Source organism: Paenibacillus sp. MZ04-78.2 (genome assembly GCF_024213375.1).
GTDB lineage: Bacteria > Bacillota > Bacilli > Paenibacillales > NBRC-103111 > Paenibacillus_G.
In genome coordinates this window covers 1-56,828 of record NZ_JANAVJ010000010.1, presented here as the reverse complement: position 1 = coordinate 56,828, position 56,828 = coordinate 1, and the positions used below count along the sequence as shown (strand labels likewise).

The window sequence follows — 56,828 nt, the reverse complement described above, 5'->3', positions numbered from 1 at the left end:
GGACATCCGCTGCTCCGCGGGCGTCAACACAACCTCCGCTCCGTATGCTTTCAGCAGATTGATCCGCTCTTTCGTCATGTTGTCCGGCATGACCAGAATCGCCTTGTAGCCCTTGGCCGCGGCATTCATCGCCAGGCCAATCCCGGTATTGCCGCTGGTCGGCTCGATAATCGTCGCGCCCGGGCCGATCAGGCCTTCCTTCTCCGCCTGCGCGATCAGATTGAACGCCGCGCGGTCCTTGACGCTTCCGCTCGGGTTGAAATATTCCAGCTTCACATACAGCTCCGCATCGTTTTCCTGAACGAGCCTGCGGATGCGCACGGCCGGCGTGTCGCCGATCAGCTCCGTAATGCTGTTCACCATTTTTCCGGTAGTCCTCTTCATGCTGCCTGCCGCTCCCTTCCCTATCCCTCTTATTTTATCGGGAAGGTATGGTTTTAGCAAGGCTAACGGGAGTTCACGCCATCTCCGCTTTGCGCATCCAATACCATACGGCGAGCGGCGAGCTGCCGATGCCGAGCAGCAGCCAGTTCATGGCGGCGGCCGACTGCGTAAACGATACGACGGCAATAAACACAGCGGTGCCGAGCAATCTGCCCGTATTCAGCGCCAGCTCCCGCATAACGATATACTCCTCCCGCTTCTTCACGCTCTCCTCCTCCCGCCCGATGAGATCGAAGACGATGGAGGTCATAGGAATGCCGTACAGCGGGTAAAAGACAGCCGCGCCCACCCCGAACAGCAGCAGCGTAAAGAAATTGACTTTCCAAAAAAACGGTAAAATAACAAGCACCAGCATCACCGCGCCGAGCAGCATCGCTTTCCCCCGAAATCGGGGCTTGAGCAGCTTGCCCGCCACCAAAAAACTAAGCAGCGCTACCGCAGAAGTGATAAACGAGAAATTGCCCAGCGACATCTCGCTCCCCGTATGAACGTACACCAGCAGCCCGATCATGAAGCCGAATACGCCCTCCCGCACGCCTTGGGCCGCAAGCGCAAGCCCGACCTTGCGCCAAGCCGTATCCTGATATCTCAAGCATCGCCAGGCCAGAAACCATTCGTAGGTCCCGGACGTTTTACGCTTTTTCAAGAAAAAGCTGAAAATCACCCCGACCACAAACACAATCAGCGACAAGGTAAAAATGAGCCGGTAGCCCGTCGCCGCTTGCATCCGGACGATCAAATAACCGGAAATCCAAGGCGCGATCATCCCGGCGCCCGATCCGAGCAGGCCCGCCCATCCATTGAACCGGTCGCGGTCATCCGGGCCCGTCACCTCGAAGTAGACGACGTTGAACGCAATCCAGAACAAGCCCGATGACAGGCCTTGAACGGCTCCGAGCAGCACGAAATAGTCTGCCGCTCTCCCTCCGAACCACAGCACCAGCATGTAAAAGACAGCCGCAGCCGCAACCCCCGTGCGCAAGCAGTTCATTTTGTTATGCTCTTTGACCCATTTGCCCGCAATCCAGAACGTTAGCGCCATCGTCAAATGATGAACGAGCGTAAACCATCCGATAACCGTAAAATCATGCTTCGCTTTCCATAGATACACATTGACGAACGTGCCGGACAGGGCGTTGGCCGTGGCAAACAAGCCGTTCACCGTCAGAAGTAGCCGGGATTGCCCTGACAACAGGCCGCCTTTTTTCTTCTCCGGCTCTTCTCCGGCCGGGCCTGCCTGCACCACGTCACGCCAGTTGTGCTCCCCCGCTCGATCCTTGCCTCGCACCCAATCGTGCGGAAAATGTTTAGCTCCGGAATGCATGCTCTCACCTTGTATCCGTAATGTCTTAGTTAAGCTTCCCTGTTCGGCGGAAATCATGAATGAAGGCCAAAAAAAGGAACCCGGATGCCGGCAAACGCCTGCTCCGAATTCCTTTTTAGTTATTCTTATTTCTTGGTTCCATGCTCCCGAAGCTGCTCGACCAACGCGAGCCGGTCTGTTTCCGTCAACTGCCGTTCAACTTTGAAGCAGGACGGGCACAAGTAAACCTGAACGCCGAATGAAGCTTGAAGCGGCTTGGCAAGCGCCGGATGCACGAACGGAACAAAGGCCTCCGAAGCCGGTTCGGTGCCGGCCAGCAGCATAAAGCTGTGGCAGGATGAACATTCCGGCGCTTCCTCTTGACTGTCCAGCAGCTGCTGAACGCCTTCCCCGTAGTCGTCTGCCAGCTGCAGTTCCTCATCCGACAACTCCAGCTCGTTATCCGGTTCTTCCTCATCGTCATATTGGATACCCGACTCGGAACTCTCCACCTGCAAATTAAGGCTGCGGTACTCGCCCAGCTCGTTAAAGCAGTGCGGACATTCCTCTTCCGGACCGATTTCCGGGTCCCATACGATCTCCGTATGGCACCACGGGCAAACCTGATTCTCTGATTGTGACAAACGCGTCATCCCCCTTAGCGGCGGCGGGTGAAGGTCTGTTTTACGCCTTCACGCTATGCAAATTTAATAAAATAGTAAACGCCCGCGCCCAAAAAAACAAGCGCAAGCGCAAGTAAAGTGCCCCATAAATATTTCACAAGGACTCTTCCTCCTCCGGTCTTGAAGAACGATCCGATTGTGGCCGGCCCTTCGCCGGCCCCCGGCATCAGGTCACGCTGGCGCCGATCACATAGGACAGCGAAACTGAAATGACCATGGAAAGAAAGCCTACGGCCCGGTTGTCTTTCTGGATTTGCTCGTCGATTTTGAAATACGGCGTCAAAAACTCAAAAATAAAATAACCCACCAGCAGCAGTACATAGCCGTACACTGCCCAAATCAACGAATGCAGCACCGAATCGTTATTCAAGATCGCAAAACGGAACAGGTTGCATATCCCGAATATTTTGCCTCCGGTCGCCATCGCTACCGACAAGTTGCCGTTCTTGATCTCGTCCCAATCCTTATACTTCGTTACCAGCTCGAAAATCGCCAAAAAGACAATCAGCGCCAGCACGGCGATCGAAAAAAACGCCAGCGTCTCAACATAAGGGTTGCTCAGCAAAAAATCCACCTCTTTATCCGCCATAAACAATCCACCCTGCCTTTCGCCTCAATCAAGGTGAGTTTTTAACATCGAAGAGACTGAAGGCGTCAGGCCTTCAGTCTCTTTATGTCGCTTACTCCGCTTGCTTCTTGGCCGCCAGCTTCGCACGAAGCGCTGCCAGTTCATCGTCGACGCCGGTGTTTTTGTTGAGCGCTTCGAACTCGTCGTCGAGGCTCTTGTCTTTGGACCGCAGCTCGTTGCTCGCTTCAGCCTGCGCTTCAAGCTCCATCACCTTTTGGCTCATCCGGTCGAAGCCTTTCGCCGCATTGTCGGTACCGAAGCCGTTCATCGCCTGGTTGATTTGCTTTTGGGCCTTGGCTGCTTCCGCACGGGCTACCAAAATATCCTTTTTGTTCTTCATCTTGCTGAATTCGTCCTTCATCTCGGACAATTGGTTACGCAGACGATCGGCGTTGGCTTTCGCCGTATCGTATTGCTGCTTCATTTCGTCAAAGCGCAATTGATGCTCTTTCTTGTCCTGCAGCGCGCGGCGGGCCAAATCCTCGTTGCCGGATTCCAGCGCCTTGAGCGCTTGCTCCTCGCGTTTTTGAACCATTTCCTGCGCTTCCTCGTACTGCTGCTTGAACTTCTTCTCGATCGCGATTTGCTTTGCAACCGCCGACTCGGCTTCCAAAATATCTTCTTCCATATCCCGAAGGAACTGATTGAGCATTTTTACCGGGTCTTCCGCTTTGTCCAGAAGATCGTTAATCGAAGCCATCGTCATGTCACGCAATCTTTTGAAAATTCCCATGTTAAAATTCCTCCTGTACGGTGGTTTGAACATATCGCTTCAGCCTGCAGAGCTTCACAAACATCGATGCTTACACTCGTATATACGGAAGATGCGGGCCAGAGTTTCAGTTGTCGAAAAAATTTTTTAAGATGAGTGCGGTCCCGCTGAAACCGAAGGAAGAGCGGGCTGCTTCTATTTCAGCTCGGCCACGGTGACCCCTGCGCCGCCTTCGTTGTAAGCTCCCATGCGGAAGCTCTTGACGTGCTTATGCTTGCGCAAAAATTCTTGAATGCCGGTCCGCAGCACACCGGTGCCTTTGCCGTGAATGATGAACACCTGGCCGAAATTGGCCAAGTACGATTCGTCCAGGAAGCGGTCCACTTCGATGATCGCTTCTTCCACATTGGCCCCGCGCAAATCCAGCTCCATCTTGGCGTTCTCGTCGCGCGTCCGCTTCAGGCTGGAAGTAGCCTGCTGCTGCGGCTTTTTCTGGGCGGAGGCTTGCTTCAGCAGCTCCAGGTCCGCTTTGTTCACTTTCATCTTGAGAATACCGAGCTGTACGGTGAATTCCGTCTCGCTCACGACCTCGACCACATGTCCCCGCTGACCGAGATTCGTCACCAGCACTTCGTCGCCCGGCTCGATACGGTCGGCTTTTTTGCGCGGCGTACCGGCCTTGGACTTGCTTCGGAGCTCGGGAGCGGCATAGTTCATCCGCTTTTTCAGCTCGCTGAGCTTATGATCCTTCACTCCGCCCGCTTCCTCGCGCTGGATTCTGCGGAGCTCGGTGATGATCTCGTCGGCTTCGCGGCGGGCTTTCGCCACCGCCTCCTCCGCCTCGCGCTCCGCACGCTCGAACAGCTTATCCTTCTGCTCCTCGAAGCGCCGGCGTTCGGCGGCAAGCTGCTCGCGCAGCGTTTCGACTTCGCGGCGGTTTCGCTCCGCCGATTCGCGCTCGGCCTCGGCCTGCAGCCGGTTCTCTTCGAGCGTGGCGATCATCGATTCAACGCGCTGATCCTCCTCGCCGACCTGGCCGCGGGCATGATCGATAATCGTTTTCGCCAGACCGAGGCGCTCCGCGATCGCAAACGCGTTGCTTCGCCCGGGAACGCCTACAAGCAGCCGATACGTCGGACTCAGCGTCTGCACGTCGAACTCCATGCTGGCGTTGATGACGCCCTGTCGGTCGAAGGCATAAGCCTTCAGCTCGCTGTAGTGCGTCGTCGCTACGATCCGGCAGCCCATCCGGTGCATATGCTCCAGGATCGATATGGCCAGCGCCGAGCCTTCCGCAGGATCGGTTCCGGCTCCCAGCTCATCGAGCAGCACAAGGCTCTTGGGCGTCATTTCTTTGAGAATCCGGATAATATTGGTCATATGGCTGGAAAACGTACTGAGATTCTGCTCAATGCTTTGCTCGTCCCCGATATCCGCATAGATCGCATCGAATACGCAAAGCTGGCTGCCCTCCTCGGCCGGGATGAACAGCCCCGCCATCGCCATGAGCGACAGCAGACCGATCGTCTTGAGCGAAACGGTCTTGCCGCCCGTATTCGGTCCGGTCACAATGATCGTGGAATAGCGGTTGCCCAGCTCCACGTCAAGAGGAACGACCCTTTCCGCGGGAATGAGCGGATGCCTTCCGCGCTTGAGCTTAATGAAACCGCGGTCGTTGAGCAGCGGCAGCGTCGCCTTCATCTCTCGCGCGACGCCCGCTTTGGCGAAAATAAAGTCAAGCTCCGTTAACGACTCTACGTTAACGAGCAGCGTTTCTGTGCTATCCGCTACGAGGGCGGACAGTATGCGGAGAATTTTCTCGACCTCCGCCTCTTCTTTCAGCTTTAATTCACGCACGCGATTGTTCATTTGCACGACCGCTTCCGGCTCGATAAACAGCGTCGCCCCGGAAGCTGATTGATCGTGAATCATGCCGCCGAAATGACCGCGGTATTCCTGTTTTACGGGAATGACGTACCGGTCTCCCCGGATCGTTACGATATTGTCCTGCAGCATCTTTTGAATGGACGGCGTGCGCACCATTTGTTCCAGCCGCTCGCGGGCTTTCGATTCGCTCGACCGCAGCTCTTGACGGATTTTCAGCAGCTCCGGGCTTGCGGTATCCATCACTTGAGCGTTCTCGTCGACGCACCCGCGAATCCGTTCTTCCAAGTCCTTATGGTCCGTCATCGGCTCAAGCAGGTCAAGCAGCAGCGGAATGGCGTAATCTTCGTTCGTCGCTTCCAGAAACCTGCGCAGCCGGCGGCCGCCTTGATTCGTCATCGCAATATCCAACAGCTCAACCGGGTTCAGCATGCCGCCGATCCGCGCCCGATGGACCGCAGCCCGGATGTCGCGGATGCCGCCAAACGGCGCGCCGCCCTTCAAGCGGTCCACGTTGACCGCTTCGTCGGTCGCTTGCAGTCTGCGCTTCACTTCATGAAAATCGCCGCTTGGTTCAAGCTCCTCCACCCGGCCTTTGCCGAGCGATGTCGCAGCATGGTTCGCGCAACGCTCGAGCACCACCCGAAAATCCAGCGTCGCCAATATTTTTTGATTGTATGATGTCTTGTTCGTATTCATGGTTTTCGTTATAGAAACCTACCTTTCTTGCCGGTAAAAGCTCTCTTCATTGCTATTATATCCAAGTCGGGGAAGTAAAGCTAATGAATTTCCGCTAAGCATTGCCACTTATAAAGCCGAAGACTTGGGAAAACCTATGAGGAGCACCGAAAGCGTTTGATGAGTACCGCAAAGACACGAAGGAGGAACTTCACGATGCACTTGCTTGGACATCTCGTCAGGTTTATCGTTTCCGCCTTAATGCTGCTGATTGTCAGTTGGATCGTTCCCGGCTTTAAGGTCGGAGGGTTCTGGAGCGCCTTTTTCCTGGCCTTGGTCATCGCGATCGCGGCGTGGGTCATTGAAGGAATATTTGGCAGAAAGATCACTCCGTTCGGCCGGGGGGTTATCGGTTTTCTAACGAGCGCACTAATCATTTGGCTCGCCCAGTTTATCGTGAGCGGCGTATCGACAAGCATTATCGGTGCAATCTTGGCTGCCTTGGTTATCGGAATCATCGACCTGTTCATTCCGGCGAAAACACCGTTTGAGCAAGGTCGTTCCGGTCGTGAGAACGCCAAGTAAGCAAGTCGGCCGCAGGCATGAGCGTCTGCGGCCGATTTTCTTCGTCTTCACGGAATACGGTCATACAAATAAGGAGTAAATCAAATAACAAGCCGTCCCCCAAATCATCAGAGCCGATATCCGGTTCAGCCAAGCGTGGAAACGTCCGGAAGCATCCAGCTTTCCTGTGATCCGACCGACGCTGGCCATCCCGATAAACCACAGCCATGATACGACGATGGCCGCAGCGCTAAACCCGACTTTATCCGCTCCCGTATAGTTCAGCGAGCTCGTTCCGATCACGCCGACGGTATCGAAAATCGCGTGCGGATTGAGCAGCGAGATTGACGCCGTAAAGGCAATTTGCTTCGAAATCCGGAACGACTCGGGCGAGCTTTGAACGGGCGGTCCCGAAGCCGATGCGGCTTTCCAAGCGTTCCAGCCCAAATAGAGCAAAAAGGCGGCGCCCGCGATGAGCAGCACCGTCTTCACCCAAGCAAACGCAAAAATGACAACGGAAACGCCTAAAACGGCGGCCAAAATCAGAATCGTGTCGCATAGGGCCGCTGTGACCGAAGCAGACAGCGCAAGGATGAACCTCCGCTGAACAACCCCTTGCTGGAAAACAAACAGGTTTTGCGCCCCTAATGGGAGGATCAACCCCAAAGCCAAAATAAATCCGTGCAGTACCGCTTGCATGTCCTCTCTCCTCCTGAAGCTATCTGAATAAATCTGGTCTTCGTCCATCATACCTCCCCCGGCGGAAAAGTCTTCAACCAAACGGTTGGTAAAGTACCCAACCAAAACAATCTTTGCTACAATCAGAGTAACCGCTTCGTACGGAGGGATGACCGCTTATGTACCGCATCGACTGGCAGCCGGACGAGAATTCGCCGCTGCCGCTCTATTTGCAAATCAAGACCTATATGAAACGCAAAATCGAAAACGGCGAGTGGCCGATCGGCAGCCGCATCCCGACGCAGCGACAATTGGCTGAGGCGCTCGGCGTCAATCGGTCCAAAGTCGTCACGGCGCTTCAGGAGCTGATCGCCGACGGGCTGCTTGAAGGCGACGGCCGCCGCGGCACGAAAGTGGTGAACAATCCGTGGTCCCTGCTAACCTCGCGCACCCCGCCCGACTGGGATTCGTATGTCCAGGCCGGCTGGCACCGGCCCAATCTGCCGATTATCCAAACGATCAATGAGACGGAATTTCAAGCCGGGATGATCCGTTTAAGCACGGGAGAGCCGTCTCCGTCGCTGTATCCGCAGCCGCTGCTCGGGGAGGTGTTCGGACGGCTTGCCTCCCGCATTCACACGCTCGGCTACGAAGAGCCGCGTGGGCTGCTGCCGCTGCGGGAACAGCTAAGCCGCCACCTGCAAGCGCTCGGCATCGTCGCTTCTCCCGCCTCCATCATGATCGTCTCGGGAGCGCTGCAAGCCCTGCAGCTTATTTCCCTCGGACTCGTCAAACCGGGAGCCACCATGATTACGGAAAACCCCTCCTACCTGCATTCCCTGCATGTATTTCACTCCGCCGGGGTCCGGTTAGTGGGGCTGGAGATGGATTCGGAGGGCATTCGACTTCGCGGTTTGACCGAACTGAAGCCCCAGCCGAACCGGATGCTGTATACGATACCGTCCTTCCACAACCCGACGGGCATCGTCATGTCGGAGCGGCGGCGCATCGAGCTGCTGCGGGAATGCGAGCGGCTGCAGCTGCCGGTGATCGAGGATGACGTCTATCGCGAGCTATGGTTGGATGCCCCGCCGCCTCCGCCCTTGAAAGCGCGCGATCCGAGCGGACTCGTCCTTTACTTGGGAAGCATCTCCAAGACGGTCGGTCCGGGCCTGCGCACCGGCTGGATGGTCGGACCGGAGCCGGTCATCCGGCGGCTCGCGGATCTCAAAATGCAGACCGATTACGGGTCAAGCTCGCTCTCCCAATGGGCGCTGACGGAATGGTTCGAACGAGGCTTTCATGAAGAGCATTTAAGCCGGGTGCGTGCCGTGTTAAGGCAAAGGCGCGACGATGTGTTGGACATGCTGCGGAAGCATTTGTCGGAGCTTGCGGTATGGAACGTGCCTGCAGGCGGCTTTTACATATGGCTGCGGATCGTGCCTCCGGTGTCCATGAATGCGCTGTTCGCACGCGCGCTGCAGGAGGGCATTCTGTTTAACCCCGGGACGGTGTACGATTCGCTCGGCGGGCCATACATCCGGCTCTCTTATTCCTTCGAATCGGCAGAACGCCTTAATTTTGGCCTGCGAAAGCTTGCCGGACTGATCCGGGAGCTTAGCTCCTAGCCAAAGTAAGCTTCGACAGGGGGTGACACGATGTTTTCATATTGTTGTCACCGTTCCGACACAGCCATTAGGCCGACGGTTGCTGTATCATGGGGGAAGAAAAATATTCCATGATGGCTGTGAAAGGGGACTGACCGGAATGAAAAAATGGATTGTAAGTATGGCAGCAGTCGGTTTGATCTTTGCCTTGTCCGCGTGCGGCGCGAAAGAAGCCCCGAAAGCTTCGGAGCCGGCCAACGGCAATTCGGCGGCTCAGCAGGTAAAATTGGTGGCCACGAATTTCCAGTTCGATCAGAAAGAATATAAAGTGAAAAAAGGCGAGGACGTGACGTTTTCGCTGGAAAACAAGCAAGGCATGCATGCCGTGCAAATCAGCGGCGTAAACGTCGGTTTGGACAACAACAACAAGACCAAGACGGTAAAAATCGACAAGGCCGGCACATACGATATCATCTGCTCTCTACCTTGCGGCCAAGGTCATGCTACGATGAAATCCAAGCTTATTGTGGAATAAGACCAGCCTGACGGCGAATTTTTCCAAAGCGGTTTCGTTTGTCCTGCGGGACGGACGGGGCCGTTTTTTATTTAAATTTTAAAGGATATAAAAGGGCCTGCTCCACGGCTTGGTTTATTCCAAGCGATGAAGCAAGCCCTTTTTTCCGTCATTCGAGTCTGCGGTTTCAGGATTCCCCCGCTTTGACCTGTCCGATGCGGTTGTTCCAAAGCTCCTGCAGCTTATCGGTCAAAATCGGCGTATGTTCCAGAACGTATGGCGTCAGCATGGAGTGTTTAAGCTGATGTTGCGCGCCGTCGTTCGGGATCACGGTCATGACATGGACGGCGATCACCGCGATAACTGCCGCTTCCGCGAAGCCGAGCGCGGCGCCGCTCCATTGATTGGCCTGCTTGAGTCCCGGCGCCGCCACCAGCCAGTTCAGCAGCCGCCCGCCGATGCTGAATGCGATTTTGACTCCGAAGAACAATATTGCAAACGCCAACGCATTATACACGTAAGTGTCCAGCTTCAAGCCTTTGGCTAAAAATTCATACTTCTGGTAGGTTTCATGCCTGGATAACGCAAGCGTACCGCCCACCAGCGGCGCCACGTCGTCATAAAAGAAAAAGGCGATCAAGTACGCCGCCACAAGACCGACGACCGATATCAGTTGACCGATAAAGCCGCGCGCGAACCCTAGAACCGTTCCGACGGCGAGCACCGCCAGAACGGTGTAATCCAATCCGTTCATTCGCTATTCCTTCTCTACAAGCTCGATCCATTCGTTATATTCGATCTGGAGCTTCTTGTACTCGGATTTCAAGTTTTGCAATTCTTCGAATACTTGCTCCGCCTTCACCTGATGCTGTCCATATTCGGCCTGCAACGTTTTGTGCTGTTTTATCTGCTCAGCAAGCTGCTCTTGAAGCTCGCTATACAGCTCGATTTGAAGCTCCAGCTCGTCCTTTTGCTCCGCCAGCTCGATCCGCAGCTGAGCTCCTTGCACCGCTTGCTCGGCCAGCTCGGCGATTCTCGCTTCCTGCGCAGCCAACCGCTGCTCTAACGTCACCCGCTCGTTCTGCGTCGTTTGCTGCCGATCCTCTAGCGCAGCACACTGCTCCTGCAAGGCACGGCTCAACTCTACGGCCGCTTCGCGTTCCCGGCGCTGGTCGGCAAGCTCGCGTTCGCGCTCGCCGAGAAGGTGCTGGAATTCCTCGTGACGCGCCTCCTGCGCAGCCGCCGCTTCGCGCAGGCCCGCTTCTTGCTCGGCCAAACGCCGCGCCAACTCGTCATGCAGCCCTTGCAGCTCGTCATAGAGCTCCTGATGCAAGCCAATCTCTTCCTCCTGTTCACGAAGCTTAGCCCGCAGTTCGTCGACCTGCGCCGCCTGCATCTCGCTGCGCTGCTCCCGTTCGGCAAGCTGCTGTCCAAGCTGCGCGATGCGCACCGCCAAGGCGGCCGCTTCTTCGTCGAACTGCTGCTTCGCTTCGGCCAGCTCTGTGGCACGCTTCCGCTCCAGCGCTTCCAGCTTGCGCTGCAGCTCCGCCTCTTGGGCACCGCTCTGTTCCCGTAATGCGGCCAGTTCGCCTTCGAGCTCGTTGTACAGCTCCTGCTGCAGCGCAAGCTCGTCTTCCTGCTCGCGCCGCTTGCTGCGCAGGGCTTCCAGCTCGGACTGTAGTCCGTCGCCGCGCTGCAGCTGCTCGCGCGTCTTTTCCAACTGCTCGCCAAGCTGCACCTCCAGCCGGCGCTTCTGTTCCTTCATCTCCGCCGCACGCTCGGCGTAGTGCATCTCCGCTTCGCGCGCTTGCTCCGCCAGCATCGCCTTCGCCGCGAATACCGCCTCGCGACTGCGCTCCCGCTCGGCTGCGAGCTGCTGCTCCAGCTCCGCTTGCTGCGCTGCTGCCGCGGCTGTCTGCGCTTCCGCTTCGCGCGCCTGCTCCGCCAGCAGCGCCTCTGCCGCTGCGGCTTCCTCGCGGCTGCGCTCCCGCTCAGCTACGAGCTGCTGCTCCAGCTCCGCTTGCTGCGCTGCTGCCGCGGCTGCTTGCGCCTCCGCTTCGCGCGCCTGCTCCGCCAGCAGCGCCTCCGCTGCTGCCGCTTCCTCGCGGCTGCGCTCACGCTCGGCTGCGAGCTGCCGCTCCAGCTCCGCTTGCTGCGCTGCTGCCGCTGCCGCCTGCGCTTCCGCTTCGCGCGCCTGCTCCGCTAGCAGCGCTTCCGCTGCGGCCGCTTCCTTGCGGCTGCGCTCACGCTCGGCTGCGAGCTGCCGCTCCAGCTCCGCTTGCTGCGCTTTCGCCGCTACCGCTTGCGCCTCCGCTTCGCGCGTCTGCTCCGCCAGCAGCGCCTCCGCTGCTGTGGCTTCCTCGCGGCTGCGCTCACGCTCGGCTGCGAGCTGCCGCTCCAGCTCCGCTTGCTGCGCTTTCGCCGCTGCCGCTTGCGCCTCCGCTTCGCGCGCCTGCTCCGCCAGCAGCGCCTCCGCTGCTGCGGCTTCCTCGCGGCTGCGCCCACGCTCAGCTGCGAGCTGCCGCTCCAGCTCCGCTTGCTGCGCTGCTGCCGCGGCCGCCTGCGCCTCCGCTGCGGCTGCTTCCTCGCGGCTGCGATCACGCTCGGCTGCGAGCTGCCGCTCCAGCTCCGCTTGCTGCGCTTTCGCCGTGGCCGCCTGCGCCTCCGCTTCGCGCGTCTGCTCCGCCAGCAGCGCCTCTGCCACCGCTGCTTCCTCGCGGATACGCTCCCGCTCGGCTGCGAGCTGCCGCTCCAGCTCCGCTTGCTGCGCTGCTGCCGCGGCCGCCTGCGCCTCCGCTTCACGTGCCTGCTCCGCCAGCAGCGCCTCCGCCGCAGCTGCTTCCTCGCGGCTGCGATCCCGCTCGGCTGCGAGCTGCCGTTCCAGCTCCGCTTGCTGCGCTGCTGCCGCGGCCAATTGCGCTTTCGCCGCTGCCGCTTGCGCCTCCGCTTCACGCGCTTGCTCGGCCAGCTTCGCCTCCGCTACAGATGATTGCTCCCGAAGCTCGCGTTCCTTCGCTTCGCTCAGCTCCTGCAGCTCGTTATAAAGCGCCACCTGCAGCTCGATCTCCTGCTGCTGGCCGGAAAGCTGCTCCTGTAGTCCGTCGAGCTGGTCGCTCAGCTCGGCGTACTGCTGTTCACGCTCCGCGAGCCGATTCGCCGTCTCGCCCCGCGCCAGCTCGGTAGCCTGAAGCCGCTCATCCAGCTCGCGTGCCCGGTTCTCTTGGGCTGTCAGCCGCTCCTGCGTCTGACGCTCCGCTTCCGCCTGCTTGCTCAGCTGCACTTCCTGCGAAGCGATCTTCGTCCGCAGGCCATCCCGCTCCTTGGCCTGCTCGGCCGCCCGGCGCTCAAGCTCCTGCTTCGCCTGCTCCAACTCCTGTATCCGCTGTCCGCGGCGTTCCGCTTCCTGCGCTTCGGCTGCGCAGCGCCCCTCGAACTCGCGCGCCCGCTCCAGCGTCTCAGCCAGCTTGCGCTCCAGCTCGCCGCTCAGTTCCAGTTGGCCAGTCAATCGCTCCCGGCTTTCGGCGAGCTCGCTTTCGAGAGTAGTCATATGCTCACGAAGCGGTTCCAGCTCGGCCCTCAGCGCTGTCGCTTCCACTTCGGCGCGCTCCCGCGAAGCCTGCTGCTCCCCGCGCTCCGCTTCGAGCTTGGCCAGCCGTTCACGCTCCGCCTCCAGCTCCTGCTGAAGCTGCGCATGGCGCTCGCTTAACCGTTCCAGCTCTTCGCTCGCATGTTCAAGCTGCCGCTGACGCTCCAATACCGACTCAAAATCATGACGCATCCGGCTCCATTCGTCCGCCATATTGACGGCCGCAAGCACCGCGATTTTAGGCAAATCAAGCCGCGGGCTGCTCTCCGAGATCTTGTGCATTTGATCGTTCACCAGAGAGGCCACTTGCTTTATATAGGAAGGGCTGGATTTCGAAACCAGCTTGTACTGGGTACCATAAATGTCGACGGTCATCCGAACTTTTTCTTCACCGCTCACTCGCCTTGCTCCCCTTTCCGAAACACAAAAAAGATTCTCCGTATCCTATAGACTTCGATACGGAGAATCGCTTTTCCTGCTGTCTTTTTCAGACTTTTGCCGGTCAAAAGGCGAGGGAATTATTTCCTAAGCTCGGCGCCGAACCCGGTCTCAAGGGCCGCTACGACACGGCCGTGCAGCTCGCTGACCTCTTCGTCCGTCAGCGTCCGCTCCGGAGTGCGGTAAACCAGCGAGATGGCCACGCTCTTCTTATCCGCGCCAAGCCGCTCGCCAGTGTAAATGTCGAACACCTGGATCGATTCGAGCAGGCTGCCTGCGGTTTCCCGTGTCTTGGCGAGCAGATCGCCGACGGGAACGCTGCGGTCCACGACGAGCGCCATATCCCGGCCGATAGACGGGAAACGGGGCAACGGACGGTAGGCAAAGCTTTCGCTTGCCAATTGCGTGAGCGTACCCAGCTCTACTTCGAGGACATATGTGTCCGCAAGGTCTTTTTGCTGCTGAAGCGCCGGGTGAAGCTGGCCGATCGTTCCGATAGTCTGGCTGCCGCTCGGCGTTTCGACAACGATCTGCGCACTCCGTCCCGGATGGAAGCCTTCCGGCTGGGCGGCCTCGTACCGGATGCCATCGATTCCGAGATAAGATACTACCCCTTCGAAAATGCCCTTCAAATCATAAAAGTCGACATCGGACGGTTTGCCGGTCCAATGCAGCTCGCTTCGTTTGCCCGTTAACAAAATTGCAAGCTGCAATTTCTCCTCCGGCTGGCGGCTCAGCGATTCCTCACTAGTTACGAATACGCGGCCGATTTCGAACACGGCGACATCGTCCTGATTCCGGTTCCGGTTATATACCGCCACATCGAGCAAATGTGGGATCAGGCTCGTACGCAGCACGCTGCGGTCCTCGCTCATCGGCATCGCCAGAGCAATCGGCTTCGCGTCTCGGTAAGCGCCCGCATACTGGCGGATTTGCTCCGGATGCGTGAACGTGTACGTAATCGCCTCATGCAGGCCGCTGCCCGTCAGCAGCGTCCGCGTCAAGCGGCGGATCGCCTGCTCCCGGGTAAGCGCGCCTGGCGTCGTGACCACGTTCATCAGCGTGGTCGGGATGTTGTCGTAGCCGTGCAGACGGGCCACTTCCTCGATCAGATCGACCGCGCGGGTAATATCGCCGCGGCGGCTCGGCACATGCACCAGCAGTCCGTCCTGCTCCAACGGCTCAACCGTGAAATTCAGCCGTTCGAAGATCGCCTTTACATCTTCAACCGACAGCTCCGTGCCGAGATATCCATTAATGCGGCTTACCGTCAACTCGATTTGCACCAGCTTGCGCTCTCCCGCCACCGCTTCGACGATACCGGACGCCACTTGGCCGCCGGCCAGCTCGGCGATGAGAGCCGCCGCGCGGTTCAACGCCGGAATGACTGCTTCCGGATTCGCTTCCTTCTCGAAGCGCAGCGACGCTTCCGAACGAAGTCCGAGCTGACGCGACGTTTTGCGGACCGAGGAACCGGCAAAGTTGGCCGACTCCAGCAGGATGCGCGTCGTTCCGTCCGACACTTCGGAGTTCGCGCCGCCCATGACGCCCGCTAGCGCGACCGGCTTCACTCCGTCGGTGATCAACAGCATATGCGGTTCCAAGGTGCGCTCCGCATCATCCAGCGTCACGAGCTTCTCGCCTTCGCGGGCAAGCCGCACGTCGATATGGCCGTTGTTCAGCTGATCCGCATCGAAAGCGTGCAGCGGCTGGCCGTATTCGAACATGACGTAGTTGGTCACATCCACGATGTTGTTGATCGGACGCACGCCGGCAGCCATCAGGCGGTTTTGCAGCCAAAGCGGCGACGGCCCGATTTTCACGCCTTCGATCAGACGCGCCGCGTAATGCGAGCACTGCTCTTTGTGCGAAATTTCCACGGAAATCCGGTCAGCCGCTTTGACGGCTGCCGCGCTGTCGTTCAAGCCCGCTTCCGCATCCGGCAGCTTCACCTCGCGGCCCAGAATCGCCCCGATCTCGTAGGCTGCGCCCAGCATGCTGAGACAGTCGGACCGGTTCGGCGTCAGGTCGAAGTCCATCACTTCGTCGTTCAACGCAAGAACGTCGAGGATGCTTGCGCCGACCTGCGTATCCTCCGGCAGCACCAGGATGCCTTCTTGAATTTCCTTCGGCAGCAGCTTGTCGTTCAAGCCGAGCTCCTTGGCCGAACAGATCATGCCTTGCGACTCGACGCCGCGCAGCTTCGCCCGCTTGATAACGAGACCGTCCGGCAGCTTCGCGCCGACGACGGCGACGGGCACCTTTTGCCCTGCGGCTACGTTTTTGGCCCCGCATACGATTTGCAGATCCTCGCCTTGGCCGACGTCAACGATACAGACGCTCAGCTTATCCGCGTCAGGGTGTTTCTCGCGCGATTTGACGAAGCCGACAACCACCTGCGACACGCCTTTGTTGCGGCTTTCCACGATATCGACTTCAATGCCGCTGCGGGTCAGCTTCTCCGCCAGCTCGGCGGCCGAATAGCCGCTGACATCCACATACTGCGACAACCATTGGTAAGATACTTTCATGATTTAGCCCACGCTCCTCTCGCTTACAAATGCACGAACTGCTTCAAGAAGCGCAGATCGTTCGTATAGAAATGCCGGATATCTTCAATGTCGTACTTCAGCATAGCCACCCGCTCGACGCCGAGACCGAACGCAAAACCGCTGTATTCCTCCGGATCGTAACCGCCCATTTCGAGCACGCGCGGATGTACCATCCCTGCCCCCAAAATTTCGAGCCAGCCGGTTTGCTTGCATACCCGACAGCCGCTGCCTCCGCACATGGCGCAGGTTACGTCCACTTCCACGCTCGGTTCGGTGAAAGGGAAAAAGCTCGGGCGAAGACGAATTTGCGTCTTGGAGCCGAACAGCTCGCGCACGAATTGGAGCAGCGTTCCTTTCAGATCGCTCATCCGGATGTTCCGGTCGATGACCAGTCCCTCGATTTGCGTAAACATATGGGAATGGGTCGCGTCATCGTCGTCGCGGCGGTATACCTTGCCGGGACAAATGATTTTGACCGGCGCATGCCCTTTCATTTTCTCCATCGTACGAACCTGAACAGGCGACGTTTGGGTCCGCATCAGAATTTCGTCAGTAATGTAGAACGAATCCTGCATGTCGCGGGCCGGGTGGTTTTTCGGCAGGTTGAGCGCTTCGAAATTGTAGTAATCCTGCTCCACCTCGGGACCTTCGGCTACCGTATAGCCCATCCCGATGAAAATATCCTCGATCTCCTCGATCACTTTGCTGATCGGATGCACCGCGCCGCGCGCCGCCGGACGTCCCGGCAGCGATACGTCGATCCGCTCCGCCGCAAGCCGTGTGTTCGTCTCCGCCTCGTTGTATGCCGCCTGCTTCGCCTCGATGACTTCCTCAATCGCGCCGCGAACCTCGTTAGCCACCTGACCGATGACCGGACGCTCCTCCGCGCTCAAAGCTCCCATCCCGCGCAAAATTTCCGTCAGCGGGCCTTTTTTGCCCAAATACTTGATCCGAAGGTCGGCAAGCTGCTGCTGGTTTTCCACTTGGGCCAGCTCGCGCAGCGCTTCTTCCTTCAATGTAAGCAATCGTTCTTTCATGCCTGCATTCCCTCCTTGTATGATTTCTACCGCCATGTCCGCGAACGCAAAAAAGGCTTTTCCATCCCGGTAAGGGACGAAAAAGCCGTGGTACCACCCTTGTTCAGAAGACAGGCGAAGCCGCCTTGAAGTCTTCTTTCTTCATTGAACGTAACGGTTCGTGAACTTGCGTTCGGACCGGTTCCTCCTACTTGCCGACGGGTCGGATAGACCGCGCGGGTTCAAAGGACTGCTCGGGAGCGAACTTCGGCAGCCTGGTTCTTCGGACACGCTCTCAATCTCCGGCGTCTCCTCCCTGTCAAGAGGCACTGCTTACTTTTCTCCGTCAACGCATTTGGCAGTATTCAGTATATGAGAAGTATTATATGCAAACCGGCGGCCGAATGCAAGCGCAAACGGCGCGATTCCTAGCATGTTCATGCGGGACATACGCACGGATCAATACTTGTCGACGGCTCGGACGCAATCGGCGGGAAAGCGGCAAGGGGGGGGGAATGGTCCGGTCACAAAATAAATCGCTGCATCGTCTTAGGAGTGTAAGCAAATAAAAACAAAAACCGAAGGAGTGGATTTGCATGAAGGTAAGAATGAATCATTACGAAGTGAACCCGAAAGTGTATGAGACGATGCTCGGCCTGGAGAAACTGATCGCAAGCAGCGGGCTGGACCACACGCTCTACGAGCTGATCAAAATCCGGGCGTCGCAAATGAACGGCTGCGCTTTTTGCCTCGATATGCATACGCAGGCGCTGCTGAAAGCCGGCGGCAACGAACACCGGATTCATCTCATTAGCGTTTGGCGGGAATCGCCATTCTTCACGGAAGCGGAACGGGCAGCTCTTGAGCTGACGGAAGCCGTGACGCTGATCTCGGACGGCGGAGTGCCGCAAAGCTTGTACGAACGGGTGCGTGAGCATTTTGATGAGAAACAATATGTCACGCTGATCATGGCCATCGTAACGATCAACGGCTGGAACCGGCTCGCCATCTCCACCGGCATGTTCCCGGGCTGCCTCGACCCGCAGTCTGCCGAGTAAAATGGCTTCTGGCGGACGGCGGGGTATTGATCGGGTAAGTTCATAAAGGATAGAGCAGCAGACCTGGTTCTGCCGCTTCTATCCTCTTTTCATTTTTTAGCAGCCGTTCATCTGCAACAGCAGCGGATCGATCTCGTACGGCTTGATGGCAAAAGCAATCGCGTTCCCTTCCTGCCTCTCGTCTGCCGGGGTCATCGGGTCCAACTCCCGCCACTCCTCGACCGGCAAATCGGTTGCCAACTTCACCTCGCACCCCGGATTCCGCCGAGATACGGCTTACGGCTGTCGCAAATTCGTAACATGAGACGGTTGAAAACAACCGAATTCTGAATTACTGTAAAAAAGAAACTGATTGGTCTCTTTTTAATCCATCCTAACCCTGTGAGAACCATGATAACGGTTAACGCAAAAAGAGCTGCAGCTCGATACCATGTGTACCGAAACACCGCCGGTCTTGCCGGGATTGACGCATAAAATCAAGGGGGCTTTTTCAATGAACCGTACGCCTGAGGAAGAAAAGAACACAACCACGGAGGAACTGCCGGAAGTGGAGGGTGAATCGATCAGCCGGCGCGACATGCTGAAACTGACCGCCATTGCCGGAACCGGCGTTGTGATGGGCATGAGCGGGATGGCAACCTTCATGTCTCTTAAACGCGCCGATCCGGGCCCGGGCTCCGGCACGCCGGTGACGAAGCCTCAAGTGAATGCTGACGATGCCGTCCCTTTTTTCGGTCCGCATCAGGCCGGGATCGTCACCCCTCAGCAGCCGTACGTATGCTTCGCCGCATTCGATATTTTGCATGAGGATGCCGGGCAGCTATTGAAATTATTGCAAGAATGGTCCGCCTCCAGCGCTATCATGACAGCCGGGAAGCCTCTGAAAGAAGGCGAAGACGTCACCTCGCCGCCGACGGATACCGGAGAAACGAAGGGGCTCTCCCCCTCGAATCTGACCCTCACGTTCGGGTTCGGACCCACGCTGTTCCAAAGCAACGGCAAAGACCGCTTCGGCCTCGCCTCCGAGCGGCCGGCCGAGCTATCGGATATTCCGCCTATGCCCGGCGACCAACTCAACCCGCAATGGTGCGGCGGAGATATCGGGGTGCAGGCATGCGCAGACGATCCGGGCGTCGCTTTCCATGCGATCCGCAACCTGGCTAAAGCTTCCAAGGGCACCGCGGCGATCCGCTGGGTTCAGAACGGCTTCATCCGAGCCCCCGACGGGCAGACGCCGAGAAATCTGTTTGGATTCAAGGACGGCACGGCCAACCGCGAGCTCGATTCGGATGCGGCAAGATCGCAGCACGTCTGGGTAGCATCGTCCGACACGCCCGCATGGATGGCGAACGGCTCTTATTTGGTCGCGCGCAAAATTCGCATGTTTCTGGAGCAGTGGGACCAAGCCACGCTCGCCGAGCAGGAGATCACCTTCGGTCGACTGAAGGAGAGCGGCGCTCCTTTTGGCAGAAACAATGAATTCGACCCGGCTCCGCTGGGCCATTTTCCGGGAAGCTCTCACGTGTGGCAAGCCCGCAGCGCGGGAACGAAAATGCTTCGCCGGGCTTATTCCTACGTCGACGGGATCGACGCTGGGACAGGCGATTGGGATGCCGGCCTCTTATTTATCAGCTTTCAGCGGAGCGTCAAACAGCAGTTCATTCCCATGCAGTCCATTCTGGCGAAGCTGGATGCGCTCAATAAATTTACTTCGCATGTGTCCAGTGCCGTGTTCGCTTGTCCGCCCGGTGCGGGAGAAGGCGGATTTGTCGGCGAGACGCTGTTTCGCTCCGGAAGCCGTTAGCTTCCATGCGAATCCCTCCATCGCAGGAAAAGACGCCGCGGGTCTGTTTTTATCGGATCGTATTGCGGGTCAGTCCACGCCAAAAAGGGCTAATCGACGAGTCGTGCGACCGACCGCCGATTAGCCCTATTGTCTATTTATACAAAGCTTCCCGCCGTATTCACGAGATTTCTAACGGCCGTACGCTTCGCAGCATTCCAGCCAGCGTGCCACGATGCCGGGGTTCGAAGCAAAATGCAAATGCGTATAGCCGGCTACCGTCCGATGGAGCAGGCAGCCGTCCTTTTTCACGCCGCGCAGTCCCTTCGTCTCGTAAGCGTGAGGCAGCTCCGACTGCGGCTCGTAGACCGAGTAATGGAATTCGTGTCCGCGGGCCGTCTCCCCTTCAGGCAGCAGAAAGTTGTCTTCCGCTCCCGTGACCTCCCGCAGTCCGAGCGCCGCCAGCTTGGTCTGCATCGTCACTTGACCCGGGACGAGGCCCAGCATTGGGTAGCTTCGCCCTTGCATATCTCCGATTGCTCCGGTCAAATACATAAAGCCGCCGCATTCGGCCAGCGTCGGAAGCCCGCGCTCCACGGCGCTGCGGATCGAGTCCGTGACCTGCGTCTGGGCGCTTAGCCGCTCCGCAAATTCCTCGGGAAACCCGCCGCCGATATACAAGCCCTGCACGTCTTCCGGCAGCGGCTCGCCCGCCAGCGGCGAGAAGTAGACAAGCTCCGCCCCGTACAGCTCCAGCAGCTCCAAATTTTCCGGGTAATAAAAATGAAATGCGGCGTCCCGGGCAACCGCCATCCTTACACAATAACGGCGGGACGGCTCGGCGAATAAGCGCGGCTCCGGGACGGCCGGAGGCTCGGACGCTTGCGCCAGCTCCAGCAGACGGTCCATATCAACCGTCTGATCCATCCGGTCAGCCAGCGCTTCGAACAAGCCGCCAAGCTCCCCGCGCTCGATGGACGGCACCAGCCCCAGATGGCGTTCGGGGACGGAAAGCGCGTCCTCCCGCTTCATGTACCCGATAACGGGAATGCCACATTCCTGTTCGATCGCTTCCTTCACGATCCGGTAATGCCCGTCGCTGCCTACCTTGTTGGCGAATACGGCGGCGATACGGGCGCGCGGCTCCAGGCACTGGAAGCCTTTGACGATGGCCGCGGCGCTGCGGGCCATGCTCTGGCAGTTGACGACAAGCAGGACGGGACAATCGAGCAGCAGGCTGATTTCCGCCGTGCTTCCCGTATTGGACAACGGATCTTTGCCGTCGTAAAATCCCATCACGCCTTCGATGATCGAAATGTCCGCATCCCGGGAAGCCCGGGCGTAAATTTCCTTCACCGTGTCCGAGGTCAGCATCCAGCTGTCCAAATTGCGGGACGGTCTGCCCGTCACCGCCTTATGATACGTCGGATCGATATAGTCCGGGCCGCATTTGAAGCCCTGCACCGTCATTCCCCGGCGGCGGAGCGCCGCCATGAGGCCGAGGGTGATGGTCGTTTTGCCCGCTCCGCTTCCCGTTCCAGCGACGACAAGGCTTCGGTGCGCTCTAGATTCGCTCATGAGGTTCATCGGCTCCTTTCCGCTGCAAAGCTGAAATTTCCGGTTTTATTTCTATTCAGCAGCCGCGTGCGCGTGGCTACTTCCCAAACGCCAGAAGACCGACGGAAATCGTCACGTTGCCGCTTTTCTTTTTGGTGAGGACCAGCCGCTCCGCGCCGGTGTATCGTTTGGCCGCAGGCTCGCTGACTCCGTAAGCGCCGGTGAACTTGAACACCGTGTCCGACGGCTCTTCCATCGGCATCTCGTTCAATTCGGCCGGCGTGTAGCATTCGAGGGGCCAGCCGTATTTGGCGCAGACGGCAAGCAGCCCTTCCTCGTCTTTTTTCAGGTCGATCGTGCAGACCGCCTTGACGCTGCGGATCGAAAAGCGCAGCTCTTCGAGCGTCTCGCGGATCACCGCTTCGATCTCCTCCGCCGCCGTTCCGCGGTTGCAGCCGATGCCGAGCGCAATCGCCTTCGGTCGGTATAGCACGCCATTGGCGAGAATCGCTTCCTCGTCGGCCTCCAACAGCCGGTGCGTAACCACCAGCGCCGCCTGCGGCTCGTCCTCCAGCGCGCTCCGCACGTCGTCGTACACGCGGATCGTCTGCGGCAGCGGCGTGTCGTACAGCCACCAGTCCGGCTCGCCGGACTCCTGGACGACGGCGACGCGCTCTTCGTTGACAACAGACGCGCTAACCGGCGTCAGCTTGTCGTCCGACTCCCACGTCCAGCCGAAGCGGCGACCGAACAGGTCGACGGCGATCGTCTTCTGCACGTCCGACGCGGTCGTCAGCACAGGCCTGGCGCCCAGCGCCGCCGCCACCTCGCGCGTCAGCTCGTTGGCTCCGCCCAGATGACCCGACAGCACGCTGATGACGTGCTCCCCTTTATCGTCGATGACGACGATGCCGGGGTCTTTCTTTTTATCCTCCAGCAGTGGCGCGATCATCCGGACCACCGCGCCCAGCGAGATGATGCAAACGATACCCTTATACGCCGGAAACAGCGCGGGAAACAGCAGCCGCACGCTGCCCTCGAACAATTGGATGCCTTTGGCCGCCTCGTCGCCTCGCGCGAATTTGGACATGTAGTACACGTCGGCATGGGAAAAAGTGCTCTGCAAACGCCGTGCCAGCTCCACGCCGTGCTTCGTAATGGCGACGACGGCGTAATCGCCGTTCAAGCGAACCGCAGGGATCACGCCTTCCTGCAGAACAATAGGCTGAGTCCAGTCCGTTGCAGTTCCCGGCGTATTGCCCGCCGCTCCTTTCGAAGCTGCGGCCGACGCCGCCAACATACTGTTCCGCTCTCCGTCTCCGCCCTTCGCGCTCATCAGTCCTTCACTCCTTTGCGGTAGCCGTGAGTGAATGTTTTATCGTACAGCTTGGAGCGGTATTCGTCTTTCTCGTGGATATTTGGGTCAAGCGCCCACCCGGCCAAAATCATCGCATGCGAGCGGATGCCGTTCGTCCGCATATCCTCGTCCAGCTTCTCCAGCGTCGTGCGGACGATCAATTGATCCGGCCACGTCGCCCGCTGCACGACCGCTACCGGCGTATCCAGGCTCCATCCGGCTTCGGTCAGCTCGCGCACGACTTTTTTGGTCAGCGTCGCACTAAGGAACAGCGCGATCGTACAATGATGCGATGCCAGCTCTTTTAGCTGCTCACGATCCGGCACCGGCGTACGTCCCTCGGCCCGCGTCAAAATGAGCGTCTGCGTCAGATCCGGGATCGTCAGCTCCGCGCCGACCGCGGCTGCGGACGCAAACACCGAGCTGACGCCCGGAATGATCTCGCAGGAGATGCCTTCTTTGGCGAGCAGCGCCTTTTGCTCCATAATTGCTCCGAACACGGCCGGATCGCCGGTATGCACCCGAGCGACGAGCTTGCCCGCTTTGACACGATCGGTCATGACCGCGACCATCTCGTCCAGGCTCATGCCCGCGCTTTGCAGCACCTCCGCCCCCGGCTTCGCCCGGGCAATCAGCTCTTCATTGACAAGAGAATCCGTGTACAGCACGACGTCCGCTTCCTGTAGAATGCGAAGCCCTTTAACGGTGATCAAATCCGGGTCGCCGGGACCGGCTCCGATAATATAAATTTTCATCTATTTTCTCACCACCATCAGCGTCAAATATTCCAGCTCCCGTCCGGCCAGCTCCTCAATGTTGCGCCAGATCAGCTCCTCCGCAGAGGTTACTTTGGTCAATACGGCCGCCTTGTCGACCAGCCCCAAATCGCGCAGCACGGTCAGCATCAGGTCAATGACCTTCGCTACCTTGATGAACACGACGCAGTCGTGCGTTTCAATCGCCCGGCGCATCGCATCGTAATCGTCGGTCGCCGGCACGACGGCCACCTGCTCGTCTCCGTCCGCCAGCGGCAGGCCGAGCCTCGACGCGGCGGCAAGCACAGAAGAGATGCCGGGTATGGATACGGCTTCCACCTCGGGATGGCGCTCCTTCATGAGCCGCATCAGGTGAATGTACGTGCTGTACAGCATCGGATCGCCTTCGGTGACGAACGCGACGTTTTTCCCTTGGCTAAGATAGCCCCATACCGTGTCGACCGTCTTGTTCCACTGCTTCTCCAGCGCTTCGCGGTCCTTCGTCATCGGGAAGGTCAACCCGACCATTTCCTTCTCCCGGGTGTCGACGTACAGCTCCGTAATTGCCAAAGCGTAGCTTTTGGCCCCGGATTTCTTGCGGGGGTAGGCGATCACCGGCGACTCCTTGAGCAGGCGAAACGCCTTCACCGTAATCAGTTCGGGGTCTCCCGGCCCTACGCCCAATCCGTACAACGTGCCCAGCTTACTCATCCGTTCCGTCCTCTCCTTTATCCGTCCGCTTCCGCGCTGCGATGATGTATACCGGATTCAAGCTTTCAAACCGCGTCATGTCCAAAATCGGCTTGCTGCGGCTCACCTGCGTCAACGTAATGTCCGTCACAAACCCTTCCTCGGCAAAAGTATGCGCCGCGGCGGACAAATTCTCGATCGTCACCGCGTTCAGCACGATCCGCCCTTCCGGCTTCAGCCGGGCGCAGCATACGGAGAGCAGCTCACGCAGCTCGCCGCCGCTGCCGCCGATAAAGACCGCGTCGGGATCGGGAAACTGCTCCAGCCCTTGCGGCGCTTTGCCGTGTATGGCGGTAATGTCCGTACGGAATTTGCGGGCGTTTTCGTGAAAATTGTCCAGATCGCCCTCGTTCTTTTCAATAGCGTACACCGCGCCTTCGCGGCATATTTTCGCCGCTTCGATCGCGACCGAGCCCGTGCAGGTGCCGATGTCCCAAACGACGCTGTCCCGCTTCAATTGCAGGGCCGCCAAGCTAAGCACGCGGACTTCCTTTTTCGTAATGAGCCCTTTGTCCGGCTTCCGCTGCGCAAACGCTCCATCCTCGATGCCAAGCGCCCAGCGCGGCGGTTCGGCGTCTTTACGCATCCGCAGCACGACGACATTGAGCGGCGAAAAGTGCGTCTGCGCCGTATCCGCCAGTTCTTGCAGCCCGAACCAGCCCGTCCGCTCGGCGGGCCCGCCAAGGTTCTCGCCGACGAATGCGTCATATTCGGTCATACCGTAATTAAGCAAATAGCGTGCAATCGCCCCCGGTGTATTGTGCTCGTCCGTGAGCAGCGCCACCTTCTTCGCGCCGTCGATCCGCTGCGCCAAGCCCTGTATGCTGCGTCCGTGTGCGCTGACGACTACAGCGTCCTGCCAGCTTTCGCCGATCCGCGCAAAAGCAAGCTGCAGCGAGCTTACCTGAGGGTAAACCTCCACCCGCCCGGGCAGCTTGCCGGCCAAATAGCCTCCGATCCCGTAAAACAACGGATCGCCCGAAGCCAGCACCACCGCGTTCCGGGTTTCTGACCTCAGGCGCTCCGTCAGCTCGGACAGCCCGCTTTTGAGCATGACCTTTTCAGCGGCAGTATCGGCAAAAAACTGCAGCTGCCGCTCCCCGCCGATCAATAATGAGGATTGCCGAATCCGGTCGAGATACGCCTGCGGCAAGCCCGCCGCTCCGTCGTCGCCAATCCCGATCACTGCGATTTTTTCTCCCATGCGTGTACCCCTTTCCTTCTGCCCCGCCTGCCGGAGTCCGGAATCCGAGTCCGGTCAACCGTAGTCCTCTATGCAAGCGCAAGCGAACCGCTAAACCTCGTTCGTCATGCTTTTGCGCCCCAACAGCGCGGCCTTCATCGAAATGATCACCGTTTCGACTTCCAGCGGCGTTTGCAGCTTCGCTTCAGGTCCAAGCGCTCCCGCTTCCCGAAGCGATTCCCGGCAGCAATGGCTGGACATCACGTCGAAAAATGCGGTACACCCCAGCGCCTGCATCTGATCGCCGACCTGCGCCGCCGTATTCGCTTCCCAAATTTCCTTGATAGCCGCCTCCGGCGCTCCCGCTTCCTCCGCCATGCGCGCAAGAAATCCGAAGTCGACCGGGGCGCTCTTCGAATGAACCATCATGATGCCCTGCGCCACTTTGGAAAATTTGCCCATCATGCCGACAAGCGTAATTTTGCTGATCCCCTGCCTCGCGCATTGCTGAATCGCAAAGCCGACGAAATCGCCCATCTCGACAAACGCTTCCTCCGGCAGCTCCGGGTACAGCTCTATGCCGAACTTCTCACTGCGCCCGCCGGTCGACAGCACCACGTGGTTGCAGCCGCCCTTGACCGCTACGCGGATCGCCTGCGCGACGCTCGCTTTGTACGCGGCTGTCGAGAACGGCACCACAATGCCGCGCGTGCCCAAAATCGAGATGCCGCCGAGGATGCCCAGCCGGGCGTTGAGCGTCTTCTTCGCAATCTCTTCGCCGTCCGGTACCGAAACGACCACACGCACGCCGCGATGCAGCTCATAGCGGTTCAGCACCGCTTCGACGGCTTCGCGGATCATTTTCCGCGGCACCGGATTGATCGCCGCCTGTCCGACCTCGATCGGCAGCCCCGGCTTCGTCACCCGGCCGACTCCGACGCCGCCGTCGATCTCGATTCCCGGCGCTTCGCGCCAGAACACCTCGCTGATGATTCGCGCGCCGTGCGTGGCGTCCGGGTCGTCGCCGCCGTCTTTGATCACCTCGGCGGACGCCCAATCGGACGCATAAGCGCAGGCGACGATTTCGAACGTCACGTCCTGCCCGATCGGCAGGCGAATGGTCGACTGCGTCTGGGACTCCCGCATAATCAGCGCCTCGAGCGCCGCTTGAGCCGCCGCCGTCGCGCAGGCACCCGTCGTATAGCCATGCCGGAGCGGCTTCGTTTCCTTTTCCCCGCCGTCCGCCATCGCGTTATCCCTGCCGTTCGGCGAGCAGCGACAGCGCGTTAACCGTAGCCACCGCTACGGGACTGCCGCCCTTCCGCCCGATATTCGTAATAAATGGCACATCCAGCTTCAGCAGCTCTTCCTTGGACTCCGCCGCCGATACGAAGCCGACCGGCACGCCGACGATCAGTCCCGGACGCGCCTCTCCTTCCTTGACGAGGCGGATCAGCTCCAGCAGCGCCGTCGGTGCATTGCCGATCGCATAAATTGCGCCGTCCGCTTCCCGTGCCGCTTTCCGGATGGAAATGATCGCCCGGGTCGTGTTCAGCCGTTTCGCTTCCTCCATCACATCCGCATCCGAAATGTACACCCGCACGTCGCCGCCGTATTTGGCCAGCCGCGGCTTGCTGATGCCGACCTGCACCATCTGCACGTCCGCCACCACCGGCTTGCCGCTGCGGATCGCTTCGATTCCGGCGCGGATCGCATCCGGATGGAATACCACGCTGCGCCCGAGTTCAAAATCTGCCGACGCATGAATGACGCGCTGCACGACCTTGAACTGCTCTTCCGTATAGTCGTGCTCGCCAAGCTCCTCCGTGATCATTTCGAAGCTTTTTTCTTCAATTTCCTGCGGTTGAACGGTAAGCGGTTTAAATTCCGTGCGAAAATCCATTAATCGCGCACCTCCTGAAATAATGCGTTTAACGCGTTCGTAACGTCTTCAAAATCCGAATACACTTCGCCGTACTCCAGCTGCGGTCGTCCAATAACGATCGTATCGATGTCCATCTCAAGCGCCGCCGACAGCTTTTCCTCCACCGCGCCGACCTTGCCGCTTTCCTTCGTCACGATGACGTTGACGCCGTAATGCTTGTACAGCGCCTGGTTCAGCTCTTTGGAGAAAGGCCCCTGCATCGCGATAATGTTCTTCTGCTCCAAGCCGAGCTGCTCGCATTTCTCCATGTTGTCCTTACGCGGCAGCATGCGCGCCACCAGCGTCGTGTCCGGCAGCCCGATCAGCTTCTCGGCAAAAATTTGCAGCGTCTTGCTTCCCGTCGTCAGCATGACAACCCCGCGCTTCTGCGCCGCCAGCTCGGCCGCCCCTTCGTAATCGTCGACGAAAAACAGCCGCGGGTGCCCATCGTACGAACCGCGCTCGCGCTCGTACCGGATGTAAGGCACCCCTGCCTGCTCGGCTGCCGCCATTGCGTTGCGGGACGCTTCCTCCGCAAACGGGTGGCTCGCATCGACCACCGCTTGGGCGCTGCGGCTGCGGATCAAATCGGCCAAGCCGTGTGCGTCAAGCCGGCCCATGCGCACCTCAAGCCCCGCTTCCTCGAGGCTCTTGGCCGCACTCTCGGTCACGACGGTGGCGACGAGCGGATAGCCCGCCGCGCGGACGAGCAGCGCAAGCTCTCTCGCGTCGCTCGTCCCGGCCAGCACAACGATCATGACAGCACCTCTTTCGACGCAGCCGCCTCCGACGGCCCCGCAGGCTTCGTGCCGCCGCCTTCCTGATGGTGGTGATAGTGACCGTGTGCGTGATCGTGATCATGATCATGAGAGTGCGCATGATGGTGCTCGTGGTCGTGATGATGGTCGTGATCATGGTGGTGGTGATGATCGTGCCCATGCTCGTGGTCGTGATGGTGATGATGGTCCATATGCTTCATCGCTTCAAGCCGGAATTGGCACATATCGCAACTCATTCGCGCTTCGCCTTGGAGCGCTTCTTGGGCCCGCTCCAGCAGGATCGTTTGCAGCGTCGGGTGGAACCCGAAATATTCTGCCAGCACGAACGATTGGTCCGGATACTTTTCCGCAAAAGCTTCCGTCATTTGCTCCATCCGCTTGATCAGCACGCCGGTGAACAAAAAGTAAGGCAGCAGGACGATCCGCTTCGCCCCAAGCCGGATACATCGTTCGATGCCTTCGTCCACCAGCGGCGCCGTAACGCCGATAAACGCTGTCTCTACCCATTTTACCTTAAGCCTCTCCCAGAGCAGCCGTGTAATTTTGTACAAATCGCTGTTGGCATCCGCATCGCTGCTGCCGCGTCCGATGACCAGAAGCGCCGTATCGTCTGCCCCGGCCAAGCCGTTCACGCCTGCATCCGTCAGCCTGGAGATCAAAATATCCAGCGCCAGCTCATGCACCCCGATCGGACGGCCGTACATAAACTGCACCGCCGGATACCTCAGTCTCGCTTCATCGATAGCTGCCGGAATATGCAGCTTGGCATGTCCGGCCGCAAACAGCGTAATCGGCACCACCGCGATCCGCGTGGCTCCCCTCGCTACGCATGTCGCGATGCCTTTCGAAATGGACGGCGCCTCGAATTCCAGGAAGCACGTCTCCACAATCGGCTCCCCGAGACGACCTTCCACCGAACGGACAAACTCCCGGATCTCCTCGTTTCCTTCCGGGTCACGACTGCCATGGCCTACAAACAATACTGCGTTCATGCGCTTCCTCCTCATTGTCATTGTCGCTTATCGCTATAGTAGTGCAACTGCTTCAAATAGCGCGTTAGCTTTAATCCCCGCACACCGCATTCTCGATCTGGAACGCCGGCACTTCCTGATGCCGGTAACCTTCCAGCTCCTTGACGCGTTTATAAAATTTATGAAACCGTTCGTTCGGATGCCCGTCCGCCGCATAACGCGCTACAATGCGCTCGATCGTTTCGACCAGACGCTCCGGCTCGATTCCTTCGGCGACCGGCTGCGCCACGTGGGCGTTGCGCCCGACCGTTTTGCCCCCGAGGAACAAATCGAATTTCTCCCGGCGGTACACAATTCCAATATCTTCCTTCACCGCGCCATAGCAGGCCATGCCGCATCCGTTGAAGCCGATTTTCAGCTCCTTCGGTACGCGCATGCCCCCCAGACGACGATGCAGCTCTTCGGCGTACGGCACCGAATCGGCCTTATCCATATTGCAAAAATCGCAAGCCTTGATCTGCGCGACATCGCCGACCGGAGCGAGCAGCAGTCCGGCAGCCCGAAGCCGTCCGGTTACGCTTTCCGGCTCCGACGTCGCAATGCGCACGAGCATCTGGTGATGCGGCGTATACTCCATTGTCCCGTGCTCGCCGACAACTTCCGCAAGCAGCAGGAGCTGCTGCGCCGTCAGCTTTTTCTCCGCAAGCCCCGGGCTTACGGCAAACTCCAAAATTTGCTCCTGCTTAAACAAGAGGCCGCTCCGCTCGCCTTCAGCCGTCTCGGGAACGCCCCGGTGCGCATCGACAAGCCGTAGCGCTTCCAGCGCGAGGGCCAGCGGCGATTCGCCGCCCGTTCTCGATCCGTAAACCGGTCCGCCCAGCGGATCGAGCATCGAATCGACGATGTATGGGCCTTTCATAGACTCGCTCGACCCGTCTGAACGCGATTCGACGGCCAACGCTTTGTTTTCCTCGCCCATGCTCTTGGACGCTTCTTCCTGCTGCGCATCCAGCGACCAAGGCTCCGCTTCCGTCCGCAGCCTTTCGTGGGGCCGGAGCGGCTGCACGTCGGCGTCCAGCGTATATTTGCGCTGGTATCCGCGCGGCGTGATTATTAGCCCGTCGTAGACGACCGTCGTCGAATTGCCGATGATGACCGTCGTCAGCATGCCGATATCGTGCTCGAGCATTTTGCCAAGCGTCGTTATAACTACGTCCTGGCGATCGCGGTAGGCGCTCTTCACGATGCCGACCGGCGTATCCGGCGAGCGGTACTGAAGCAGCACGCGCTGCGTCTCGACGATCTGCCGCGTGCGTCGGCCGCTGCGCGGATTGTACAGCGCAATGACGAAATCGGCGGAAGCCGCCGCTTCCACCCGGCGAATGATGATCTCCCACGGCGTCAAATGGTCACTCAAGCTGATCGTGCATGCGTCGTGCATAACCGGAGCGCCCAGCAGCGAAGCCACAGAGTTGATCGCCGAAATGCCGGGAACGATCTCCACTTCGACGCCTTCCTCGCGCCGCCATCCTTTTTCCATCAGCACTTCATAAATGAGCCCTGCCATGCCGTACACGCCCGCATCGCCGCTCGAAATGACCGCCACCCGTTTCCCGGCTTCGGCTTGACGTACCGCTTCCTGCGCCCGGCTGACCTCTTCCGTCATCCCGGTACGGACCACCTGCTGCTCGTTCAAAAGCCCCCGGATCAGATCCACATACGTGTTGTAGCCGATCACGACGTCGCTTTCCTGGATCGCTTCCCTTGCCCGTTTCGTAATATGTTCGAAGCTGCCCGGGCCAAACCCGATGACTGACAATTTTCCCTTCATCATTGCCGCCTCCTGTCAAGTATGCTTCCTCATAGAGTACCAGGCTTCCGATGCCTGTAACTGTCGTACCCAGCCGGCTGTCCATGCGATAAACCTATTCATTCATCTGACGCCTCATGCCGATTTCTTTGTCCAGAAACGGAGAGAGAAATTTAAAAAAGCATCTCCCTTGTGTCGGAAGATGCTTGTGCGAGCTTAGGTTGCTGAGACGAGTGCAGCCAGCATTGACTTATGCGACGAGCGTCGCTGTGACGCCAGATCACCAGCCTTGCTGCCTGTCCTGTACCGCTCCCGTACACCTCCCTATCCGCGTAGGTTTTGTGGTGACTTCGTTGCTGGCCGTCGTCGAACATCACAGCCGCAACAGAGCGGGCAGGTCTCCTGACTTGCGTCTCATCGCTTTTTCCGCAGCCTTCCCATTGACTTGACAACAGTGGCGTACACGATACGGAAAAAACTCCTCGCTTACAGTGGCGGGACCGTGCCGGACTTTCACCGGCTTCCCTTTTAAGCCGATTCCGTTTTCAACGGTTGTCGGCACCTGCTCTATATGATATGAAATTGTAGAAAACTTTTGCCTGGAAACAGTGTAATGATAGCATGTTTCTTCCGCGCGTGTCTACCTTGCCCTTGTATGGGGGAAAGCGGATTATTCCATTGGATAGAAGGAATGTAAAAGCTTGTATGAATGAGCTATGTGAAGACTCAAAAGGAGCATGTGCGGCTAGATTCCCTGAACAGGGAATCGTTCAGTTAAGGCCGCTCGACGTTCACCGTTAAGTCCCGAAATATTGTCCACCGATGAGAACCAAGGTACCTCTAAGCCGCATACTTCCGGTTCTAGCCACATATTTCCATATCAAAATAAAAAATCCCTACCAGCCGAAGCCAGTAGGGAGGTTAGTCCATTTTCGTTATACATCTAAATTATTGCAAAACCTGCCCGGATGCTTTCCGAAGCTCATTTGCGAGCCAATGGATATAATCCGCCTGTTTTTGATGTGCCGCAGCCGTTGTGCCGTTTCCGGCTTGATCCGCCTCCCTCCGCTTGGCGTCTACTTCCTTCCAAGCCGGACCCATCCACGTATCAATGATTGTATTAGCTACTCCTGCTTCAAGTATAGGCTTGTCCTCCTCATTCGTACATTCCTGATATTCAGCTACCACATCGGCTATGAATTGCTCAAACTTCTTCCCGAGAAGCCGTAAGGCGTTCACCGGGTCCCTCCTCCTCGCCGGATCGAGGATATGGTGCCCTGTTATGTCCGTCGCCGGGTTCAAGCCGTACCGATAGCAGGCGTAGGCCAGCACCCATATGTACCGCTTGTACGCCTCCTGCAGGTTGATCCGGCCACCGTAGCAGAGCTCCACACCGCCCGCTGCGTCGTTCGAATTGCAACCGTACATCTTATTGTCTGTCGTGACATTATAGACGACGTGATACGCCTTCTCCGGAGTCCCGGTCAAAAATGGGATGCACTCGATAATCTCCCGGTCGTCCACAAACAAATGTGCCGAAGCCGACATGTCGTTCCGGCTGCGCTTGTAATACGACACGTTGCCTGCCGCAGTTGATCCGGGATTCCCGGTATCATGCGCCACCATAAAACGAACGCCCGGCATCGGAATGCACGGGCGTCTTTTACTTGGCCCCGTCAAATACCGGGTCGTGATTGGAAATTTCATTTTGAACCCATTCATTTTTTGTCTTCCCCCTGCCCTTTTTGTTGCAACTGCTCTACGAATTTGGCCAAGCCAGACGGCAGCGGAACGCCGAATACTCCAAGATTTTCAACCACAGACTTGAAAAAGCAAGTCCTGATCCCGGAAGCAATCCTCGAGGCAGTCGTAGGCGCGCCAATGGGCTTTTACTCCATCTACTCGGATGCCGTCATATACTTCCCATGCCTTGGTGCTTACCGATTTTCCTTTCCAAAACTTATTGGGCCGGCCGCTGCCGACTTTATAACCGACAAGATTGTTCCACTCATGGATCTTGCCGCCGGTTTCCAGTAACGCCTGAGCGATTCGAAGCGAAGGAAAGATCGGAGATCCTTCCCTCCTCGGTTCCACAGCGACAGGCGCAACGATGGCGATAAATTGCTTCCGTGTCAATGACGCTCCTCCTTTCCTTTAATCGCTGAAATGACGTTGCTCAACGGTCCGAGAGGTACCCCAAGCTTACCGCCATTTTCAACGATGCTTAGAAACTCAATAACGCTATACGCGATAACGACGCCGTCGCCAATTACGCCATTCGAGTTTAAGACCGACAGTTCGATCATATACACGCAGCCGACAAGAATGATGATGTAAGTTTTTCGAAGCAGACCAGTCGTTCCAGTGCGGCTGCTGAGCTCCTTCCTGACGTATCCCGCCATAAGCCCCGTAGCATAATCCAACAGCATTAGTCCCAGCAAGACGGTAAAGGCGAGCCCGAGCCCGCCGACAACCCATGAGATGAAGCTGCCAATGACGCCAAAGCCTGTTTTGACAATCGCGGATTTGTCCATGTATTCCTCCTTTCAGCCCAGAGAAGGGCGTAAAAATTGCCCCGATGGGATCGGGGCAGCAGAAGCTATATTATTTCAGACCGACGCAGCATCTGTTTCCGTTTTTAAAGCGATGATATCGTCATACTCTTGCTGATTGATCCAGCCTTTTCGCGATGTATTCCATAAATGCCTGCAAGTCACCGCTAACGGCTGCTGCTTGTTCTTCCTGCTTTTTTAATTGCGCTGTTAATGCAGCCATCCTCTCTTCCGCTGTCGGTTGCTTGGGAGGATTCTTTATTGCCACAATTTCCTCCATCGTAAACCCTTCGATCCACAGCTTTAAGGCCTGTTGCGGCTTGTACAGGCCATCCGGGACCGGAACGGCGACCATATAGGCGACCAGCTCCGGCGCTGACTGTTCCGCTTCGTCTTCCGTGGACTTGCCACGCGGCTTTTGTTCCCCGATAGATAGGGAAAACGCCCGTGACATTGTCGTCTACGAGCGTTATGTCCGTCATAAATCCGTTTAGGGCAACTACGATTGCTTCTTTCATTGTACACCTCCGTTATTGTTCTCCTAAGAAATGTGGGATACTCATGGAGTACCACACTGCACCAGAACCCGACGCCGGTACCACCTCTCCAGTGGGCCTAATCCAAACTCTACTGAGTATTTCGCTAGTCCCGTTATTAGACACCGTAACAAAAGTCAGCGTCTTGGAAGGTCGGTATCCGAGAGGAAGTATAAACATCTCCTTTCCGATTTCCCCGTCTTTTGCAAGGCCAACAATGTGGACCAAGCCTGAGCTATCTTTCATATACTGCACAGGCGCGTCATTACCATAGTTTGCATTCACCCACCCGTTAAGTAGCGTCGGCGCAATCCACTGCGGCTGCACCCGCTGTGCCCGCGTTATCTCAAGCGCCCCGACTCGCGCAGCCATATCGGCGTGTCCGGCTGCCAATGTATCAACGACGGATTTCATATTCGTTGGATGCGCGGCTTCGAGCGAAAGAAGATTGCAGGATAGCGCGTACTGATCAAGCGCGAGATATGACACAGTGTACGCTGCGGCAGGGTCAAAGTTAGATTGATTAATCGACGCATTCATAAGACCATATTCGGCAGTTTCACTAGGTACAAAGCGTGTCCAACTAGAAATTGTTTCTTTCCCATTAGCCGCAATACTTAGCATTTTGATTGGTCGATATTTTAGTTTGCTTGCTGTTGTTCCTCCATTGATCCAGTAGTTTCCTGTGATCAATTGGGGATTAGCCCTCTCTTTTACAATCATCCCAGTACCAACTTCAAACTTATTTACTCCCTCATGCATCGTAATCCCGCCCTCGGACGAGATTTCTTCAACGGTAGCCGCGGCAAGTTGGTATTGGAGTTTGTAGGGCGTGAATCCAGGTGCTGGACCCTTCGGTATTTCGCGTTTGGTGTAAACATTATCTGTTATAGGGTCCCATATAGCGCCCGGAGACCACCTCGCAAACCAACGTTTATCTATTGGGTTTCCACCATTCCATGGCTGGCCATTCGTTTGCAGCAATTGCCACCCGTAGAAATACGCCTTAATTTCGTCTTCGGACAGGTTAGTGTATGAATCGCTCCATCCTGAATCGATATTTGGAACACCTACCCGAACGGAGTAATCTGTTGGAATCCATCCCGTGTCTAGTCCGGAAGTTATGCTATAAGGGCCAAGAACCTTCCCATCAAATTTTGTAAAAGTACATAAACCAAAGTTTGATACCAATTGTGCGCCAACTACAGTATTAGCGTCCGTTGTTACACTTCTCCAGCCCGGACCATTTCCCAGAATTGTCCACTTAAAATCCCCTGTCAACTCCATCGTTCTAAACCGCGCCTGTTTCCAGTACTTCCCGTCGCGCTGAAACAGCGTATCGCGTATCGTTCCGTCAACGTTCGAGGCAAGTTGGACATTCGGGAAAAACAGGTGATCGTCGTTACGAGGCTTGAACGGTCTCGCCTCGGACCCGACGTTGAGCGTCGGATTTGAGAAGGTAAAGTCACCAGTAACCCCTGTATCTATTCCAAACACGATAACCAGTTTGACGACATTTGCAGGAATGGTTATAGTTTTTTGCAATACTGTCGTGCCGTTTGCCGTTGCATATGGAGCTGAATCTAAGTTTGGTAGCTTATTACCTTTAGCGTCCCAAGGTTCTAGGTTATAAAACGCACCGAAACCAATGGTGCCGCCAATGTTCGCGATGGTTACAGGAACGGTGAACGTGTACGTCTGCCCGTCTACAACTGGAATTTCTATGATCTGAGAATAGGTGGTTCCCACCGTCTTGCCGCTTACGCCAGCGCTGTAAGGAGCGGCAATTGTCATAGCTGTGTTTCTGGTTCCCCACTCCGCATACGGCGGCAGCATGTTCTCCCCGTTCCTGATGATATACGGCGAGTAGACGCTTTTCATATCGTCAACGTACGGCCATTTGGCGGCGATCTGCTCCGGGGTCATCGTATCAAGTGCGTTGTAGTCGGATTGAGTGATTTCGTATATACGCACGCCATCAAAATACGCATATTGCCCCGCCGCTCCGTTTATGCCTAATACCATAGACAAACCGCTAACGTCAGCAGCCGGATTGTATGCCCTCCACGCCGGATTAAATTTGTCCGTTGCGGTAATGATGTGTTGTCCTTTTGCTGCCGTTGTGCCGTTAATGTAAAAGTTTCCGTTCGTCGCATTGCCGTTTTTTATGTCCGCGATGGCAATGTAATATTTACCAGCTTTGAAGGAGAATGTGCGGGCTCCAACCGTGCTTGTGCTGCCGCTTGTGAATCCGGTTGATAAGGTCAGCTTAATGGCATTATTTCCAATGCTCTTGTTTTTGGAATCAAGCGCCTGTGAAACTTGGAAAATTCCCCATACACTTAAATCCTCGCAATTCCCGTCCCGTCCAAGCAAATTCAGCAATGACCGCCCCTTGATCTGCAACCCGGTCAGCGGCGCTACAACGTCGCTTTCGATGACTTGTGGGCCAGGCTGCAGGAAAATGGGAACTGGTGGTTGTTTGGTCATGCATGATTCGTAGACATCTTTTATCCCCTGCTCAATACGGTTTAAGTCGTTCTCTGTAACAGTTTCGTCAAACTGCCAATTGGTTTTTGCGTTATAGTCCACCTGTTGAGCCTCCTCACTATTAACGAATGATAGCAGATAGGGAATTAACTTCCCCTAGAATTGGAAAACAAAAATCGTACGGTGCTTCCATAATTAATCCGTAATGTTTATCTCGTATAACTACTGTTCACTGTTTATTCAATAAACGCTTGTAGATGGAAGCTAATTTCCACTTCTTTTTCTTCATTTCCCCAGAAGAAGCATTGTTTTTTTCTTCTGCTAAAGACTGATTTGACAGGTCCCACATCATATCTTGTTCATCTTCGGATTTCCCTTCAATCCATAACTTTACTTCTTGCAGCTTTTTGTAAACGATGTTTCCATCCTTCATGGATTCTCCATGATCGACCATCTCCGGCCCTCGTGGCTTGTCATAAAGCTCCCAGGCGTTAAAGTCAAATTTAGGTTTATACAACCCCGCTGGAACGGCAATAGCAATAATATAACCGATTATCTCTGGTGACGATTGTTGTAACTCTTCAGTACTTTCTGTTATCTGATGTGGCTTGAACAAAGGAAAAACGCCTGTCACATCATCTGTGACAAGCGTTACATCTTTCATAAATCCGTTAAGATCAACAATGACTGCTTCTTTCATCTTACTCCCTCCTCTATTGCTCTGCTAAAAAAGAAATACCATCCAAGGAAATATATTGTTTACAATTAATTGATCCGATTTTTACAGCTCCGCCAGCCTCTATGTGAAGCGAACAAATTCCCGTAGAGGATACGTCAAACGTAAAAATCGCAAGATTTAGTCGATTTTTGGGACGATACCAAGCAGGAAGGTAGAATAGAGCGGTGAAAGTTGAAGTCGTTCCCCCTCGTATCACCCCTGAGAGGTGCACAATCCCAAATTGGTCCTTATAATAACCCGGGTTGGAATAACCGCTTCCTTCACTTACCCACCCGTTCAACAACGTCGGTGTGATCCATTGTCCCTGTATTTTCTGGGCTTTCGTATTCTCTAACACGCTAACCCGAGCTAGCAGATCGGCCCCACTGGCTGCTAATGTATCGACGACTGTTTTTACGTTCCCCGCATATTCACCTTGAATGGCTAGAACATTGCAGGTAAGGGAGTATTGATCAAAAGCAAGGTATGTTACAGTATAGGCGGCCGAAGGATCGTAGTTTCCGAGTTTAGCATAAACCTCTGATTGTCCAAAAGTATGGGCCCCTTTGTAAAAAATCCATCTTACATCGTCTTCTAATTCGTTTCTATATACCTTCAATATTTTTAAAGTTTTATTTTTCAATTTAGAGGCACCACCACCTAAAAATATATTATTAATATAAGTATTGGTGTCGCTATTTAAAAATGGATTGACTTTCTCCCGCACAACTAACCCGTTACCGATCTCTACCTGATTAAATCCTTCATGGAGCGAAATACCACCTTCCGCTATAATTTCTTCCGGAGTTGATTTGGCAAGTTGGTATTGGAGCGTATAAGGTTTCCACCCGTTTCCAGCTTGAGATGTCGGAAGAGAAAAAGCAAAAGAAGGATTGGCGCTTGAATCCGTTACCCAAAACCAGCCTTGTGTACCTGATTTATTATAAGGAGTTTTTCCTGTTGGATCAGATGTATCACACATCCGCCATCCATTGAAATATGCTCCGATATCCTCAGGTGACGGATCATATAAATCGCCCCATCCGCTGTCTACGTTAGATATTGCTATACGAATGGATTGATCAACTGCAATCCATCCTATATCAGGTATATTGGAATTTCCCGGGTAGTCAGCAAGAAGCTTTCCGTTATATTTTACAAGTCTGGTAATACCAAGCGAGTTAGGACCCAATAGGCCATCGGATAATGTGTTTTTTTCTGTAGTTATAGCTTTAACTCCCGCATCCTTACTTAAATTGCCCCATTTCACATTCCCGCTTAGTTCTACTGTCTTAAACCTCGCCAGCTTCCAATACTTCCCGTCACGCTGAAACAAAGTATCGTAGACCTTTCCATCAACATTGGAGGCAAGCTGAACGTTAGGAAAGAAGAGGTAATCGTCGTTGCGCGATTTGAACGGTTTATCTGTTGCTCCTAAGGTAAGCATTGGCTTATCAATGATATAAGTCCCGGTGGCATCCGCATTACCAAAGAATAATTCCAGAGTTTTGGTCGCAGATTTGCTCCTAAAGTGAATGGGGCTAACTGCGGTAAAAACCCGTTGAGAGAAAGATCCATCAACACTCGAAACTTCGTTAATATAGACCTTGCATCCACCTTTAGCACTCTCGAATGAGAATGTGTATTCATGATCCGGAATAGCCGGAATGTTTCTCCATCCTACAAATTGATTAATGTCATTAGTTGTGATTTTCGCCTTATACGGATCAATTACCTCATACTTCGCTGTTCCAATTGCCGTTGTAGCTTCACTCATTGGAAACAAAAGATTTTCCCCATACCTCACAATATAGGGCGAGTAAATGTTCTTCATATCATCGACGTATGGCCACTTTGCTGCGATCTGTTCAGGTGTCATGTTGTCAATAGCGTCGAATTCTGCTTCAGTAATTTCATAAAGCGCGATAGCATCAAAATTCGCACTAGCTCCGTCACTTGTAAGTAACCTAAGTTCAAGCTTGTTACTTCCGCGGTTTGGCTTGAATTTAAATGCGACAAAGCTAAACTTCGTAGTATCGCTTATCGTACGAACCCAAGTTTCATAATCGCCCGTTACTGTTGAATCTTTAAACGTAATCGGTACGATTTTGGCTTCTCCCAAATTAGGCCTCACACTGCCAAGAAGTAAATATAAAGAAGATTCCCTAATAACGTAATTACTAATACTAGCAAAATGACCTGTTCCATTAGCACTATCTGACGTAATTTTTAGTGAAGAATTCCCAAGCACCTTGTTTGTAGTATCAGAACTCAGGGTAGATTGAATAACTGTCCATCTACGTACATCCTCACAATTCCCGTCCCGCCCCAGCAAATTCACTAGCGTCCGGCCCTTGATGGTTACATTCTCCAACGGCGCTGTTCGCTTCGCATCCACAACGTGCAAGCCGTATCCGAGATTTACCTGCTCGGGCGGCGGGCTTGTCAAACTATTCTCATACGCATCTTTAAGCCCCCGCTCGATCCGGTTCATGTCCTGTTCCGTCACCGTATCGTCAAGCTGCCAATTCGTCTTTGCCTCGTATGCCATCCCTACACCTCCCTCACCGTCACCGTATGCTTAATCACCGTATCGCTCGTGATCGGCACATACGCTTCGTTAGAGCTTACGACTTGCCCTTTGCTGCTTCCCAACTCGATCAGCTTTACTTCGGCCACCGATCCGGCGGGGATCATATACTCCAGCTCCACGATGCCTGCTTCCACTTTTTTGATCCGGAACGTATTGATCTCGTAACTCCCGTTCAGCACCACTTTTTCAATTTGCGTATTCGTAAATTGAGCCAGCTCGCTAATAAACGTCGTAGGAATCATTTCACCTGTACCTCCTTGCCACGATTGGCGAATCGGGTGCTGCCCAGCTTCCACGTCGTGGAGAGCCGGGTCTTCCGGGTAAGCGGCGTTTTCCAAATGTGCTCCTCCAGCCCGACGCGGTCGGCCAGAGAAGTCGCCTGGTTGTATACAAGGTTCGCCGGTTTGACGATTTGGACCGTATGCTCGATCTCCTTGAAATACGCCGCATCGGGCACACCCATCGTAATTTTCAAAACAAAATTTTGCCCGTCCACTTCCACCTTCGCCACACCTTGCCCGATGAGAGAATCCAGTCGGCTTTGCAGATAGCGGACGGTGAACGGCGGGCGCGTGGAATAACGGTTAATCAGCCGGTTTCGGCGGAACTCCAGCGTTTCCACCGCCGAGTCCGCGCGAATGCCGACCATGTCCTCCCGACGCTTGATCACCCATTCCTGCGCCGTCGTGACGAACTGGTTGTCCAAAAACTGCCGGACCGCGTGAGCTATCGCCTCGATTTCCTCGTCCTCGGTGCGGGTCAGCTCCTTCATTTCCTTGATCTCGTGAAAATGCTCCGGCAAATAATCCATCAGCTTAGACATGCAGCTTCACCGTCCCCATCTGCGGGATTTTCTCCGTGGACAAAGTCATGTTCGCCGTCTGATCATTCAAGCGAGTACCCTTCACATCGTTAACCCCGGATACGGTCAAAATACGCGCATCAATCTGGCTGATCCGGACAGTCAGCTGAGATTCTTCCGCCCAGGTTTGGCGCAGCCCAAGCAAATATGCAGAAATCGCTGCCTCAATCTCTCCCTGCACCTGCCCGACGGACACAGCGGCTGCAAGAGTAATCGTGGTCTCCACGTCGAGCTTCACGCTTTGTACGCCGTCAATCGTGACGGTATGGCCCATCGGAGCCAGCCCCCAGCCTTTGCCCTTGTTCACCGTAGGGTCTATAGCTGTCTGCACTTCTTCGATCAAAGCAGCGGACGGCGGATTAAAGTCGCTGCCCAGCAAGGTACATTTGACCGTTCCGCCTCCCTGCCATGCCGGGAAGATTTTGACCCCGCCGACGCCGGGAATATTGCCGATCTTTTGCTTGTAATCCGCCACGTTTCCCCCGAACGGCTTCTCCTTCTGCCCTTGGAAAAACCGCTTCCGCAGCGCTTCGTCCGTCTCTTCGTCCTCACCCGGGACAAGCACGTCGGCCAGCTCAGCGCGGACAAGTCCGGCGATATAATCGATGGGCAGCAGCGCGCCGAAATAATGGTTCCCGGTAGCGCCGGCCGTTTCGCATTCCAGCTCGAACACACCGGCAGCAACCCGGCGAACGACCGCATACCGGAGGTCCCCGGCGCCGAATCGGCTGCCGACAGGCACATCCGCCGGGGCGTCGGCATTCCCGTAAAATAGCCCCTTGCGGCGCGCTTTGCTTGCCTTTTCGCGTTCAACCCCGAACTCGGCCGTCCGCCGTTCCAAAAATTCGTCGCTCGACGTATCCGCAAGCGAAAGGTCCAGATTCGTATCCAGCTGAAAATACATCTCCGTCAGCTCCAAAGCGGCCGGCGCAAGGGCATCATAGATGATACTGCCCTCCCGCTTGTCCACGTCTGCCGGCACGCGGGAAAGCATCCGGTTCAAAATCGTTTGGAACGTCTGATGTTCATACACCCGCTCCCACTCCTTTCGTCATCTCAAAACTGCCGTATTGCGATACGACAGTGAACGAAGCCGAAGCCTCGTCCCCCATAACCGTGATCCGCATGTCCTGCACATCCCGAATCCGGTCGTCCTGCATGAGCGCCGCCCGGATGCGCCGATAAAGCTCCGCCTGCACGAAAGCGGGCTCCCGTCCAAGCAATCCGGAGAACTCGCGGCCATAGTTGTCGCTATAAATCAAATACTCATAACGCTCTGTCTCCAAAATGAGCTGCGCAGCCTGCTTGACCGCATCCAGCCCGTCGGTCATACCGACGATCCGGTTCATCGCGTTATCCAACCGGTAAGTCCGGCTGGGAAGCTGCGTCATTTCCACGTTCCGGTTGTTTCCCAGCACACCGCCTTGCGGAATCATGCCGTCACCACCCGATCCACAATGACGTACTGCTCTCCACCCTGCATGCGGAGTAAAATGACGCGGTTACCCGACTTCAAGCCTTCCCGGATCACGATCTCCTGTCCTCCAACCGTCACCCGGTAGTCCGTCAGTTGCTCTGGAACAATTAAAAAATCCTCCGTCAGCGTGAAACGCGGGTCAACGTTCACCTTCAGAGGACTTTCGCTAATTACTGTTCCGTACAATACGGAAACGGGGTTGCCCGCCTCAACAGCATCGAGACCCGCTTGTTTGATTAGATTTAAGAGTCCCATTCCTACCTCTTCCTGATGTCAAAATCGACCAGTTCCAAACTCATGGTATGATCGGCGCTGCCATCAAATTTATGTGTGCATTCATTGACCAGGTAACGCTGGTTAATCCCGAGCTCTTGCATGTTAATCAAGACGTAACATCCCGCACGGACCCGGATATCGCCGAGAGCGTCGAGCTGAAACGTCTTTTGCTCGCGATTTTTAAGCTTCAAAAGATTGTCCAGCATTTCATTGATTTTCGGTACGCTGACATTTTCATCAACGGTCTGGTAATGCTGCAGCCGCCCCCACTTGGCAACGCTATTGCTGTCCTGGAGGATGTAATTAACCCGCTGCTTGTTTTTCTTATTTTCTTGAAAAATTTTCACAAAGTTGCTTGTTTTATCGAGGGAACGCTTTTGCTTGTAATCATAGACTAAGCTTCCATCCCCAAGCCAAACATCCAAGGTCATCGAATACGCATTGCGAAGAGACAGTTCCCCGAAATCGTCAAAGAAAACATACATTTTTTTCGTATCGATTAACGTTTTGGTAAGTGCCTTGCAAATAATGTCCAACAATTTACTGTTACTTTCGCTGATCTTTGGGATCTGGTACCCCGTATCGTCCAGCTTGCCTACCTTTAGCTTGAAATCTTTGGCAATTTCCTGGATTAAGGCTGTCGCGGTAATATTCGTACGCGTGTAGGTATCGTTGGCCAACAAATAACGAATTTGATCATAGGCTGTAATTTTTACAGTTTCATCTCTGCCGCTATCGATAGAGAAAATATATCCGTAAAACACGTTATGGCCGCCCAGCCTCACCCGAATAATGTCTCCAAGATTATACTTGAATTTTTCGGATTCGTAGAAGCCTCCTTTGATCAAGGTCATTTCAAAGCTGGAAGCTTGTCCGGCCCGGGTCGTTTTGTAGGTTGCTTCGGAAACGATTCCGGAGAGATCCCACAGTAATCCGTCTTTGTTATCAATTTCAATTTGGAGCATCGTTTCGTATTCCTCCTTACTTGGGCGGTAGCTTGAGTACCATGCCGATCGGAAGATACCTAAGCTTGGAATTACGGATTCTATTCAGCTTTTGAATATCGCGGGCACGGGAACTATCATTGTAAAATTTTAAGGCTACCTTAATGAGCCAGTCGTCTTTAACAAGAGCGTATGTCTCCGGAATAACCCGCTCCTTCGGACGCTCCGGCTTCTGGATGAGGGCCGTTTCCCCATTGGCATCTACAACAATCGGGATATTTCGTGCAGAATAAAAGACGTATTCCTTGAGCGACAGCGAATATTCGATATCGCCCGGGGAACCGGCAACTTCCTTCCACTCGAACTTTTCGATCGAGGCCGGAAAGTTGAGGTCTCGATCGCCTTCCTTATCCAGTGTGCCGTCTTCGCGTTTACGACGAACGATATACATAAAACGGATCGGATGCTTGGTCTCCATCCATTTGCGGATATCTCTCACGTATTTCATCGGGCTATGAATTCCATCGCTCAGATACTGATAATCTTTATTGAATTCACGGATGCCCTGTACAATAAACGGATAGTTATGCGATTTTGAGGGAAAAAAGCTGCTGAAGCTCACCGTCCTCAGCTTCGGGCTCTGAATGACATTAATTTCGCCCGCACGCGTCTCCTCTGTCCCCCCGCCTTTACCGACGATGTTGTACGTTTTCCCTTGGCCTTCCTCCGAAATTTCGATCGATTCCGGGTTGACCGGCAGCCGCCAGCCTTCGGCCTGATTATTAAAGCTCAAATAAATAAAATAATGGTCTTCCATCACGCGTACACCCCTTGAGCGGAATTTGCGATTTCGCGCGACATCACTTCTTCAATGCGCCTGATCATTTCGTTCGTATCAGTCGGCTGGTGAATATCCCCAGTGGTCACCTGTACGGTCGGTGTCAGTGTTACAAAGTTTTGGATGCTCTGAATTTCAGCCAAATCCCGCATAACCTCAAGGTCTTCGACGGCAACCTCGACTGTGCCATTGATTTCGCCGATCTCGTTTACGCGGTTAATGTTAGGAAGCTCGGAGCCGGGCTGTTTGGCAAGTGGAAAGTTTTTCGGTACATTAGTCCACTTTTTTACTCGTTCTTTGATGTCATTGGTCTTGTCATCAGGATTACCTACAACAGGTGGCATGATTGTGTTCATTAACTTTTGACCTTCGCCAATTGCATCGAAAGTGCTTTTTTGCCCCATGCGGCGATTGGAATAATCGACCACATCTTTGTCCGTCTTCGGCTTTAATTTTTCAAGCTCCACTTCGAATCTAGGGATAGGAGGAATTTCAGTCCCTGCAAAACCATTGAATTTCTCAATTAACCAATTTACCCCATTGACGGCGTCATTAAGAAAATTACTGAAGTATTCGTGTAAACTTAGAAATATATCGTAAAACAATTTTTTAAGCGCATATGCCGGATCAGTAAGAACATTTGCAAAAAATTCAGCAAAAGCAACCAAAATGTTCCAACACACTGCAAAGTAGTTGTTAATGGATGCTGCCAAGCTCATAAACAACCCAACTACAAAGCCTATAACTTGGCTCGTTGAAATCCCAAAATAATTTAAAATTTCTAGAAGTAATACAATAGCTGCAATAACCAAAAATACTGGCCATAAAGCGGCAAACCATTGCACCAACCATATACCTGCCAGTACCAATAAAACGATACCAAGGGCTACCAGTATATTTTGAACAAGTCCAAAATTATTAACGAGAAACTGCACTACGGTTGACACTACGTTGGCAATTACTGCAAAACCAGCTTTCATACCATCAATGAAAGATTTAAATTTTCCATTTTTAAAAGCTTTGTTAATATTTTCGATCACTTCCCCAAACGCCTGAAAAGCAGCTTGACCTATTTCGGCAAAGGCATTCTTGACATTGGTTACCAGCGTTCCAACTTGTTCCGTGGGACTATTAAGCATATCTTCATAAGCTTGTGTCCCCATATTGTTCATTTCAAAAAGCTTATCCACTCCCGAAATAAATCCTTCTTTGTCGCCTTTCTCAGCAAGTTTGTCCAATTTGAGCTCACTCACTTGGTTTTCGCTCATGCCAAACCGTTTAGCCAAAGAGGCCATTGAAACCGGATCCCCGCTCAGCGCCTCTTTTAAAGCTAAACCATTAGCCTGAATTCCTTGGTTTTCAGGATCGAATGTCGCCAAACGATGAGCAAGCTTACTCAGTTTACTGATCTGATCCGCATTTTGTGCTACAGGCATGAACGTTAAAGCAGTAGACAAGTAGTCATTTACATCTACTCCCAAATTCAACGCTTCCGCTTTGTAGTATTCAAACATGGATTCGCCAAATTTATCATTCTTCTTATCGCCTCCTGCTCGTTCAATGAACATATCTTTTCTCTTTTGCTGTTCCATGGCTCCTCCAACGGTAGCTTGATACAGCTTCTGCCCGTTTTCGAGGCTTACAACAGAGCCAACCATGGATCCAAATTTTTGAAACGATTTTTTAACAGTTGGTGCAGCTGCATTAACTACTCCCAATAAATTTTTCAACCATTGTCTTACGTTAGGGAGCGGCAACCGGATCTGGCTGTTCTGCAAGACTGTTGAAATATATTTCCTTAACTTTCCAAAGCCAGACAAAATCGCTTCATTGCCTTGTTTAAACCTTTTCAGCACGCCTGTAAAAGCATTTAACAACACTTGCTTTATTGCCACTGCAGCTTGGGCTATCGGTTTTAAATTAAGAGAAGGCAATTTGAATTGCTTTATAATCTGGAATACTTTATTAACCGTTGCCCCGAGATTGCGGAACATTGCGGCTATTTTTCCCGGCGATCGCTGAAGCTGTTGAAGTGCGGACAAGTTGCCGGAGATGTTAATCGTTACGTTAATAACGATCTGGATCTTCGAAGACGGTATATTTAGGGAAGGCAATCGAATCTGGCGTAATTTTTGTATAATATTGTTCTTCAGATTATTCACCCATGCGCCTACAGCTCCGGACACTCGTTGAAATTGCAGGAAAGCCATTGTGCTTATACGCAAAATACCTGCCCGAGCAGATTGCACTAACCTTGGAACCTGCCCAAATGACTTTGCCACGCTTTTAAATATTTGGAGACCAAAATTCACATTCCTACCTCCTTTCTACAACCTAAAAAGAAGCGCCTCCTAAGAGACGCTCCCTATAACCCTTTTTTAGCGCGGGCGCGTTTTTCTTTCTCCACCCGCACGTCGATCATGGCGTAGATCGCGGCCCTTTCGCGCCGCGACATCGCCATGAGATCCTGCGGTAAAATGTGAAGCTCGTGGAGGGCATAGTAGGCGTAATTCGCCTCGCCTGCGCCCTCGTTGATTAGTTTTTTACTTCGTCAACCAGCTCGTTCATATCTTTGTCGAAGCCGTTGAGCTCCTGCACCTTTTGGAGCAGGTTCGCATACTCCCCGGGGAGCAGCATTTTGCGCAGCAGCGACTCGGCGCCAAGCACGCCGTACGATTGCTGCAATTCCGCATCCTTCAGGTTCGGGAAAACGACGCTGTTCACGGCCAGCTTCGCGATATACTCATTCTGGTCGATTTCGGTGGTATAGCTGCCGCCTTTGCCTTTGACGCGCTTCGTGACGGCTTTGCGCACCGCCTCGTTCTCCTCCTCCGTCATGCTGCAGAGATGCCACGGCACCGGAACACCCTCCCGGTCCTTGAATCGTTCCGAAACGACAACCTCCTCAATCGTGCTCGTTTCTGCATTTTGGGCAAAAAATACGCTTAAATCGCTCATGAATTATGTCCTCCAGTTTTTGAGATTAGCCCGCAGTAGGGGCGTTGAATCGATCTTTAATTTCAATACCGTCGAAGGTGAAGGCAATTTCCTCCTCCAACGCATCGCTTCCGGTATCGAGAGATGCCATAATGACACTGTCCAGGTTGACATTTTTAATAATAACGGTTTGCATTCCAACCGAAGAGGAAGGGTCTTCGTTCGATACCGTAATATCAAAATAAGTGTCCCTTCCGTTGACCATATATTCTCTCATCAGATCACGGAAAAGCGTAGTGATATAGTAAATCGTCATGCTGCCGGTGCCTTTCCAGCCTTTCGCCTTGCTTTGCGTTCCCCGGCGGCCGAGCGCCTTGATTTCCGCTTTTTCTTTCTCGACCTTGGCTTCCAGCTTCTTGACATAAAACATTTCTTCTTTATTTCCGTTAATCGTTGCGTAAGCACGGCCTTCTTGACCGCTAATCGTATCGCGAGCACGTAACACTTTTTGTTCTGCCATGTTACTTCACCGTCACTTTCATGTAGATTTTTTCGATCGAATCAACCGGCTGGATATGCAGCTCCACATACACACTGTCGACATCCTGACCTTGGATGACTTTCACGTCGGTTTGCGAATTGAAGTTTTGGATCGCCGCATTCGCCTGCAGCGTTCTCAGGTAAGTAACAACCTCGTTCCACAGCAAATTGCGACCGTCATGATCGTTGTTCACCTTGCCGATATAGAATGTCTCGAAAATCCGCTTAATATCGTTGGCAATGCCGTCGAGCGCGCGGATCACGCGGTTTTTGGAGAACGCTTTGCCCTTCGTCGGCAGGAAGCTTTTGAACGTGTTCAGGTCCTGCTCAACGATGGCACGACCTTTGTTTTGCACAAAAACAACCTCGCCGCCGCGCAGCGCGGATTCGATTTGAGAGTTCGTGTAACGGATGTCCGCATCGACCGCATCGTCATACGCTTGGTACGTCAGCGATTGGTTCACCTGCGCTCCAGCTGTTGCCGCAGCTACCCATACCGTCGCTTTCACCGCATCCAGAACGGTGCCGTCCGTCAGCACGACGCCGTTTTTGACGCTGATGATGCCTTCGAAGTCGGCTGCCGGATAGTTTTCCAGCACGGCCTGCACCTTCTTGCCTTCGGTGTCTCTTAGCCGCTTCACGAATGCCGTGTACACGGATTTCAACGTAGCGTCGCCGGACGCAAGCGCCATCGTTTGGAAATCGAACACTTCGATTGCCGCGAGATAGTCGGTATGGTCCTGATTCGTTACGGTGCCATCTGCACCGCTAGTGAGCGAAGCGCCCGCCGTCGTCGGGGAAGAATCGCCCTTGCCGTAGAATTCGACCCAATCGTTCGCTTTCAGCTCATTAATGTCTACCACGGTCTGGATATCAAGCACCTGCCCTGCCAGCAGCGTCTTCACGTCGAATTTCTTACTGTCGTCGATATTCGCCTGAACGACGACGGACAAATCGTTGCCGCGCACGCCGCCGTGCTTGGCCGTCACCGTCAGTGCGCCGACCTTCGCCTCCGCCTTCGTTCCCGCATTCAAACGATACAGCAGCACCGTTTTGGCGCGTTTCAAAGCCTCCCGAACCAGCAGCAGCTGAGGCGCTGTGATATCGTAGCCGAGCATCGTTTTCACATCGTCGCCCGCGTTGATCGTTAGCACTTTTTTCGCTTCGCCCCAGCCGAGCGGCAGCGCCATCGTCATAATCCCGCGGTCGCCGGCTGTTCCGGCCGGTTTTCCTTCACCTTCGAAATTGATGTACACCCCTGGGCGTACTTTGTTTTGAGTTGTCCATGTTCCGCCTGCCATCTATTCCACCGCCTTATTCAAAAATTGTTCGATTTGTTGTTTGACCTGGTCGGTCGTATACGTTTCTTCATCGTGAAGCAGAGCGTTCAGCAAATCCTTTTGCTGCGCCGTAAACAGCTTCGACTCCAAAAACTGCTGCTTCGTATAAGCAGGCAAGCTCCCCTGAGCCGCAATCGTTTCTTCCATCATGCCTGTCTTTTGTTCAATCATGTCGGATATGTTCCTCCTGTACTAAATTTCGCATCGTAGGCACAGCCTCTTTCAGCCGTATCATATGAACCTCGAAGCTGACGAAAAAATGAAGCACGTTGTCCGTCAACGTGTAGCGCATGCCCGAGCCGCGGTACGGTTGACCTTCCCACGGGATCAGCTCAAGCTGCTCGTACAACGTATCCCGGACCGTCTCGCAATCGCGGATCAACTGCGGACTGCCCGGAACCGGAAAGTAGGCGATGTTGAACGTCCCCGTCCGGATATACCGCCGGTTCATTCCGTGCTTCTGCGCACCTTCCGTTTGCCGAACAAAAAAAGCAGGCTTCGTGAAGCCCTGCTCGACCTGTTCGGTATAGACGCTCACGGCCGGAAACAATGCCTTGAGCCGTTTCGCGATCCCCTGCTTAATTTCTTCCACGTTCACCACCCCAATAGAAGCCGGAAAATCGAAGCTTCATGAATTGCCGCAGCCTGCGCTTCCTTCCGCCCGGCAGCGGCGCACACCTCAAAGGTTGCTCCGGAAATCGCCTGCTTGAACTGTACCAACCAGTTGGCGCAACCGCTCCATATCCTCCCTCCCCCTGAAGCCTAATCTTGTGCGGCGGAGCGAATGCAAAAAGAGCCGCATCGCTGCGACTCTTTCGTTCGTGTTCCCCTTAGCACAATTATCTTACATTAACATCATAGCACGGGAAAACCGCACTTCGTTACAAAGGTTGTCCATCGTTATTCCAACGCATTTGCAGCGATATTCCGACGTTTTTCCAACAAGCCCGCCTTTCTCAACTCAGCCCCCAGCCTCGATTCTTGCTACCTCCGCATGCAGTTCCCTAGCGGCATCCCGCACTTCCTCACACGACGAATCGCAAAGCCGGCGAATATCTTCTTTATATAGAAGCAAAATTTGCGCCGTATAGTAAACGAAGCTTTGAGCCTCCAACACGGCAAAAGCCGTGGGATTCTTAGCTAGTTAACGCACGCAGGCCATTTCTGTTTTGTGCCGACTGCTAAGTTAAGAGCTAGCTCATTAGCTCATCCTAGATCAGAGCGTATAGCTATCTAGGCTGATAGACTGTTACCATCTATCACAGGTTGGCGCAGGATGTTGATCGCTCCAACCCTGTCGCGGTGTGCGCGATACCCGCATGAACACTCATACGTTCGGTCCTTTGCCTTGTTCCGTTTCTCGCAGTTTGGACACGTTTGGGAGGTGTACGCTGAATTGACTTCGATGATGTTGATCCCCGCCAATGCCGCTTTGTATGCGATAAACGTTTGCAATTGATAGAACGTCCAGTTATGCAAGTTTTTGGTGTTTTTACGACTTGTTCTTGTCGTTTGGCGAAGGTTCGTCAGCTTTTCCAGCTTGATGACTGATACTTGTTCTTCAATCGCCATGTTCACGATCTTTCGGCTGATTTTGTGGTTTTGGTCTTTCATGTAGCGATGTTCTTTATTTTCTTGCTTACGAATCGCTGACAGCTTCTTTAACTTGCCCATCTTTCTTCTGCGCTCTTTGTATTTACGGCGTATGTACTTGTTCTGTCTGCCGTTGCCAACAAATTTCGTCTTCCCTGTTGAGATGACAACAACGGCAGGGACTTTTAAGCCCAAGTCAATTCCCATCGCGACATCGCCGGTTGATTGTTCTGTCTTTCTTTCAACAGAAATTTGTACGTACCACTTGCCCGACTTCTCAACCACTTTTAAGAGGCCCAGCTTGCCGCCGGATAGCAATCGTTGGTCGCGTTCCGTTACACGAGCCGAAATCTTGAGCCGCTGTACGTTCCCATCCAACATCACAGGAAATGCAACGCTACGGTCACCAAGTGAATAGTTCTGGTTATTGACGTAGTAGGCTCTACGCTTGAGAACCGGACGTTTTCCTTGCTTTTTCGTCTTGTTATGAATGCTTCGCGCATCTCGAATGGCTTGGTTCTTTACGGCGGATGGAAGTTTGGCATCGACATCCTTGGAGGTGAGCTTTGGAAATGCGCCCGATGCTTCCGCTTGTTCGGTGAGGAGATTGACCGTTTTGATGTATTCGTCCCCCATCTCCTTCAGCAGGGAAACATCGTTTGGGAATATTCGAATTTGAACGGTTACGGTTTGCATGGCTTCACCCCCTTTTCTTTTGTTCTTCAACATAACGTTGGATGGTTTCACTCGAAACATTCCCTGCCGTGCTGACAAAATAGGAACGTGTCCAAAGGCTTGGCAAATGCTCCAAGTGCTTAAATTCTTGACGCAAAACATTGCGAGGTCGTACCTTTTAATTTTACCACACAAAATGATAGTTGATGAGTGATACGGTTGTTGTCGTTCTTCTATATTGTTATCCCATACACCGATTGTGTCAGTTTAAACCTAAAAACTGCAACAACATGAAACAATGTAGGACAATTAAGCTGTCTAAAGACAGCCCTTGTCCTAAGCCGATTCATCCCATGCCTAAAGGCAAGGGATGAATCGGCTAAGATCTGTAAAATGCCTGATCGGAGACGGGATCGTCCTCCCAACGTTCCTCGTCTTCTTCCTCGTCTACCGGCCAAATCCTCTTGAAGCATCGATTTCTCCTCGTTTCCTCTTTATTGAAAATTAGCTTCATTATAGCACAGGAGAATCCCGCCGCACGGATCAAGCAGACCGATAACGTAAAAAAAGAGCCGTAGACCGCTGCGACTCTAGCTAATCAATATTCCGTATTCCTTCAACGCTTTGCGTCTCCAGCCATAGAAGGTGGATAGGGAGATGCCCAGCTCGCAAGCGATGTCATGCGGCTCGTTTCCATCCAGGTAAAGCAATTTGAGCACTTGCGCGTATTCGTGTTTCAAATCGTCCAGAGCGTCCAGGGCATGCTCCATTCGCTCCTTTTGCCGTTCCAGCTCTTGCAGCTCAGCTATCCGCGCCAATACCCCCTGATAGCCGTCCGACGTACCCAACAGCCCTTCCAACAGCGCCTTGATGTTCGCCTCCGTGCTTCGCAGCGCTTCCTGATCTGCGCCGGATGCCGACAGCTTCCGCCACTGCCGGTGCACGTCTTGCAGCTGTCCATCCTGAACAATCGTGCCGAGACGCATCCCGCCGCTGACAGGAAACTTCTCAAGCATCTTGATTCGTCCGACAAGCCGTTTATATCCACGAAGCCGATCTATAGCCATTTTTTCGTAATTTAGTTCGACATTAAGCATCATCATTCCGGTTTGTTCCCCTCTCGTCATGCTCTGGAAGTATGTCCGATTGAACTTACAGATTAACCTTGCGGCACCGTTCACCCGAGCTTTTCCGCCGCGTGGAGCAGCTCGTCAAAATATTTCGTTGGAACGTCCGGCAGCCGTTCGGCGCCGTAGTGCCGGAGGAGCGCCCGAATTTCACATTGACGTCCGGCTTGAACGAGCCCGGCAAGCTTCGTCCGGAGCATCTCCAAAGTCACCGATTGACGCAGTTCCCCAGGCCCTGCTTGCACACGGTAAGCCTGCTCCGCCTTGCTGCTCTTCACCGTTTTTGCCGCAACCTGCCGCCGCTCCCTCACAGGGTTAACCGGTTGAGCCGCGTTTGCAGATTCAAGGTTTTGGACGTGATTCGTCATATTCGAGGCGCCTCCATTCATGAGCATAGCGTTCGTTTTGTAAAACCAAGAATAAGCTATTAGCTTCAAAAACACAATCTCTTAATTTCAGCATATAGAGGAATTATCGCACAAATATATCCATAAAACAATCTATTTGCTTAATTTATCTCCCATTTTCTTCATTATTAAGTTGTTCCAGGTTGATTTTTAAGCTAAAAGCTGATACAATGGAAACAAGCGTTCTATTAAAAGCCAGTTCAGAAAAGGTGAAGTGTCTTATGGGGAATCGGGTGCGGGACATTCGAAAAGCAAGGAATATGGCGGGGACCGTTGTCGCCGAGCTGTTGAACATTACGCCTCAATATTATTACGAGATCGAAAGGGGAAAAAAACGGCTGAGCGCCGATATGGCCGGCAAGCTCGCTTCCCATTTTCAAGTGACGACGGATTACCTTCTGGGCTTGTCCGATGAACCTTCACCGAACGTATCGTTCATGGAGGAGAAGCGGGGCACGTCTCCCTTGACACCCAAAGAAGAGAAGGACATCGCCCGTGATCTTGAACGAATGCTCAGCGATCTCGAGTCCGACGAAGCTCTTGCTTTTCATGGCGAAACCTTGGATGAGGAGAGTAAAGAATTGCTGCGAATATCGCTAGAGAATTCCATGCGGCTTGCCAAGCAGTTAGCGAAACAGAAGTTTACCCCGAACAAATATCGAAAATAAAATCGGTACGGGAGTAGATAAAACAGATGCGAAATTCGAAACAAGCAGCCTTGCAACTGATTAAAAAGTACGGAACAAACAACCCTTTCAAAATCGCATCTCAGAAAAACATCCTTGTTCTCTTTGAGCCGCTCGGCAACATTCTCGGTTACTTCAGCACGTACAAGCGCATCCGCTTCATCCATATCAACCAAGGCTTGGATAAATCCGGCCAGCGCTTTACGTGCGCGCACGAGCTTGGGCACGTGCTCCTTCACCCCAAGGTGAATACACCTTTCCTTCGCACGAACACGCTCGTTTCGATCGACCGGATCGAGAGCGAAGCTAACCAGTTTGCCGTCGAGCTGCTGATGCCCGACGAACTCATTCTGGGCGGCATGACGATCTACGAAGCCGCGGCAGCCAGCGGCGTACCGCAGGAAGTGGCGCATTTAAAGAGCCTCCCGAAGCGGCAGCCCGGCATCTGGAAAGACGAAGACACGCATTTTACCATCTAACGAGCGAAAGTAAAACAGTTAGCCGGTGCTCCTCAGTCGTAGGAAACACCGGCTTTTTTCAATATAATTCAGTTGCTTACTGTGCTATGTCAGCTCGAACCCGCAATCCACTTCCAGGAATAAAGCCATTTCGTACATCGCCGCAAGCCGGTTTCGGTCATACGTATCCTTGAACATACTCAGCCTGTCACATACCTGCGTATCCGTCGGCGTATTGTGCCGCATATACCGCGTTTCGATGATCGACCGCTGCTTGTCCGGCAGCAGGCTCAGCGCGATTTCCACGGAATCGCACACGTAACTGCGGTGCATTTGCTCGTTGACGTTGTACACCGCGATCTGCGCGGTAGGATCGCTTACCGCATTCGTCGCCCCGTGGTACCGTGGGTCGTAGCTGGCGGTAACCCGGGCTTCGCGGCGTTCGAAGCTGCTGTATTTGTAGCTCCGGTACAGAGCCAGCCGTTCTTCCATAGCTGCGCGGACGGCTTTCTTTTGCGCAAGCGTGAGCGTATCGTTCATAGCGACCACCTTTCGATTCACCCGCATCGTTATTGTTGCTGCGGACAAGCATTCCGCAGGCTGCTGTTCATCGTTTCTTGTTTTGTGTTAGTAACATTATCACACATTCTTGCTATTGGCAACAATATTCGCGAGATTGTTTACTAATAGCAAGTAAAAGTGTATAATAGAAGAACAAGAAAGGATGTGCGCGGATGAACGTTCAGCAATTCGGAGCCTATTTAAAAAGCTTAAGAGAATCCAAAGGGCTGACGCTTACCCAGTTGGGCGATCGGATCGGCTACTCGAACCCTTATTTGTCCCAGATCGAAACAGGCAAGAAAAAAAACATGCCCTCGCCCGAGCTGTTGGAGAAGCTGGTCGAACCGCTGGGCGTCGAGTATGCCGACCTGATGGCGGCCGCCGGTTATCGGAAGCTCGCCGACACCCACAAGTACCGGCAGGCGTTCCAAGACCTGCTCGATATTCTCGGTATTGACCTCGACGGGATCGTTCATGCCCTTCCCCTCATTCCCCGGACGGCCATCAAACGATTGGAACAGGAATATCGCCCGTTCTTCGGCGACGATTTTGAGATTACGCCGGACACGCTGCAAGCTTTGCTTCAGCAAGATCCGCCGAAGGTGGAGATTTACAAGCTGATCGGCCAATTGGAAAACATAGCGGAGCAGTTCCGAACGATAGGAGCGGACGCCGAAAAAACCGATACCCAGACGCTTGAGCATCTGTACGATATCGGCAAGTCGCTCCAATACGTGAGCGGCCTTCACTACAACGGCCACCTGCTCACCGATCAAGACCGGGAGCGCATTCTGGGGATGCTCAAGCTGCTGTTCCCGCAATACGAGGAGCAGGCCAACGATTGAGAAGGGGCGCTACAGGTGTTCGCGCTCCAGCAAAGCCCCTATTTTCGAAGCTGTAGCTGCACGAACCCGTACACAGATGACACGAGCAGCACGCAGCCGGAGATGATGTAAACTAACCGAACGCCGATAACGTCTGTTACGATTCCGATCACGGCAATGGAGAGCATCGAGATGAGCTGGACCAAGGTAGACCGGGCTGCCGCCACTTTAAGCAAGGTATGCTCGTCCGAGCTATTTTGAATCATCGATTCTTGCGCCAGATCGCGGATCTGATAAGCCAGCCCCATCAACAGGACGAGCAGCAGCGCCAGCATGCTGTTCGATACGAACCCGTACAGCAGTGTCAGCACACCGAACAAAGACGCTCCCAGCAGCATACTCATGGTCAGCTTTCCCTGCATCCGGCGGGAAAGCCGAAGGACGATCAACCCGCCGACGATGGTGCCTAAATAGTAACCGCCGTTAATATACCCCCACCAGGCTTCTCCTTCGTGCAAAGCCTCTTTGACAAAGGTTAACGTGACGGCTCCGATCCAGATCGTGCCGACCCAAGATTCGATCAGATCCATCATGACGAGCACGCGCAGTCCTTCATGCCTGTAAAGAATCTTCCAGCCTGCCGTTAATCCGGACACGAATCCTTGTCCCGTTCGAAGTTCCGTCGTTTCATGCTGCTTCAATAGAAATAAGAGCTTTTCACAGGCGAGAACCAGCCGTTAAAAAAAGAAATGATCGCGAGCAGCACCATGATGACAATCAAGCTCGAGGCGGAAACGTCCTGCGTCAGCATCAGCGCAAGACACAGGAGAACAACCAGTTGCGTCGTTTGCGAAAAGATCAGCAGTACCGGAAGCCGAAACCGGTCGGCAAACGACGGCAAAATAACGCCGCTGACCATTCGCGAAATGGCGCTGATTAACGTCACGGCAGCGGACAACGCCGTCGAACCGGTCTGCGTGTACAGATGCATGACCACAACCATCGTATAGAGCGCAAAGCCAAGATTGGTTGCCGTTTGGCTGACCAATAAAGCATAAAATGAACGGTTCAAGCGCAATCCCCTGACTAAATATACTTTTTGTCACGCCTGTTGATTAACCAACTTTTGGGTTATCAAGACGCGACAAATAGACGTATTTATCCAGAATCCTAGTAACAG

Annotated in this window: 56 protein-coding genes, 1 pseudogene and 1 riboswitch (1 of these 58 running past the window's edge); of the genes and pseudogenes, 8 read left to right on the top strand and 49 right to left on the bottom strand. The window is 54.5% G+C overall.

All coding sequences use genetic code 11. The annotated features are described in order from the left end of the window. From cysK to NLX71_RS10270, 6 genes are all read right to left on the bottom strand, one after another. Positions 1–384, bottom strand: partial view of a cysteine synthase A gene (gene cysK, locus NLX71_RS10295; RefSeq protein ID WP_254363533.1) — the start only. It extends 546 nt beyond the left edge of the window; the window shows 384 of its 930 coding nt (coding positions 1–384); its start codon is at positions 382–384; the stop codon falls past the left edge of the window. A gap of 73 nt (positions 385–457) precedes the next feature. Beyond that, entirely contained in the window at positions 458–1,768 is a 1,311-nt protein-coding gene (locus NLX71_RS10290; RefSeq protein WP_254363532.1) for an MFS transporter, read from the bottom strand. Positions 1,769–1,893: 125 nt separating this feature from the next. Then, positions 1,894–2,400: a hypothetical protein gene (locus NLX71_RS10285; protein ID WP_254363531.1), complete on the bottom strand. Its 507-nt coding sequence runs from the start codon at positions 2,398–2,400 to the stop codon at positions 1,894–1,896. A gap of 196 nt (positions 2,401–2,596) precedes the next feature. Next, positions 2,597–3,019, bottom strand: a complete 423-nt coding sequence (locus NLX71_RS10280; RefSeq protein ID WP_254363529.1) for a DUF350 domain-containing protein — start codon at positions 3,017–3,019, stop codon at positions 2,597–2,599. Between the two features lie 91 nt (positions 3,020–3,110). After that, positions 3,111–3,791 (bottom strand): PspA/IM30 family protein, encoded by a 681-nt coding sequence (locus NLX71_RS10275; protein ID WP_254363527.1) that lies wholly within the window; start codon positions 3,789–3,791, stop codon positions 3,111–3,113. Between the two features lie 174 nt (positions 3,792–3,965). Then, positions 3,966–6,353 (bottom strand): endonuclease MutS2, encoded by a 2,388-nt coding sequence (locus tag NLX71_RS10270; protein WP_254363526.1) that lies wholly within the window; start codon positions 6,351–6,353, stop codon positions 3,966–3,968. A gap of 195 nt (positions 6,354–6,548) precedes the next feature. On the opposite strand from NLX71_RS10270, the gene NLX71_RS10265 reads away from it, so the two are divergent. Beyond that, positions 6,549–6,917, top strand: a complete 369-nt coding sequence (locus NLX71_RS10265) for a phage holin family protein (RefSeq protein WP_254363525.1) — start codon at positions 6,549–6,551, stop codon at positions 6,915–6,917. A 60-nt stretch (positions 6,918–6,977) separates the two neighbouring features. On the opposite strand, the gene NLX71_RS10260 is transcribed toward NLX71_RS10265, so the two are convergent. After that, entirely contained in the window at positions 6,978–7,595 is a 618-nt protein-coding gene (locus NLX71_RS10260) for a LysE/ArgO family amino acid transporter (RefSeq protein ID WP_254363524.1), read from the bottom strand. A gap of 158 nt (positions 7,596–7,753) precedes the next feature. Here NLX71_RS10260 and NLX71_RS10255 point away from each other — a divergent pair, with 158 nt between their 5' ends. After that, entirely contained in the window at positions 7,754–9,202 is a 1,449-nt protein-coding gene (locus NLX71_RS10255; RefSeq protein WP_254363523.1) for an aminotransferase-like domain-containing protein, read from the top strand. A 139-nt stretch (positions 9,203–9,341) separates the two neighbouring features. Then, complete coding sequence (locus NLX71_RS10250; protein ID WP_254363521.1) at positions 9,342–9,716, top strand: cupredoxin domain-containing protein; 375 nt, start codon at positions 9,342–9,344, stop codon at positions 9,714–9,716. Between the two features lie 166 nt (positions 9,717–9,882). Here NLX71_RS10250 and NLX71_RS10245 read toward each other — a convergent pair whose 3' ends face one another. From NLX71_RS10245 to pheS, 4 genes are all read right to left on the bottom strand, one after another. Beyond that, positions 9,883–10,449 (bottom strand): CvpA family protein, encoded by a 567-nt coding sequence (locus tag NLX71_RS10245; protein ID WP_254363520.1) that lies wholly within the window; start codon positions 10,447–10,449, stop codon positions 9,883–9,885. A 3-nt stretch (positions 10,450–10,452) separates the two neighbouring features. Beyond that, on the bottom strand, positions 10,453–13,680 hold the full coding sequence (locus tag NLX71_RS10240) for a hypothetical protein (RefSeq protein ID WP_254363519.1): 3,228 nt from the start codon (positions 13,678–13,680) through the stop codon (positions 10,453–10,455). 119 nt (positions 13,681–13,799) lie between these two features. Next, positions 13,800–16,250, bottom strand: coding sequence for a phenylalanine--tRNA ligase subunit beta (pheT, locus tag NLX71_RS10235; RefSeq protein ID WP_254363518.1), 2,451 nt, complete (start codon positions 16,248–16,250; stop codon positions 13,800–13,802). Positions 16,251–16,273: 23 nt separating this feature from the next. Beyond that, positions 16,274–17,308, bottom strand: coding sequence for a phenylalanine--tRNA ligase subunit alpha (gene pheS, locus NLX71_RS10230; protein ID WP_254363517.1), 1,035 nt, complete (start codon positions 17,306–17,308; stop codon positions 16,274–16,276). Between the two features lie 575 nt (positions 17,309–17,883). Here pheS and NLX71_RS10225 point away from each other — a divergent pair. Continuing rightward, positions 17,884–18,345, top strand: coding sequence for a carboxymuconolactone decarboxylase family protein (locus NLX71_RS10225; protein ID WP_254363516.1), 462 nt, complete (start codon positions 17,884–17,886; stop codon positions 18,343–18,345). Between the two features lie 96 nt (positions 18,346–18,441). Here the strand turns inward: NLX71_RS10225 and NLX71_RS10220 are convergent, their stop codons facing one another. Further along, positions 18,442–18,585 carry a hypothetical protein gene (locus NLX71_RS10220; RefSeq protein WP_254363515.1) on the bottom strand — a complete coding sequence of 48 codons (144 nt, stop codon included), beginning with the start codon at positions 18,583–18,585 and terminating at the stop codon, positions 18,442–18,444. 253 nt (positions 18,586–18,838) lie between these two features. Between NLX71_RS10220 and efeB the strand changes: the two genes are divergently transcribed. Further along, positions 18,839–20,149, top strand: coding sequence for an iron uptake transporter deferrochelatase/peroxidase subunit (gene efeB, locus NLX71_RS10215; protein ID WP_254363514.1), 1,311 nt, complete (start codon positions 18,839–18,841; stop codon positions 20,147–20,149). A 171-nt stretch (positions 20,150–20,320) separates the two neighbouring features. On the opposite strand, the gene NLX71_RS10210 is transcribed toward efeB, so the two are convergent. The 34 genes and pseudogenes from NLX71_RS10210 to NLX71_RS10045 all read right to left on the bottom strand — a co-directional run bounded on the left by NLX71_RS10210 (position 20,321) and on the right by NLX71_RS10045 (position 53,080). Continuing rightward, complete coding sequence (locus NLX71_RS10210; RefSeq protein ID WP_254363513.1) at positions 20,321–21,706, bottom strand: cobyrinic acid a,c-diamide synthase CobB; 1,386 nt, start codon at positions 21,704–21,706, stop codon at positions 20,321–20,323. A gap of 76 nt (positions 21,707–21,782) precedes the next feature. Further along, the gene (locus NLX71_RS10205) at positions 21,783–23,021 is read right to left on the bottom strand and encodes a cobalt-precorrin 5A hydrolase (RefSeq protein ID WP_254363512.1); all 1,239 of its coding nucleotides are present in this window, start codon (positions 23,019–23,021) and stop codon (positions 21,783–21,785) included. Next, entirely contained in the window at positions 23,021–23,797 is a 777-nt protein-coding gene (cobM, locus tag NLX71_RS10200) for a precorrin-4 C(11)-methyltransferase (protein ID WP_254363511.1), read from the bottom strand. Before cobM ends, NLX71_RS10205 begins: the two co-directional genes overlap by 1 nt. Next, a complete protein-coding gene (gene cobI / locus NLX71_RS10195) occupies positions 23,798–24,508 on the bottom strand; it encodes a precorrin-2 C(20)-methyltransferase (RefSeq protein WP_108534435.1) in 711 nt (236 codons plus the stop codon). After that, positions 24,501–25,751 carry a precorrin-6y C5,15-methyltransferase (decarboxylating) subunit CbiE gene (cbiE, locus tag NLX71_RS10190; RefSeq protein WP_254363510.1) on the bottom strand — a complete coding sequence of 417 codons (1,251 nt, stop codon included), beginning with the start codon at positions 25,749–25,751 and terminating at the stop codon, positions 24,501–24,503. The genes cobI and cbiE overlap by 8 nt, the downstream gene beginning before the upstream one ends. A gap of 90 nt (positions 25,752–25,841) precedes the next feature. Next, positions 25,842–26,978 (bottom strand): cobalt-precorrin-5B (C(1))-methyltransferase, encoded by a 1,137-nt coding sequence (locus NLX71_RS10185; RefSeq protein ID WP_254363509.1) that lies wholly within the window; start codon positions 26,976–26,978, stop codon positions 25,842–25,844. 4 nt (positions 26,979–26,982) lie between these two features. Beyond that, positions 26,983–27,633, bottom strand: a complete 651-nt coding sequence (locus NLX71_RS10180) for a precorrin-8X methylmutase (protein ID WP_010497061.1) — start codon at positions 27,631–27,633, stop codon at positions 26,983–26,985. Beyond that, positions 27,633–28,412, bottom strand: a complete 780-nt coding sequence (gene cobK, locus NLX71_RS10175) for a precorrin-6A reductase (protein ID WP_254363508.1) — start codon at positions 28,410–28,412, stop codon at positions 27,633–27,635. Before cobK ends, NLX71_RS10180 begins: the two co-directional genes overlap by 1 nt. Continuing rightward, entirely contained in the window at positions 28,409–29,425 is a 1,017-nt protein-coding gene (locus tag NLX71_RS10170; protein ID WP_254363507.1) for a sirohydrochlorin chelatase, read from the bottom strand. Before NLX71_RS10170 ends, cobK begins: the two co-directional genes overlap by 4 nt. A gap of 70 nt (positions 29,426–29,495) precedes the next feature. After that, complete coding sequence (cobJ, locus tag NLX71_RS10165) at positions 29,496–31,235, bottom strand: precorrin-3B C(17)-methyltransferase (protein WP_254363580.1); 1,740 nt, start codon at positions 31,233–31,235, stop codon at positions 29,496–29,498. A 354-nt stretch (positions 31,236–31,589) separates the two neighbouring features. Then, positions 31,590–31,795, bottom strand: a riboswitch (cobalamin riboswitch). Between the two features lie 367 nt (positions 31,796–32,162). Then, positions 32,163–32,936, bottom strand: a complete 774-nt coding sequence (locus tag NLX71_RS10160; RefSeq protein WP_254363506.1) for a peptidoglycan recognition protein family protein — start codon at positions 32,934–32,936, stop codon at positions 32,163–32,165. 90 nt (positions 32,937–33,026) lie between these two features. Further along, positions 33,027–33,350 (bottom strand): glucosaminidase domain-containing protein, encoded by a 324-nt coding sequence (locus NLX71_RS10155; RefSeq protein WP_254363505.1) that lies wholly within the window; start codon positions 33,348–33,350, stop codon positions 33,027–33,029. Next, positions 33,347–33,748: a phage holin family protein gene (locus NLX71_RS10150; protein ID WP_254363504.1), complete on the bottom strand. Its 402-nt coding sequence runs from the start codon at positions 33,746–33,748 to the stop codon at positions 33,347–33,349. Before NLX71_RS10150 ends, NLX71_RS10155 begins: the two co-directional genes overlap by 4 nt. A 121-nt stretch (positions 33,749–33,869) precedes the next feature. Beyond that, positions 33,870–34,121, bottom strand: a complete 252-nt coding sequence (locus tag NLX71_RS10145; protein WP_254363503.1) for a hypothetical protein — start codon at positions 34,119–34,121, stop codon at positions 33,870–33,872. Positions 34,122–34,296: 175 nt separating this feature from the next. Continuing rightward, positions 34,297–36,894, bottom strand: a complete 2,598-nt coding sequence (locus tag NLX71_RS10140) for a hypothetical protein (protein WP_254363502.1) — start codon at positions 36,892–36,894, stop codon at positions 34,297–34,299. 127 nt (positions 36,895–37,021) lie between these two features. Next, positions 37,022–37,492 carry a hypothetical protein gene (locus tag NLX71_RS10135; RefSeq protein WP_254363500.1) on the bottom strand — a complete coding sequence of 157 codons (471 nt, stop codon included), beginning with the start codon at positions 37,490–37,492 and terminating at the stop codon, positions 37,022–37,024. Between the two features lie 13 nt (positions 37,493–37,505). Beyond that, the gene (locus tag NLX71_RS10130) at positions 37,506–40,061 is read right to left on the bottom strand and encodes a hypothetical protein (protein ID WP_254363498.1); all 2,556 of its coding nucleotides are present in this window, start codon (positions 40,059–40,061) and stop codon (positions 37,506–37,508) included. Between the two features lie 2 nt (positions 40,062–40,063). After that, positions 40,064–40,345: a ketopantoate hydroxymethyltransferase gene (locus tag NLX71_RS10125; RefSeq protein WP_254363496.1), complete on the bottom strand. Its 282-nt coding sequence runs from the start codon at positions 40,343–40,345 to the stop codon at positions 40,064–40,066. Further along, entirely contained in the window at positions 40,342–40,926 is a 585-nt protein-coding gene (locus tag NLX71_RS10120) for a putative phage tail protein (protein WP_254363494.1), read from the bottom strand. The genes NLX71_RS10125 and NLX71_RS10120 overlap by 4 nt, the downstream gene beginning before the upstream one ends. Continuing rightward, a complete protein-coding gene (locus NLX71_RS10115; protein WP_254363492.1) occupies positions 40,919–41,998 on the bottom strand; it encodes a baseplate J/gp47 family protein in 1,080 nt (359 codons plus the stop codon). The genes NLX71_RS10120 and NLX71_RS10115 overlap by 8 nt, the downstream gene beginning before the upstream one ends. Beyond that, a complete protein-coding gene (locus tag NLX71_RS10110; RefSeq protein ID WP_254363491.1) occupies positions 41,991–42,401 on the bottom strand; it encodes a DUF2634 domain-containing protein in 411 nt (136 codons plus the stop codon). The genes NLX71_RS10115 and NLX71_RS10110 overlap by 8 nt, the downstream gene beginning before the upstream one ends. Beyond that, the gene (locus NLX71_RS10105; RefSeq protein WP_254363490.1) at positions 42,398–42,697 is read right to left on the bottom strand and encodes a DUF2577 domain-containing protein; all 300 of its coding nucleotides are present in this window, start codon (positions 42,695–42,697) and stop codon (positions 42,398–42,400) included. Before NLX71_RS10105 ends, NLX71_RS10110 begins: the two co-directional genes overlap by 4 nt. A 2-nt stretch (positions 42,698–42,699) precedes the next feature. Beyond that, positions 42,700–43,683 (bottom strand): XkdQ/YqbQ family protein, encoded by a 984-nt coding sequence (locus NLX71_RS10100; RefSeq protein ID WP_254363489.1) that lies wholly within the window; start codon positions 43,681–43,683, stop codon positions 42,700–42,702. A gap of 16 nt (positions 43,684–43,699) precedes the next feature. Beyond that, positions 43,700–44,479: a peptidoglycan-binding protein LysM gene (locus NLX71_RS10095; protein ID WP_254363488.1), complete on the bottom strand. Its 780-nt coding sequence runs from the start codon at positions 44,477–44,479 to the stop codon at positions 43,700–43,702. Further along, positions 44,479–46,812, bottom strand: a complete 2,334-nt coding sequence (locus NLX71_RS10090; protein WP_254363486.1) for a phage tail family protein — start codon at positions 46,810–46,812, stop codon at positions 44,479–44,481. Before NLX71_RS10090 ends, NLX71_RS10095 begins: the two co-directional genes overlap by 1 nt. Positions 46,813–47,035: 223 nt before the next feature. Then, positions 47,036–47,458 carry a phage tail assembly chaperone gene (locus NLX71_RS10085; RefSeq protein ID WP_254363485.1) on the bottom strand — a complete coding sequence of 141 codons (423 nt, stop codon included), beginning with the start codon at positions 47,456–47,458 and terminating at the stop codon, positions 47,036–47,038. Positions 47,459–47,483: 25 nt separating this feature from the next. Beyond that, positions 47,484–47,957 carry a phage tail tube protein gene (locus NLX71_RS10080; RefSeq protein ID WP_090672026.1) on the bottom strand — a complete coding sequence of 158 codons (474 nt, stop codon included), beginning with the start codon at positions 47,955–47,957 and terminating at the stop codon, positions 47,484–47,486. 1 nt (position 47,958) lies between these two features. Further along, a complete protein-coding gene (locus tag NLX71_RS10075; protein ID WP_254363483.1) occupies positions 47,959–49,278 on the bottom strand; it encodes a phage tail sheath family protein in 1,320 nt (439 codons plus the stop codon). Then, the gene (locus tag NLX71_RS10070) at positions 49,279–49,488 is read right to left on the bottom strand and encodes a hypothetical protein (RefSeq protein WP_254363482.1); all 210 of its coding nucleotides are present in this window, start codon (positions 49,486–49,488) and stop codon (positions 49,279–49,281) included. Then, the gene (locus tag NLX71_RS10065) at positions 49,481–49,909 is read right to left on the bottom strand and encodes a phage tail terminator family protein (protein WP_254363480.1); all 429 of its coding nucleotides are present in this window, start codon (positions 49,907–49,909) and stop codon (positions 49,481–49,483) included. Before NLX71_RS10065 ends, NLX71_RS10070 begins: the two co-directional genes overlap by 8 nt. Before the next feature lie 641 nt (positions 49,910–50,550). After that, entirely contained in the window at positions 50,551–51,606 is a 1,056-nt protein-coding gene (locus tag NLX71_RS10060) for an RNA-guided endonuclease InsQ/TnpB family protein (protein WP_254363479.1), read from the bottom strand. A gap of 4 nt (positions 51,607–51,610) precedes the next feature. After that, positions 51,611–51,703 (bottom strand): annotated as a pseudogene (locus NLX71_RS10055) (transposase); the annotation flags it as partial. 472 nt (positions 51,704–52,175) lie between these two features. After that, positions 52,176–52,688, bottom strand: coding sequence for an RNA polymerase sigma factor (locus NLX71_RS10050; RefSeq protein WP_254363478.1), 513 nt, complete (start codon positions 52,686–52,688; stop codon positions 52,176–52,178). Positions 52,689–52,762: 74 nt separating this feature from the next. Next, positions 52,763–53,080 (bottom strand): hypothetical protein, encoded by a 318-nt coding sequence (locus tag NLX71_RS10045; protein ID WP_254363477.1) that lies wholly within the window; start codon positions 53,078–53,080, stop codon positions 52,763–52,765. Positions 53,081–53,340: 260 nt separating this feature from the next. On the opposite strand from NLX71_RS10045, the gene NLX71_RS10040 reads away from it, so the two are divergent. Together NLX71_RS10040 and NLX71_RS10035 are read left to right on the top strand one after the other, a co-directional pair. Then, on the top strand, positions 53,341–53,787 hold the full coding sequence (locus NLX71_RS10040; protein WP_254363475.1) for a helix-turn-helix domain-containing protein: 447 nt from the start codon (positions 53,341–53,343) through the stop codon (positions 53,785–53,787). A 26-nt stretch (positions 53,788–53,813) separates the two neighbouring features. After that, positions 53,814–54,284 (top strand): ImmA/IrrE family metallo-endopeptidase, encoded by a 471-nt coding sequence (locus NLX71_RS10035; protein WP_254363474.1) that lies wholly within the window; start codon positions 53,814–53,816, stop codon positions 54,282–54,284. Between the two features lie 84 nt (positions 54,285–54,368). On the opposite strand, the gene NLX71_RS10030 is transcribed toward NLX71_RS10035, so the two are convergent. Continuing rightward, complete coding sequence (locus NLX71_RS10030) at positions 54,369–54,803, bottom strand: ArpU family phage packaging/lysis transcriptional regulator (protein WP_254363473.1); 435 nt, start codon at positions 54,801–54,803, stop codon at positions 54,369–54,371. Between the two features lie 194 nt (positions 54,804–54,997). On the opposite strand from NLX71_RS10030, the gene NLX71_RS10025 reads away from it, so the two are divergent. Next, positions 54,998–55,669 carry a helix-turn-helix domain-containing protein gene (locus NLX71_RS10025; RefSeq protein ID WP_254363472.1) on the top strand — a complete coding sequence of 224 codons (672 nt, stop codon included), beginning with the start codon at positions 54,998–55,000 and terminating at the stop codon, positions 55,667–55,669. 38 nt (positions 55,670–55,707) lie between these two features. Here NLX71_RS10025 and NLX71_RS10020 read toward each other — a convergent pair whose 3' ends face one another. Beyond that, the gene (locus tag NLX71_RS10020; protein ID WP_254363471.1) at positions 55,708–56,304 is read right to left on the bottom strand and encodes an MFS transporter; all 597 of its coding nucleotides are present in this window, start codon (positions 56,302–56,304) and stop codon (positions 55,708–55,710) included. A gap of 41 nt (positions 56,305–56,345) precedes the next feature. After that, on the bottom strand, positions 56,346–56,720 hold the full coding sequence (locus tag NLX71_RS10015) for an MFS transporter (RefSeq protein ID WP_254363470.1): 375 nt from the start codon (positions 56,718–56,720) through the stop codon (positions 56,346–56,348). Between the last annotated feature and the right edge of the window lie 108 nt (positions 56,721–56,828).

Excerpts from the sequence above, each read along its gene's own strand:
- NLX71_RS10255 (WP_254363523.1), top strand. The coding sequence starts at position 7,754 with ATGTACCGCATCGACTGGCAGCCGGACGAGAATTCGCCGCTGCCGCTC.
- NLX71_RS10275 (WP_254363527.1), bottom strand. The coding sequence starts at position 3,791 with ATGGGAATTTTCAAAAGATTGCGTGACATGACGATGGCTTCGATTAAC.
- NLX71_RS10205 (WP_254363512.1), bottom strand. The coding sequence starts at position 23,021 with ATGAGCGCGAAGGGCGGAGACGGAGAGCGGAACAGTATGTTGGCGGCG.
- NLX71_RS10210 (WP_254363513.1), bottom strand. The coding sequence starts at position 21,706 with ATGAGCGAATCTAGAGCGCACCGAAGCCTTGTCGTCGCTGGAACGGGA.
- cobM (WP_254363511.1), bottom strand. The coding sequence starts at position 23,797 with ATGAAAATTTATATTATCGGAGCCGGTCCCGGCGACCCGGATTTGATC.
- cobK (WP_254363508.1), bottom strand. The coding sequence starts at position 28,412 with ATGATCGTTGTGCTGGCCGGGACGAGCGACGCGAGAGAGCTTGCGCTG.
- NLX71_RS10160 (WP_254363506.1), bottom strand. The coding sequence starts at position 32,936 with ATGAATGGGTTCAAAATGAAATTTCCAATCACGACCCGGTATTTGACG.
- NLX71_RS10150 (WP_254363504.1), bottom strand. The coding sequence starts at position 33,748 with ATGGACAAATCCGCGATTGTCAAAACAGGCTTTGGCGTCATTGGCAGC.
- NLX71_RS10260 (WP_254363524.1), bottom strand. The coding sequence starts at position 7,595 with ATGCAAGCGGTACTGCACGGATTTATTTTGGCTTTGGGGTTGATCCTC.
- efeB (WP_254363514.1), top strand. The coding sequence starts at position 18,839 with ATGAACCGTACGCCTGAGGAAGAAAAGAACACAACCACGGAGGAACTG.
- NLX71_RS10050 (WP_254363478.1), bottom strand. The coding sequence starts at position 52,688 with ATGATGATGCTTAATGTCGAACTAAATTACGAAAAAATGGCTATAGAT.
- NLX71_RS10130 (WP_254363498.1), bottom strand. The coding sequence starts at position 40,061 with ATGGCATACGAGGCAAAGACGAATTGGCAGCTTGACGATACGGTGACG.
- NLX71_RS10085 (WP_254363485.1), bottom strand. The coding sequence starts at position 47,458 with ATGAGCGATTTAAGCGTATTTTTTGCCCAAAATGCAGAAACGAGCACG.
- NLX71_RS10080 (WP_090672026.1), bottom strand. The coding sequence starts at position 47,957 with ATGGCAGAACAAAAAGTGTTACGTGCTCGCGATACGATTAGCGGTCAA.
- NLX71_RS10100 (WP_254363489.1), bottom strand. The coding sequence starts at position 43,683 with ATGCTCCAAATTGAAATTGATAACAAAGACGGATTACTGTGGGATCTC.
- NLX71_RS10250 (WP_254363521.1), top strand. The coding sequence starts at position 9,342 with ATGAAAAAATGGATTGTAAGTATGGCAGCAGTCGGTTTGATCTTTGCC.
- NLX71_RS10030 (WP_254363473.1), bottom strand. The coding sequence starts at position 54,803 with ATGAACGATACGCTCACGCTTGCGCAAAAGAAAGCCGTCCGCGCAGCT.
- NLX71_RS10035 (WP_254363474.1), top strand. The coding sequence starts at position 53,814 with ATGCGAAATTCGAAACAAGCAGCCTTGCAACTGATTAAAAAGTACGGA.
- NLX71_RS10025 (WP_254363472.1), top strand. The coding sequence starts at position 54,998 with ATGAACGTTCAGCAATTCGGAGCCTATTTAAAAAGCTTAAGAGAATCC.
- NLX71_RS10145 (WP_254363503.1), bottom strand. The coding sequence starts at position 34,121 with ATGGTCGCCGTTCCGGTCCCGGATGGCCTGTACAAGCCGCAACAGGCC.
- NLX71_RS10045 (WP_254363477.1), bottom strand. The coding sequence starts at position 53,080 with ATGACGAATCACGTCCAAAACCTTGAATCTGCAAACGCGGCTCAACCG.
- cbiE (WP_254363510.1), bottom strand. The coding sequence starts at position 25,751 with ATGGGAGAAAAAATCGCAGTGATCGGGATTGGCGACGACGGAGCGGCG.
- NLX71_RS10170 (WP_254363507.1), bottom strand. The coding sequence starts at position 29,425 with ATGAACGCAGTATTGTTTGTAGGCCATGGCAGTCGTGACCCGGAAGGA.
- NLX71_RS10120 (WP_254363494.1), bottom strand. The coding sequence starts at position 40,926 with ATGTCTAAGCTGATGGATTATTTGCCGGAGCATTTTCACGAGATCAAG.
- cobI (WP_108534435.1), bottom strand. The coding sequence starts at position 24,508 with ATGAGTAAGCTGGGCACGTTGTACGGATTGGGCGTAGGGCCGGGAGAC.
- NLX71_RS10185 (WP_254363509.1), bottom strand. The coding sequence starts at position 26,978 with ATGGCGGACGGCGGGGAAAAGGAAACGAAGCCGCTCCGGCATGGCTAT.
- NLX71_RS10135 (WP_254363500.1), bottom strand. The coding sequence starts at position 37,492 with ATGAAAGAAGCAGTCATTGTTGATCTTAACGGATTTATGAAAGATGTA.
- NLX71_RS10285 (WP_254363531.1), bottom strand. The coding sequence starts at position 2,400 with ATGACGCGTTTGTCACAATCAGAGAATCAGGTTTGCCCGTGGTGCCAT.
- NLX71_RS10225 (WP_254363516.1), top strand. The coding sequence starts at position 17,884 with ATGAAGGTAAGAATGAATCATTACGAAGTGAACCCGAAAGTGTATGAG.
- NLX71_RS10040 (WP_254363475.1), top strand. The coding sequence starts at position 53,341 with ATGGGGAATCGGGTGCGGGACATTCGAAAAGCAAGGAATATGGCGGGG.
- NLX71_RS10110 (WP_254363491.1), bottom strand. The coding sequence starts at position 42,401 with ATGATTCCGCAAGGCGGTGTGCTGGGAAACAACCGGAACGTGGAAATG.
- NLX71_RS10265 (WP_254363525.1), top strand. The coding sequence starts at position 6,549 with ATGCACTTGCTTGGACATCTCGTCAGGTTTATCGTTTCCGCCTTAATG.
- NLX71_RS10280 (WP_254363529.1), bottom strand. The coding sequence starts at position 3,019 with ATGGCGGATAAAGAGGTGGATTTTTTGCTGAGCAACCCTTATGTTGAG.
- cobJ (WP_254363580.1), bottom strand. The coding sequence starts at position 31,235 with ATGAAGGGAAAATTGTCAGTCATCGGGTTTGGCCCGGGCAGCTTCGAA.
- NLX71_RS10060 (WP_254363479.1), bottom strand. The coding sequence starts at position 51,606 with ATGCAAACCGTAACCGTTCAAATTCGAATATTCCCAAACGATGTTTCC.
- NLX71_RS10070 (WP_254363482.1), bottom strand. The coding sequence starts at position 49,488 with ATGATTGAACAAAAGACAGGCATGATGGAAGAAACGATTGCGGCTCAG.
- pheT (WP_254363518.1), bottom strand. The coding sequence starts at position 16,250 with ATGAAAGTATCTTACCAATGGTTGTCGCAGTATGTGGATGTCAGCGGC.
- NLX71_RS10095 (WP_254363488.1), bottom strand. The coding sequence starts at position 44,479 with ATGGAAGACCATTATTTTATTTATTTGAGCTTTAATAATCAGGCCGAA.
- NLX71_RS10125 (WP_254363496.1), bottom strand. The coding sequence starts at position 40,345 with ATGATTCCTACGACGTTTATTAGCGAGCTGGCTCAATTTACGAATACG.
- NLX71_RS10105 (WP_254363490.1), bottom strand. The coding sequence starts at position 42,697 with ATGGGACTCTTAAATCTAATCAAACAAGCGGGTCTCGATGCTGTTGAG.
- NLX71_RS10075 (WP_254363483.1), bottom strand. The coding sequence starts at position 49,278 with ATGGCAGGCGGAACATGGACAACTCAAAACAAAGTACGCCCAGGGGTG.
- NLX71_RS10245 (WP_254363520.1), bottom strand. The coding sequence starts at position 10,449 with ATGAACGGATTGGATTACACCGTTCTGGCGGTGCTCGCCGTCGGAACG.
- NLX71_RS10270 (WP_254363526.1), bottom strand. The coding sequence starts at position 6,353 with ATGAATACGAACAAGACATCATACAATCAAAAAATATTGGCGACGCTG.
- NLX71_RS10290 (WP_254363532.1), bottom strand. The coding sequence starts at position 1,768 with ATGCATTCCGGAGCTAAACATTTTCCGCACGATTGGGTGCGAGGCAAG.
- pheS (WP_254363517.1), bottom strand. The coding sequence starts at position 17,308 with ATGAAAGAACGATTGCTTACATTGAAGGAAGAAGCGCTGCGCGAGCTG.
- NLX71_RS10180 (WP_010497061.1), bottom strand. The coding sequence starts at position 27,633 with ATGGATTTTCGCACGGAATTTAAACCGCTTACCGTTCAACCGCAGGAA.